Raw genomic sequence first — 49,570 nt, forward strand, 5'->3', positions numbered from 1 at the left:
GGGCTCTCATCGGAATCATCCGCGCACTAAATTACCGACTTCCTTTTGAGCCAGTCTTGCAGTGTCTCAACCGACATGCCTTCTACGTTAAGCGAGTGGTGCGTAGCGTCCAGCGCGATGGTGGGCTTTTCCACAATGGCCAGGCAAATGAGGCCCGCCTGATTCAGGCTGTTGGCGATCAGCGCGGCGGATTCGCCGTAACTCTCGGCGTCGATCACCGAGGCGGCGTGGCCCGCGTCAAACAACCGGCGTTCCACTTGATAGGCCAGTTCGCGGGCATTGGTTCCGGTCATCCAGATTGTCGCGGGCTTCTGCGCGAAGCGGGCGGCGCGCTCTTCCGAAGTTACATTGCGCGCCATCCCTCCTTGGCCGCCGTCATCGGCCAAGCCCAGGATCATCCCCGCGCCAACCGTGGCGTTGGTCAACCGGTCGATGATGATGAACGATCCGGTGCCGCGGCTGCGTGTGTAGGGGTCAAAGGCCAGCGGCGCGCTTAGGCCCACTTCGCATAGCGCAATCCCATTCAATTTCAACTGCTCGACGTGGACGTGCTCCAGCGTGTTCACGTCGATGCGGTAATGGATGCGCGCCACGGAGCCGTTGACCGTCTTGGTGTTCTGCTTGATGTAATACTGCTTTCCGGGAACCAGCGGCGATTCGTTCATCCAAACAATATGCGCGCGCAGGTGCGTGCCGGTCATCGGCAGATTGTCGGGCCGCACCAGCATGTCGCCGCGGCTGACGTCGATCTCGTCTTCCAGCGTTACGGTGACAGCCTGCGGCGGGAAGGCCTCTTCAATGTCGCCGTCGAATGTAACGATGGATTTCACGCGGCTGCGCTTGTGCGAGGGCAGCGCCAGCACGGGGTCGCCGCGACGCAGCACGCCGGCGGCCATGGTCCCGCTGAATCCGCGAAAGTCGAGGTTGGGCCGGTTCACCCACTGCACGGGAAAGCGCACGTCTTCGTAATTCTCGTCGTTGGTGATCTTGATATTTTCGAGCAAGCTCATCAGCGGCTCACCCCTAGACTCGCCGTTGAGCCACCACGGCATCGACTGGCTGGCGTAGACAACGTTGTCGCCCTTGAGCGCCGAGATGGGCATGAAGTGGACATCATGCTTATGTCCCGTGGCCTGTTCAAGGTTGGACAAAAACTCAACGTAACTTTGGCGAATCTGGTTGAAGGCCGCTTCGCTGTACCCCACCAAATCCATTTTGTTGATGGCCACGATGATGTGCCGGATGCCCAGCAGCGAGACGATGAAGCTGTGCCGGCGCGTCTGCGTGGCCACGCCGTTGCGCGCGTCTACCAGAATGATCGCCAGCGAGCAGGTGGACGCTCCTGTCGCCATGTTGCGCGTGTACTGCTCGTGCCCCGGCGTGTCGGCGATGATGAACTTGCGCTTGGAGGTCGAGAAGTAACGATACGCCACATCAATGGTGATGCCCTGCTCGCGCTCGGCCTGCAGGCCATCCACCAGCAGCGCCAAATCCACTTCAGCGCCCACCGTGCCGAAGCGCGCGCTGTCCTTGGTTACAGCCGCAAGTTGATCTTCATAGATAATTTTCGAGTCGTGCAGGAGCCGCCCGATCAGCGTGCTCTTGCCGTCATCCACGCTGCCGCAGGTGAGCAGGCGCAGCAGTTGCTTGCGCTCATGCTGCGCGAGGTATGCGTGGATGTCGGTGCCGATCAATTCCGATTGATGAGACATAGATTACCGGGGAGCCACTGTTGCAAAGCGGGAAGCATAGGAGGCAAAGGAGGCAGAGGATCGGAAAAAGCTGAAGGCTACTCCGTTCCTATGCTTCCTTCCCTCAAAAGTATCCTTCCTTCTTTTTCTCTTCCATCGAGCCGGCGCCGTCGTGGTCGATGATGCGGCCCTGCCGCTCCGACGTGGTGGCCAGCAGCATCTCCTGAATGATGTCGGTCAGCGTGGTGGCTTGCGACTCCACCGCGCCGGTCAGCGGGTAGCAGCCCAGCGTGCGGAAGCGGACCATCTTCATCTGCGGCTTCTCGCCGGGCTTGAAAACCATGCGGTCGTCATCGGCCATGATGAGCGTGCCGTCGCGGTCCACCACGGGGCGGGGCTTCGCAAAGTAGAGCGGCACGATGGGAATCTTCTCCATGTAGATGTATTGCCAGATGTCCAGCTCCGTCCAGTTCGAGAGCGGGAAGACGCGGATCGATTCGCCCTTGTTGATCTTGCCGTTGTAAACGTTCCACAGTTCGGGGCGCTGGTTCTTCGGGTCCCAACGATGCTGCGAGTCGCGGAAGGAATAGACGCGCTCCTTGGCGCGGGATTTTTCTTCCTCGCGTCGCGCGCCGCCGAAGGCTGCGTCGTAGCGATACTTGTCGAGCGCCTGCTTCAGCGACTCGGTCTTCATCACGTCGGTGTGCTTCTTGCTGCCGTGGGTGAATGGGCCGATGCCCTGGCGCACGCCCTCTTCATTGATATGCACGATCAGGTGCAAGCCCAGTTCCTTGGCGCGACGCTCGCGGAACTCGATCATTTCGCTGAATTTCCACGTGGTGTCCACGTGCAGAAAGGGGAACGGCGGGCGGCCCGGATGGAACGACTTCAGCGCCAGATGCAGCATCACGGAGGAGTCCTTGCCGATGGAGTAGAGCATCACCGGGCGCTCGAACTCCGCCACCACCTCGCGCATGATGTGGATGCTCTCGGCTTCCAGTTCCTTCAGATGAGTCAGGCGATATTCGCTCATGCCAATCAACAATCACTATCTCTGTTCAGCAAAGTGCGTCAAACTTTCATTATAGATGATTTCGCTCGTGGACTTCTCGCGTCGGCTGACGTACTTTGCTTATACTTGAGTTAGCGGCATAGCAGGATAGGGGATTCGCGTCGTCATGTCAGATGCCATTTTAATCTTCTCCTTTGGCGGCCCCGAGAAGCGCGGCGAGGTGATGCCGTTCCTTGAGAACGTCGTCGCCGGGCGCAACGTGCCGCGCGAGCGCCTGCTTGAAGTCGCCGAACACTACTATCACTTCGGCGGGCGGAGTCCCATTAACGATCACAACCGCGCTCTGATTGCATCGCTCGAAGCGTTGCTGAAGCAACAGGGCCCCGCGCTGCCGGTCTATTGGGGCAACCGCAACTGGCATCCCTTTCTCGCCGATACACTTGAAACGATGGCGCGCGACGGAGTGCGCCGGGCGTTCGTATTTGCCACCTCCGCTTTTGGGTCCTACTCAGGATGTCGCCGGTATATTGAAGATTTGGACCAAGCCGCCAACGAGGTTAAAACGAAGACGGGCGGCAGCGTGCCCGAGCTGGTGAAGCTGCGGCTGTACTGGAACCATCCCGGCTTCATCGAGCCGATGATCGACCTCGTGCGCGGAGCATACGCGCAAATCCCCGCGCCGCGCCGTGACGGCACTGCGATGGTCTATACCGCGCACAGCGTGCCGATGTCGATGGCCAGCTCCGGCCCTTATGTTTTGCAACTGAAGGAAGCCTCGGCCACCGTTTCCGACGCTCTTGGCATTAGGGAATGGAAGCTGGTCTATCAGAGCCGCAGCGGTCCGTTGACGCAACCTTGGTTGGAGCCAGACGTGCTGGATCACCTCCGTGGACTCAAGACCGCCGGGCGCACGGACGTGGTGGTGGCGCCCATCGGCTTCGTCAGCGACCACATGGAGGTTCTCTACGACCTCGACACCGAGGCGAAGCAGCTCTGCGCTGAGTTGGGATTAAACATGGTCCGCGCCGGGACGGCCGGCGGCGATGCGCGCTTCGTGGAGATGATTCGTGAGCTTGTGCTGGAGCAGATGGGGGAAGTGAAAACGCGCCGTGCCGTGGGACCGAGCGGTGCTTTCCCGGACATCTGTCCCGCGGGTTGCTGCGCGCTGCCGCAGCGTCCTCGATAATTGTCTTCGCCAAAAGGAAACGGCCCGGGCGCAAACCCGGGCCGTCGTAATGGATGTTGTCTCCCGCCTTAAAATTCGTATCGCAGCGAGAACTGAATCTGCCGGGACGTGGTGGTGGTGCCTTTGATCTGCCCGGCGGTGGCGTTGCGCGTGCCCGCGGCGTTGCTGACGATTACACGCTCGGCTTCCTCGGGAACGCGGAAGTTGGCGCGGTCGAGCAGGTTGAACAGCTCGGCACGGAACTCAATCAGCCGGGACTCGGAGAAGTGGAATCGCTTCTTGGTGGTGAAATCCACCTGAGCTAGTCCCGGTCCGATCAGCGTATCGCGGCCCAGGTTGCCGAGCGTCCCCGGCTCGGGGCGCACGAACTGCGAGGCGTCGAAATACTTCGTGGGATTGCCGGGGTTGGTGGGGTTGGTATCGCCGCCGGGAATGAGCTCCGGTCGCAGATGATCGCCGCGGCTGCGCACGCTGACAAACGCGTTGTCGAAGCCGAGCAGCGGAGTGAACGGGTGTCCGGTGGCGAGATTCAGGATGCCGCCCACTTGCCAGCCGCCCGCGACAGTTTTCAGCACCGTGCCCCAGCTTTCGACCCTGGGCAGGTCGTAGGTGGAGCTCATCGAGAAGACGTGGCGCGCGTCAAACGCGGACAGGCCCTTCTCGCCGTCGTTCTTGTCGAACAGGCTCTGCATGGCCACGGTGTTCAAGCCCTCCGAGCTGTAGCTGAAGATGCTGCCGGTATCGATGCTCTTCGACCAGGTGTAGGAGCCCTGGAACTGCAAGCCCGCGGACATGCGGCGGTTGAGCACGGTCTGGAAGGCGTTGTAATAGCTGTCGCCGCCCGTGGTGCGGTACTGCATGGTGGCAAAGTTCGGATTGCGCACCGGGCTGCCATTGGTGAACACCAGGCGTCCGTCGGAGGCGCGCTTGGTGGGGATGCGGCTGTTGGCGTTCAGCGTGAACTGCGTGCTATGCACGGCATGCGCGCCGACATAGTAAACGGCGAAGCCCATGTTGCCGGGCAACTGCTGCTGAATGCCCAGGTTGTACTGCAGGCGATAGGGCTGCTTCAGGTTGTAGTCCATCAACTGCAACGCCACCGCCGCCGGCGCGCCGTTGCGAATGGACTGATAGCCATTGGGGAAGGGAAGCTGCGTCTGCGCGTTGGGCGTCAGCGTGCGCGTGAGCGCCATGGGGGGATTGGACTGGATCAGCGGCAGGTAGTAGTAAGTCGAGAGCTGATCGTCATAGCGGCCAAACCCGGCGCGCACCGCCGTGCGCTGATTGCCGAACACGTCCCAGGCGAGGCCGATGCGCGGCGCGAAGTTCTTGAGCGAGGGATTCTGGAAGAACGTGGTCCCGGTGGTCAGCTTGGGGTCTTCCAGGCGGATCAGCGTGGATTGATTTTCGCGCGTGGAAGTCGGCAGGCCGATGAACTCATAGCGCAGGCCGATGTTCATCGTCAGCCGCGGCGTCAGATGCACGTCATCCTGCACAAAGAAGCCCCACAGATTCTGATTGATGTAGGGCAGCGGCTCGGAGTCCGGGTCGTCGGCCTGGAACTGGCTGGGGATGGCGGCGATGAAATTGCTGATGCTGGTGAAGGCGTAGCGTCCGCCGAAGGTGCGGCTGGACGTGCCGTAGCTGAACTTCTGGCGCTGGAACTCCATGCCGAACTTGATGGCGTGCGAACCGCGATTGATGCTGACCGCGTTCGAGAACTGGTAACTGTCGAGCAGCATCTGACGGTCCAGGATAGGCTCCATCAGGAACTGCATGCCGTCGAGGCCGGTAACTTCAAAGGAGAAGTTCGGAATGCCGGGGACCAGTTCGAGGCTCTGGGGCACGGTGATGAGCGGGTAGCGGTAGGCAACGATGTGGCTGCGATTCATGCCGAAGCGAAAGGCATTCAGCATGGACGGAGAGAACGTGTGGGTCTGGCCCAGCGTGACATACTGATTGCGATTGTCGGTCAGGCTCTCCGAGATCACAATGCCGTCGCGCGGCGAGGGCCCGCCGAACTGTCCGTCGTCGAAGGTGTAGCTGCCCGAGATGTTGTCCGACTCGGAGATGTTGTAGTCGCCCTTGCCCACGATGTACTCCTCGGTGGATTTGGTGGAGGTGGTAGTCTCGCGGGTGCCGCGGCCCAGCAGCGCCAGCGCGGCGTCCTGCGGCGTGATAATGTTCGGCAGCGGAATCAGATCCAGGTACGGCTTGATGGCCGGGTTCACCGGGCCGAGAGCGCCATTCTTCGCTGCCGCGGTCATCACGTTGTTGGTGCCGGTGACGGCCAGCCGCTCGCGCAGGCCCTCATAGTTGCCGAAGAAGAACAGCTTGTCGCGCACGATGGGTCCGCCGGCGCTGCCGCCGAACTGATTGCGCTTGAACGGATCGGTCTTCTGGTCGCTGTCGAAGTAGTTGGGAGAATCCAGCGCGCTGTTGCGCAGGTAGTGGAACAGCGAGCCATGCAGCGTGTTGGTGCCTGCCTTATGCACCACGTTCAGGATGCCGCCGGCGGACTTGCCGTACTCGGCGCCGAAGGTGTTGGTGAGCACCTGGAACTCCTGAATGGCGTCCAAGCCCAGGTTGTGGCCGGTAGCGCTGCCGGGCGAGGTGCCCGCGCCGTCGCTGATGTCCAGTCCGTTCAGCCGGAAGGACACTTGATTATGCCGCGCGCCGGAGACGGAGAAGCGGGTGCCCATTCCGCGATTCACTTCGCGGCTTTGCTCGCGATACTGCACCACGCCGGGCTGCAAGAGCGCCAACTGCGTGTAGTCGCGGCCGTTGAGCGGCAGGTCGCGAATCTGCTCACGGTTAACCAGCGTGCCAACCGCCGCGCTGGTGGTGTCCACCATGGGAGCCGATTCCTGAATGGTAACCACTTCGGAGACCGCGCCGGGGTTCAGGGTGAAGTTGATCACCGCCTGCTGGCCGATGGTCAGCGCAAGCCCGGAGCGAATCTCCGTCTGGAAGCCTTGCGATCCGGCCTGCACAGTATAGTTGCCAATGGCAAGATTGGGCGCCAGATAGCGGCCTTGGCTGTCTGACGTGATGGTGCGCGTGCTGCCGGTGTCGGTGTGATTTATCACCACCTCGGCACCCGGAACGACCGCGCCGGAACTATCCTGCACGATGCCGGAGATGGTGCCGGTGGTGCCCTGCGCCTGTGCTGTTGATGGCATCCAACCTGCCACGAAGAGCGTCAGCGCAATCGTGAAAGCCGGCAGGCTTGTCCATTTCAGGTCAGTCTGGAATAAATTCATATCGATCCTCCTGATAAGTTCCGTTCCGAGGGGAACCATTCGCGTGACTTCGTTAATCGTTAATGAATAGAATCCGAAGCATTTTTGCTTGATTTAGGGCCAAAGTCAATCCCCAATTAAGGCGTACCGGATCGTCCATCAATGGATCGCAAATTTACTGCGGCGCCAACCCATCCAGTTAACAATTCGCAATCCTGGGCATTTTGTGTCCGGTCAGCCCAAATGGGGTGGAAGAGTTCTATTACCAATTCCGCCGAGCGAACTTGATGCTGTCGGCATGGAGCTGGGCAGTGGGTCAATTTGAATTCCGGATGCCGGATTCGACGGTGTCATCCTGAGCGCAGCGAAGGATATGCTTTCCAAACTGTTGCAGAAAAGCATATCCTTTGCTGCGCTCAGGATGACAGGCCGCCACCCTCGGTCGCAAAATTCAAACTGACCCACTACCTTGGGCTGGGTAAGCTGGTTTTATCTACTGCATCTAGTATACAATCACTGAGATGAGCGCTTAGTCAGTGCTCACAAGCCAGTGGATATCACCCCGCCAGTCCACTGATTCTAATAATTGAATTATTGTTCATTGTGTGCGTTTAGTCTCTGTGGAAGGGTCTTTCGTTCCAATTTGCTTATGAATCAGCCTGGGTAATCGGGGGCAGGGTCCTCCAATACAATCGATATTCATCAGGGCCGCATTATGGAATCAGCTAATCCGTCGCTTTACCGGGAGGTTCTCGACTCCATCCCGAGCATGGTGGGTTTGTTCAGCCCAGAGGGCATCGTCCTGGATGTCAATCTCGCTCCATTGGAAATGTATGGACTGCGCCGCGATGAAGTCATTGGCAAGCTATTCTGGGATACCCCATGGTTTGCCCACAGTCCCGAGGAACAGAGGCTGTGGAAGGACACTTTCCAAAGGCTCCAGCTCGGCGAGGTGGTTGATCTTGAAACCCGCACACAGTTGCCAGATGGCGGTAGCGTCTATTTCCAGCAGTACTTTGTTCCAGCGGTGAATGCCACGGGGAAGATCACCCACGTCATTGGGTTTGCGACTGACATCACAGACATGAAGCTTGTGGAAGCGGAACTGAGGAAGAAGGAAAAACATTTTCAGATGCTGGCTTCCTCCGGTGCCGCCTATACCGTCATCATTCAGGATGGCTTGATTCGGGAGGCCAGTAAGTCGTACCAGGAGGCTGTCGGGTATCCGATTCAGGAACTAATAGGCAATAGCTTCCTGCTTCAAGTGCATCCTGATTATTGGGATGTGGTGCGAGAGAACGCCGCCAAACGTTTAGCCGGAAATGCCCCACCGACTTCTTATGAAATCAAGATTGTTACCAAAGGCGGAGAAGAGCGTTGGCTCTCCGTTTCGGGTGAGCAGATAAGTTTTGAAGGGCGACCGGCGATTCTGGGGACCGGGTTTGACATCACCCGTCTCAAGATGGCGGAAGAGGAACTGCGCCGCAGCCAGTCGCAACTGAAAGCGCTGCTGGAAGCGGTTCCCGACGCCGTATTTCGCTACCAGACCGATGGAACCTTAATCGCCTTCCATCCCCCTAAACCTTACTGGGAGCTGGCTATTCCTCCGGAGAGGCTTGTAGGGTCAAATATTCGTGACATGGACGTTCCTCCCGAAGTTGTCCAATTTCTTTTGGAAGCCACGCAACGCGCGGTCTCAACTCAGCACCCTCAGTTGGTTGAGTACTCACTTCCCACTCCGGCAGGATCACGGACTTTCGAGGCCCGTCTTGCTGCAAGCTTAAACGACGAAGTGGTGTCGATTGTTCGCGACGTTACCGTCCGCAAGGAACACGAAGATTCTCTCCGCAGCTTCAATGCCCGGCTGGAGGAGCAGGTGTTCGAGCGGACTCTTCAGCTTGTGGAGGCGAAAGAATCGGCGGAAGCAGCCAACCGGGCCAAGAGTGCATTCTTGGCCGGAATGAGCCACGATTTGCGGACCCCGCTCACTTCCATCATCGGGCTGAGCGAGTTGTTGCAGAAGGAAGGCTCATCTGGGGCCATCACCAATATCACTCCCCATGTCATCAAAGACATGGAGAAAATTTCCGGCTCCGGCAAGCAGTTGCTCGAAATGATCAATGACATTCTTGATTATTCAAAAATTGAATCGGACAGCCTCAGCATTCTGCCGAGGTGGGTATCCATTTCCGAGGTTCTGCAATCCGTGAGGGATCTCACCGATTCGCTCATTCAAACCAATGGGAATGCCATGGTTTTTGAAGTCGAGGAGCAAGGCGAGTTTTGGGCCGATCCGACCCGCTTTAGGCAGGTGATCTGCAACCTAATTTCAAACGCGGCAAAATTTACGCATCATGGAACCATTACTCTGCGTGTGGTTAAGGAGGCTGGAGCGGATTTTCCCTGGCATTGCTGGCACGTCCTGGATACCGGGAGAGGAGTCCCGGAGATTTTTCGTGAACAACTCTTTCGACCATTTCAGCAATACCAGGACGAAGTTCCCGCAAAGGGTGGAAGCACGGGTCTGGGCTTGGCCATTAGCCGACATCTCTGCGAATTGATGGGCGGATTCCTGGAGTATGCGCCCCGAGAGATGGGCGGCTCACGATTTACTGTTCGTTTGCCCATCCTGCCGCGCAGGAACTAACCAGCAGGAATTTGGAAGCCGCGGACACGCCACTCAGAATCCACCCTGCGCGGCGGCGTACATCTTCTGCCCGCCGACGTAGGTGGCCAGTGGACGAATCTTCAGTATTTCTTCTTCCGGTACAGTCATGATGTCCGCGGAAAGAATCACAAAGTCGGCAAGTTTGCCCGCTTCGATGGAACCCTTTAGGTCTTCCTCAAATGTCATGTAGGCGTTGTTGACGGTGGAGACGCGTAGCGCCTCAGCCCGGCTAATTTTCTGCCGCATACCGGCCAGGGCTCCACGCTCGCTGCGCCGCGACACATAGAAATAGATATTCAGGAATGGATTCGCCTCATTGGATTGTCCCGGAAAATCGCTGCCCGTGGAGACGACCAATTTTTTGTCGAGCATCTCGCGCATAGGGACCACGCGGTCCGCTCGCGTCTGGCCATAAGTGCGGACGTTGCCCTCGTATCCACGGTAGGGTTGAATCTGCGCCGAGACCACCACTCCCAGTCGCGCCATGCGGTCCATTTGATCGGGATTCACCATCGGGATATGCTCGACCACCCAGCGGCGCCCGATGATGGAGCGCTCGGCGTTGGCTGCTTCATAGGCGTCCAGCACGGCGTCGAGCGCGCGGTCGCCGGAGATGTGAATCGCGGGTCGCCAACCGTTTTGATTGACCGCAAGCATCGCCTCGCGGACCTGTTCCGGCGTGATGCGCATTGCACCCGAACCACCGTCGGGCGGCTGCAAATGCGGCTCGCGCGTCCAGGCTGTCGCGCCACCGGCATCCACCGCTAACTCGCTCACGGAGTCCAGCCGCAGCCACTCATCCCCGAAGCCTGGTCCTACGCCCCATGGTGATAAGATTTCATCCATGCGATTCCAGTCGGCGACGGTTACATCGATGCCCATGCTGATGCGCATCTTCAGCCTGCCGGCGCGGCGCGCATCCTGATAGGCGCGCATTGCTTCCGGCGTCATCTCCACTTCACGCATGCTGGTGATGCCCATTGACAGATTGCGCGCCTGCATCGTTTCCAGGACCCGCTGCTGCAGCTCGCGCGCAGGGGAAGGGATGATGCGCGGCAGCACGGCGTTGACCATTCCGGGCGGACCGATCTGTCCGGTTGGCTCGCCGTTCTGATCCATCGGCACTTCGACGCCCGCAATCATTTTGGTTTCGCGCGTGATGCCCGCAGCGCGCAGGGCGGCGGAGTTCAGAAAAGCATCGCCGCGAGCGCGCATGACCACCAGTGGACGATCCGGCGCCACTTGATCCAACTCGGCTCGCGTCGGGGCGCGATGTTCCGCGAGACCCTCTTCCGTCCACCCGATAGTGGCAATGATCGGCTCGCCGGTCCGGGCGGTCGCGATCGCCGCCCGTATCCTGCTGAACATTTCACCAAGTGACTGGATTCCCTTCATGCTCACGCCGCGCTGCTCGATCATGCCGCCGATATAGGAGTGATTGTGGTTGTCCATTAATCCGGGAATCACCGTGCGTCCGCGCAGATCGGTCTGCCGCGTTTGCGCGCCAGCCAGCTTGCGAATTTCGGTGGTACTGCCCACTGCGAAAAATCGGTCGCTGCGGATTGCGAATGCCTCATGAACGCGGTCAGACGAATCCACCGTTACCACTTTCCCGTTGTAGAAAATTTCGTCAGGGACAAGAGGCGACTGCTGCGCGGCGGCGCCCCTCGCGCTCAACGTCAGAGCTGCCAGTAGGATGAAATAAATTGGGGAATATCGCATCGGCTCGACCTCGAAAAGAAATGGTTCCAATGAATTCGATCATGTTACTACGAAATGCAACCACCCACCACAAACCAACCGGTGGATAACTTCTTATCATCCTGTTCGAATGGGCTATGACGGGCATATAGTGGCCCGGTCCTGGTAGACCCCAACGGTGTCCGCGCCGAGAGGTGAGGAGATTATGAGTTCGACGAAGAAAATGCGTACTTGGAAAAAATGGCTGCTGAGGTTCTGCATTGCGTTCACGGTGGTCATCGCCGTCCTTGGGGTCCTCGGCTATCAGGCCGCGATGCGCATTGAGCCATTCATTCGCGAGCAGACCGCGCTCTATCTCAGGCAACGCTTCGATAGCGAGGTGGAGATCGGCCGGTTCGATGTGGGGATGTCGTCGCCGCTGAGTTGGCCGGTAGATTGGAGAAATCTGTGGCGCATGATCGCCGAGCGCGGGCGCGTCGGGCGCGTGGCCATCGACATCAGCGATATCGCGCTGCGGCACAAGGGTCGCCGCGATCTGCCAGCCCTGCTGGCGATGAAGAAACTTTCCTTTGTCGTCAATGTCGATGACGTACTGAGCGAGCCGCCCCGCATCCGTCTCATTCTGATCGACGGCATCAATATTAATATCCCGCCGAAAGGCGAGCGGCCTGGATTTTCCGCCGGAAACGCGCCGCCGGTCGAGTCTGCGCCGCCAACCACTAAGGCTCCCACTGTAGTCATCGATCAGGTGGTGATCTCCAATGCCAACCTGAAACTGCTGCCGCGAAACCAACGCAAGCCACCGCTTGAGTTTGACATTCAACGCATCCGACTCGATGGCGCATGGCCCGGCCTGCCATTTGTTTACGACGCATCGTTAGTAAACGCCAAGCCGCCCGGCCAGATCGAGAGCAGCGGAAAGTTTGGTCCCTGGGTGGCGGACGAGCCGGGCGAGTCGGCTATCGAAGGCGAGTACATTTTCCAGAATGCCGACTTGGGCGTCTTCAAGGGTGTTGCGGGAATCCTCAACTCAACTGGAACGTTCCGGGGCCAGTTGAATCGAATCATCGCCGATGGTGAGACCGATACGCCGGATTTCCGTCTGACTTCGAGCGGCAATGCCATGCCGCTGCACACAAAATTCCATGCGGTTATTGATGGCACCAACGGCAACACCGCGCTGGAGCCGGTCGAGGCGCTACTGGGCAAAACCAAGTTCACCGCGCGCGGCAGCGTGGACCGTGATCCGGACAAGTCGGCTCGCAGCATGCTGTTCTACGTGCTGATGAAGGATGGGCGTGTGGACGACGTTCTGCGCCTGGCCATGAAGGGCGATAAGACCATGCTCACCGGCGGCATGAATCTCGATATGTGCCTGCACATCCTTCCGGAGTCTGGCGACCTGGCGGATCGGCTCAATCTGAGCGGAACCTTCGAGCTGGTGTCGGCTTCGTTCATGTCGGATCAGGTGCAGCAGAAGATCGATGAGTTGAGCCGCAAGGGGCAGGGCCGTCCCAAGGACACGGCCATCACCAATGTTGCGTCTAATTTCTACGGAGACTTCATACTCGATAAAGGGGTCTTTGATCTGCACCGCCTGGAGTTTGATGTGCCGGGCGCGCTGGTGCAACTCAACGGAAATTATTTGTTCGAAACCGAGGCGATCGATTTCCACGGACAGCTTCGCCTACAGGCGAAACTTTCCAAGACACAGACGGGCTGGAAACGCATTCTGCTTACGCCGGTGGATCCGTTCTTCTCCAAAGAGGGCGCCGGGACACTGCTGAATATTCAGGTTGTCGGCACCCGCAGCGCGCCGCAGTTCGGTCTGGATAAAGCGAAGAAGTAGACGGAGTTCAGGAGGAAAACCATGCAGAAGGCAATCAATTGGTTCGAAATTCCGGCGAGTGATTTTGATCGCGCTGTTAAGTTTTACGAAACAATCTTCCAGGAAAAGTTGAACGTCATGAATCTCGGTGCGACGAAGCTGGCCATGTTTCAAGTGGACTGGTCCAAATCAACCGGGGGCGCCATCGCGGCGGGGCGTGGTTTTGAGCCCAGCCAGAACGGGACCAAGGTTTACCTGAGCGGCGGTGAAGACCTGAGTGGTGTGCTCGGCCGCGTGGAGGAGGCCGGCGGAAAGATCGTCGTGCCCAAGACGCAGATCACGCCCGAGGTCGGATACATGGCCGCCTTCATTGACACGGAAGGCAACTGGGTCGGCCTGCACTCACCCCAATAGCCAAACCCCAATTCAAGCCAGAAAGTTGCGCCGCTGCTCTACGCCGGTTTTTTAGAGGTACGCCGGCGTGTGCCCCCGATGCCTTGAGGCAACCCTTTTTCCAATCCGCCGCTCCAATGTATACGTAATGGTTAGTGAGAGGTGAAATCGTCCCCCTAGAGAATCAGGGTATCGCCAATCGAAAATACGAAGTCAGAAAATGGAGGAAGGTAGACATGAAAAAGCAGAATCGATTGTTTTTGGCAGCGGCACTGGCCGCGCTGGTACTGGCGGCGGGGACCGTTACAAATTCGATGGCCGCGTCCGCCGGACCGCAGGCCACCGCCGGCTCCACACTCGGTGATCAGGTCCGCAAGGAGCTGAACAAGCTTCCGTTCATCACCGTGTTCGATCGCATGGATTATGAAGTCACTGGCGACACCGTCCGCCTGACCGGACAAGTAACCAAGCCGTGGCACAAGAGCGACGCCGAGAAGCTGGTGAAACGTCTGGAGGGCGTAACCACAGTCGTCAACGAAATCGAAGTTCTGCCGCTCTCGCGCTTCGATGACCAGGTGCGCATGGCCGCCTATCGCGCGCTCTTCCACAGCAACAGCTCGCTGCAGCACTATCGTATCGGCTCAAACGCCCCGATCCGCATCATCGTTCGCAACGGGCATATTTCACTGGAAGGGTTTGTCGGCAGCCAGTTCGATAAGACCATGGCGGAGGTGCTGGCGCGGCACGTGCCGAATGCCTTCTCGGTAACCAACAATCTGAAGATTGGCTGACGCGATCCTCTCCGTCACGGTCAGTCAGCAAAAAAGCCACGGCGTCCCATTCGGGCGCTGTGGCTTTTTGCGTTTGGGTTTTAGCCCGTCCTTACCTTTGGTGTATAGAAATCAGAGCCCCGACCGCCAGGGAGGAGGCACGTCTACCGAAGATCGCACCGAATATCACAGGCCGTTGAAGGTGCCCCCTCCCTGGCGGTCGGGGCTCTGATAGACCAACTGCAAGAATGGTCTGCATTACTTTTATTTGCGAACGTGAGAGACGCTCAACGGTGTGGGGCCGCGTAGTGTCTGGAACACCACACAATAGCGTTCGGTGAGTTCCACCATCTTGGCCAGTTGCTCGTCCGGCGCGTCCGAGTCGATCTCAAAGCGCAGGCGGATGTTGGCCAGTCCAACCGGAGATTCCTTCGAGACGCCGAGTGTTCCGCGCGCATCCCAGTCCCCCTCGGCCACCACCACGGCGTCGCGCAGTGGAATGTCCAGCGCAGTCGAGACGGCTTTCATGGTGACGCCAGCGCAGGCCGCCAGCGCTTCCAACAACATGTCGCCGGAGCAGACGTAGCTGCCATCGCCACCAGTAACTGGATGCAGTCCCACCGCCACCATCGCCTTCCCGGTCTCCACTTTACAGGCGATGCCGTCGCTGTCCAGCCGGCTGCGCGCCGAGAGCGTAACGATCGCGCTGGACGGTTCTTCCTTGTATTTGTTTTTCAGCGGCGCTTGTAGCGCGCGCAATTCATCTTTGTTCATCTTTTTATTATAGGTGAATTTAGGGTAAAGCGCGGAACGCACATCAGCCCGATTCGCGGCCACATGCTTGAGTCGGCTAACCGCCGCCGCTTTCAAAGACGCACGAGAGGATCAACACGACGCTGATCGCCAGGCAGACCAGCGCCATCTTGGCGGTTTTGTGCGATTTCTTGCGCACCCTGCCATGCACTTGATCGGGCGTTCCCTCGCCGATAAGGAAGGTGTCGTCGGGATGCTCCTTGCGGATGACGATGGGGTAGGCCCATTGCGATCCGGGCGGCGATTCAAACGCGGGACCAATCACGTACACCGGATCGCCCGGCAGCAGACTCTCTTCCGTGACGCGAAGTTTGTCTTTACCCACATTTTTGGCGATCTCCCTGGCGCGCCGCAGGCGTTGCTCGGCCTCGGTGATCTGCGGTTGAGCGGTGCCCGGATCAATATGCGGTTCAATACCGTTCTGGCGCATTTTCTCGCGCAGGACGGGATCATTGATGATGGTGGCCAGCCGCTCATGCCCCGTCTGGACCCCCTCGCGCATCCAGCCGGGAAGGCTCTCCAATCCCGTTCGTTTCAGGGCAAGCTCGTAGTGTAGATCGCGTATCCGCGCCTCCAGCCCTTCGCCGGTCCAGCTCAGGCTGCTCAGAAAATCGCGCTGACTTTCGGGCGGATTCCACTTCTCGCCCGTGGTGAGTGTCAGGTCCGAGAGCAGTTGGAACTCGGCTTTCTCCGGGACCACCCAGACGCGCCCGCTGGCGTCCTCCACGAAAAACGGGACTGACTGCTGATCCCGCAACTCCGTTTCCCAATCTTGTTCAGATTGTTTTTCGTTGTAGACCTCCACGAAGCTGCGTGTAACCAGGCAGTTCAGTCCGAGCACGGCGCTCTTGACCGTCGCGGCGCCCACGGCGCGTCCCGCCACCTGTACCATGCCTTCCTGAATCTGCGCCACTGGCGTTACTGCCAGCCTGGAGGCCAGCTTCGCCGGGTAACGCTCTTTCCGGGAAACGTAGAAAAGCGCGGCGGCGAAGACCAGGAAGATTGCTCCACCGGTGAGGCCTTCGCAAGTTAGCAAATAATTCTCCTTGACCTGCCGGCTAGCCACATTCCGCGATGGATTTGCAGTGGCAGTCGAGACAGCCGTGCTCGGCGCAAACGCCGCAGGCGCGTTCGATCTGCTGGCGCAGCGCCTGCCGCGCGCGATGCACGCGCACCGCCGCGTTGTTGGGGCTGATATCTTCCTGCGCGCTTAAATCCTTGAGCGAGCCTTCCTGTAGCTCCACGATCTCGATAGCGCGCCGATACTCCGGCTTGAGCAAATCCAGAAATTCGCGGAAACAGCCGCAGACTTCATGCTCCTCCGCTTCGGTCAAGGAAGCATTGCGCTCCCAATCTTCCGCCCAGCCATGCAGGGCGCGCTGCTCGGCGGCCTGATGGCGGAAGTGGTCAATGACCGCATTGCGCAGCACGCGATAGAACCACGCCGTAGCCCTCTCCTCATTGCCGGGATCGCGGGGCAGATCGCTGCCACGCTCACCAGCGCGCTCCATGCCGCGCACGAAGGCGTCCTGCAGGATGTCCTCGGCTACCTCGCGCGACCCCACGCGTTTCTCAACGAATGCGAGAAAACGCTGCTTGCCTTGCAGCAGCCGCGCCATGACCTCGGCGGGAACCGCTTCGCCGGGGGATCGACCGGGGGACAGGGAGGTCCCGGCAGACTGCGAATTGGTCGCTGGATTTCCAGACTTCATGGCCTCAGCGTAACACGTTTTTTGTGGGCCGAATCACGCGAATGGGCCTGTAAACAGGCACTGTAATGTTTTTTTATCTGATCCGTCTAATAGGGTGGAAGCAATGATAATTACAACCAAACAGGAGGCTGAATCATGGCAACTAAGAATCAATGCAAGTGCGATTGCTGCAAGAATTGCGACTGCGGCCCCGAGGGCTGCTCCTGCAAGTGCGATGGGAAGACGGGCTCATGCGCCTGCACTTGCAAATGCTGCTCCAAATAGGAGCCGTGGCCAGTTGATGAGAATGCTGCCAGGTTTGCGGCACGACTCCCGGAGTAGTATTCAATTGGTCGAGATGCGGAAGGTGGTTTTGACCACGAAGAAGTTGTCGCCGGGCGCCGACAGCGACCCGAACATGGAGCGCAGTCCGGCGCTCGAGCGCGTGGCCTCGGTCTTGGTGCGGTCCTGCTGCCAGACCAGGAAGAAGGTGGTGCCGGGGCGCCACTCCCAGCGCAGCACTAAATTACTGCGGAATGATTGCACGTTGAAGTCGCGGTTGGCGACGGTAAACGTCGCGCCGTTGTCGCGCACCGACCAGTCGCCGTTGGCGAGTCGCGTGAGCGAGTCGCCTGGCAGCAATCCGCCTTCAGCCTCACCATAGAAGCGCACCTCGCGCGAGCGCGCCGCGGCCAATTCGCCGATGCGCTCATAGCGGCCGCTGGCGGCGAACGGCTCGGCGTAGAAATCCAGATTCAGGTCCGGCTTGAAGGTGTAGCCGAGGCGCATCTGCATCAGCATGGTCGAGCGCTCGATTTGCCCGAAGATGGAGCGCACGCCATAGGTCTCTACTCCACCGCCGGTGCGCTGGGTGATAAACTGCCGCGTGGAGCGTTCGCGCCGGTAGTCCGGCGTGATGGAGACCTGCCAGGCCGGCGCGGGGCGCAACGAAAAGGTCCCGTTCACCTGTCGCACCCAGTCGCCTTCCTCGTTTCTCTCGCAGACGCCCTTCACCGTCCAGCGCGTCTGCGCGGAGGCCGAGTTGCTGAACGAGCCATCCATCTTCAGTTCGCGCGCCTGCTGCATGGAGGGTCCACCACGCGTCAGCACCGGGTCCTGCCCGCGTCCGTTCAGCGACCAGTTGAACGAAGTGCGCCAGAAATTCAGGAAGGTGAAATTGAAGTTCTGCTGGAAGTTGTACTTCCGGCCGAGATCGCGGTCGAAGTAGTTGGTCATCCCCGTCTGGCTGTTGATGTTCCACGAACGCAGGTAGCGACCAGGCGTGGTGTCGCGATAATTCGCATACACAAAATTATTCAAGTCGCCGGCCACCGCCAGCCGCCCGAAGTCCAGGCTGTCAAACTCCGGCGTGTCGTACATGAACTGGCTGCCCCACAGCCAGTGTTCGCCGGTAACCTTGGCCAGCTTCAAGTGGCCCTTGGTGCCGCCCAGCGAAGTGCGGGTGGGATCGAACGGCGTGCCTCTTACACGGTCGGGGCGCTGAAACAAATGGTACACATTGCGCTGGGTGCGCTCGATGACCGCCGGGTCGCCCGAGATGTAGCTCCACGCGAACAACCCATCGAGTTCATAGGCATTGCGCCCGAAGCGCAGCAGCGTATCGGCCACGCCGCTATAGGCGCGGCGCGTGAGCAACTCGGCCAGCGGCTCGCCGGGCTTCAAGTCGCGGTGCATGGCGGTGAACAGCGTCGAGACCGTCGAGCGCGCGGCGCCGAACTCCTGCAGCACGCGGCCCACGCCCCAGAAGGTGCGCGGCGCTACGCGGACGTCCGCGTGCGTGTCGGTGGCGCGCGTATAGGTGCGGGCGTTCTCCTCATCGGTCAGGGCGGTCAGCACGGCGAGATTCAGGCCCGATGGCAGTCTGCCGCTCACCTTCCCAGCGGCCAGAATGGTGCTGGTAGTGGGATAGTCAACGAAATCGCCCGTCGCCGGGCCGATGGGCCGCGCGCCGATGCGCCGCGAATAGTAGTAATTGTTCACCGGCCCCTGCAACAGACTGTTGCCCTCCAGGAAGAACGCGCGCCGCTCGGAGAACAGAGATTAAAAGGTGCTGAGATTCACTTCGGCGGGATCGGCCTCCACCTGCCCGAAGTCCGGGTTGATGGTGGCATCGAGCGTCAGATTCGAGCTGAGCGCCATGTTGAGGTCCAGACCCGTGCGCGCCTCGAGATTCCTGCCATCGTCAAATGGGTTGGCCGGATCGCGGTCGCCGCTTACGCGCGACGCGCCCGCCACGTAGGGATACAGCTCGACGCGGCGGCGCGGCTCGACGCCTTCAAAGCCGCGCAGCTCGCCAAAGCGCGAGGCCCAGCCGCGCTCCGTACGCCCGATGCCCACCCAGTAGTCGTCTTCATTCAGCGTCGGCGTGTAGCGGCGGACATTCATGCCCCAGACCATGTCCGGCGATTCACTGAAGCGCAGTTGCGTGAGCGGAATCCAGAATTCAGCGGTCCAGCCTTGCGCGTCCACGCGCGTGCGCGCCTGCCAGACGGGGTCATAGGTGAAGTCAACGGGGAACTGATTGTCGGTGGCATGATATCCGTCCGCGCGGACGCCGGAGGCGCTGACCGCGAACGAATACGCGGTGCGCCGATCCAGATAGGTGTCGATGGACACCTGCAAAAACTCAGCTTCATTAACATTGTCGCGGCGGCTCATGGGCGCCTGAATCGACACGGGATCCTTGCTGGTCATGCGCGCGCCGATGTAGAGCGAGGTGTCGTCATAAACGATGCGCACCTCGGTGGGCTCGCTGGGCGCAGCGCCTTCGTTCGGCTCCTTCTGCACGAAGTCGCTGATGGGCGCCGCTTGCGCCCATGCCGGATCATCAAGTTGGCCGTCCAGCTTGATCGCGCCATTGGCCACGCGCACGGCTCGCGCCTGCTTGCGGTTGGCAGGAACCTGGTCCTGCGTGCGCGTCGTGCAAACCGAACCGAGCAACGCGATGAGTAAGAATATAATGGCAGGCATATCGTTAAATTATAGTCCAGTCTGGTCGGCGACGTCCGTAGTAATCAGCGCGATCCTCATTCAGCTATTCACTTCCTGAAACGGTCGAGCGGCTCACATAGTTAACAGCGTCCGCAAGAAAAATTTGAGGAATCATCTTGCCCGAAGGGCAAGTGCTGCCCCGGCGCGCCGTGCAAATAGTAGCCCCGGTAGGGGCGAAAGACGCTCCGCGCGGTTCTTTCGCCCCTGCCGGGGCTTAATTGATTTCACACGGCGATCCAATTTCAAACTGATCCACTACCGTTTCGGATGGATTCACCCTGGGATGGCAGTCCATTCTTATCCGTGATTAAATTTAGATGTGCATACCGTTTTCCATGTCGACATGGACGCCTTTTTCGTTTCAGTGGAAGAATTGTTTGATCCTTCCCTGAAGGGCAAGCCGGTGGTGGTGGGCGGGCGTCCCAACGAGCGTGGCGTCGTTGCGGCGGCTTCCTATGCGGCGCGAAAATTCGGCATTCATTCAGCGATGCCGCTGCGCACTGCCTATAAGCATTGTCCACAAGCGATCTTTGTGGAGGGTCATCCGCAGCGGTATCGCGAGTATTCGGGGAAAGTTTTCGAAGTCCTGCAACGCTTCTCGCCGCTGGTGGAGATGGCCTCAATCGACGAAGCCTACCTGGACATGACCGGCACGCATAGCCTGATGGGGTCGCCGCTGCGTGCAGCCGACGCGCTGCATGATTCCATGAAAGACGCTACCGGATTGAACTGCTCAATCGGGATCGCTACTTCACGGCTGGTGGCGAAGGTGGCCTCCGCCCAAGCCAAGCCCAACGGTGTGCTCTGGATCATCCCCGGACAGGAAGCATCATTCCTCGCTCCGTTGCCGGTGCGCAGGATTCCCGGCGTGGGCAAGGTGATGGAGCAGGCTCTGTCTGCTTTGCATATTTCCACCGTCAGCGATCTCGCAAAATTTGAAGCTGCTTTTCTGGAACAGCGTTTCGGCAAGTGGGGATTGGCGCTGGCGGGCAAGGCGCAAGGTCTGGACGCAGGCGGCTGGTTTGATCATGAGATCGGCGGTGAGTCGGCGCCCAAGTCCATCAGCCATGAGCACACCTTCAGCGAAGACACTGCCCAAGTGGACGTGCTGGAAACCACTCTATCGCGCCTATCTCAGATGGTGGGCCGACGGTTGCGTGAGCACCGCCTGTACGCGCGCACCGTGCAACTGAAACTGCGATCCCCGGATTTTTCCACCATCACGCGCGCCCGTTCTATTAACCAACCCACGCAGTTGGACAACCACATTCTTGACGAGGTGATCACGCTGTTTCATCAGAACTGGAAGGCCGGGCAGATGGTGAGGTTGTTAGGCGTGCAAGTCTCGTCGCTCGATCGTTCGGGGCCTCAGCTCGATTTGCTGGATGGCGGAGAAAACCGGAAACGGGAGCAGGTGTTATCAGCGGCGGACCGCTTGCGTGACAAATATGGCGAATCCGTTTTGTCAGTGGGGTCGGCAGTGAAAAGCAAACTCCGCGAGCGAACGCACGAGAACCAGCCGAATCTGCCTGGGAAGAAGATGGAGTAGTGTGTTCCGTGGAAGTGCGGAACAGAGCCGCGACCGGGAGGGAGCGGTGCGGCGCAGTCTGGCGTGTTCGCTGAACACGCCGCTTAAACGCTCAACCGCTCCCTTCCGGTCGCGGCTCTGTTGGCTAGACCCCATCCGTAAAACTGTTTTAGAAGCGCAAGAGCCGGTTGATCTTGACCACGAAGCCGCGATTTTCGAGGTCGGAGCCGCGCGCCGGCAGAGTCGAGCGGCCCTCCGTGTAGACTACGAAGAGTTCGCTGCCCGGCTGGTATTCCCAGCGGAACCGCAGGTTGGTGGAAAGCGAAGCGGTGCTGGACGCGTATTGCACGAGCGCGGCGACGAACATCCGCGGCGTTACGGTGAATACCGACCGCGCGCCGATCAGCTTATCCGTGAACTTTCCCGCCGGAAGGTCAATCCAATTGATAGAGATGTTCGGCTCGAAACCGAGTCGCGGCGTCAGCTTCACGCGTCCGCGGAAGCGCGCCGTGCGCTTGGTGCCGTTGTAGAAATCTCCGGTCTCAAAGGTTGTGGTGCCGGAGATGCGGTACTGCGCGCCGGCGTCATAGGACACCAGGAAGTTGTGGAAGCCATACCCGCCGGGGGCAATGCGAACATTGCGCGAGATACTGAACGGCACGGTGAGCAGTTCGTAGGTGCTCCCGAAGCTCATCGCGAATATGTCGCTGTTGTGGAAGTCGGTGCGGAAATTGAGCACAGACTCGCGCGTCTCCAGCACATTGTTATTGTCCGTGATGTAGTCCACGCTGCCTTCCAAGGTCAGCTTGCGCACGAAGCGATTATTCTGGGTGCGCGGGCTGAAGCGCGCCGCGGCGAGGTTGCGCCGGAAATCCTGCCGCCGCAGCAGACCGATCTCGGGATTGAAGTTTGGTTCGACGACGAGGCGGTCGAGTATCAGCCCGTAGCGGTCGTGTGTCCAGTTGAACTGCGCGCGATAGGCCCGGTCGTCGCCGTCGCGTCCCGAGGTGCGCGACTGCGCGGCGAATCCGCTGAGGTAGAGGTTGGTGCGGAAAGCGAAGTTGCCGTCCACGCCCCAGACGTCGTTGGCTCCGGGAGCTAGGGTGGAGACCGAGCGGCGCGTATAGAGCGCGCCGATGTTGCTCCGCTTGAGCACGTCGCGGCGCAGGCGCAGGACGGTGAAGTTGGTCTGCTGCACGCGCGCGGCGGCTTTGTCGTCGGTTTCGATGTTGAGCGCGCCGAGTGTCCAGCGCCCCGCCTTGCCATTCACCCGGCCGCCGGCAATGACCGGGATGTCGCGCGCACCGGCGATGCCGATGCGGCGGCTGTAGAAAATGGTCGGTGCCATGTCGCCGCCGACATCGGCCACCGCGCCGCTGCCGAATAAAAATGTCCCCTGACCTTCCAGGAAAAACTCGCGCTTTTCCGGGAACGACAGGCTGAAGCGAGTGAGATTCACCTGCTGCTCGTCGGCCTCCACCTGCGCGAAATCGGTGTTGTAGGTGAAGTCGGCGGTGAGGCTCTTGGTGAGGCCGTACTTTATATCCACGCCGGCGTCAGGATCGAAATCGTTGTCCACGGGCGGAACCGCGAGGCGGTCCGTGGTGAGTCGCGCGATGGCGTAGGGCTTGATCTCGAAATTGCGCTTCGAGGGCGGCGCTTCCAGGTCAACTAGTGTGGCGCCCAGCGCGAAGCGGTTCCAGCCGCTGACGCCCCAGTTGGGATTCAGCGGCGTCAGGTTGGTCCACTCGCTTTTGCCCGCGACGTGGCGGCGGAACTGGATGTGCCACTTCTGCTCGCGGTTCGAGGCGTAGCGCAGCGTCTTGAAGGGGATGGCCAGCTCGGTGATCCATCCGCCCTCGTAGCGCGTCGAGCGGGCGTCCCATACGCCGTTCCAATCGGGGTAAAACTTCTCGTCGGTGATCAGTCCGTCGCGCATGCCACCCACCGGCGAGACGCCAAACTGGTAGCCGTTGCGCCCGTCATACATGGTGTCGAAGCCGACGGCAAAATGGTCCTGCGAGGTGATATTGGCGTTGTCGCGGCGCATGTCGTCGGCAACGATGCGCTCGGGAAATTCAGTCCCGCAGCGGCAGGCGATGTAGACGTTGGTGTCGTCAAACATCACCCAAGCCTCGGTGCGGTCGGTGGATGGCTGCCCCGCCTTGGGCAGTTGCTGCACAAAGCTGGTGATCGGCTCAATGGTCTGGTAGAACTCCTCATCGAGCTTGCCATCCACGTGGAGTGGTTCACTGATGCGCGTCGCGTGAATGATGACTTCGCCTGCGCCGCCGGGGTTCTGCGGAAATGCAGGCTCGGCCAATACGAACGCGAGGAGGCCAGCGAGGCTGGGGATGATGCAGTGGAGGCTGAAGCTGCGACGATGCTGGTTCATCCGTGATGCCATTCCATAAGCGTGTTGCCCCGTCAGAGAAGTATCCAGCGCTGTTGACTGGTCAGCAACCAATCTTTCGACCAGAATTTTCGCGGGCCAGAATTTTCGTGGGGTAGGTTTGGTCGGGACGGCGGGATTTGAACCCACGGCCTCTTGCACCCCAAGCAAGCGCGCTACCAGGCTGCGCCACGTCCCGAATGAACACGAGCCCCAGCACACAGGCTCGCACCTTGAACTAAAGTGACTCCTTCAGAGTTAACACGATTACTTGAGCAGGGTCAAGATATCGCTCAACTCCGCGCGCACGCGGCGCAGCGTTTCTTCAGGTGATTTGGGGGCAGATGACGCGTGTCCGCCGCGCTTGCGTCTTGCGGTCCCTCTCGTATTCGTAGAGGTCGCTGGCAGCGCGAATAGAGTGGGTGCGGGTGCGCCCCTCTGCAACGCGGTGCGCGCGCCGGGGATGGTGAAGCCCTCGTCGTAGAGCAGCCGTTTGATCTCCAGCACCAGTTCGATGTCCTTGCGCCGGTAGCGGCGATGCCCGGAGGACTCCTTCACCGGCTGCAGCATCGGGAATTCTTTTTCCCAGAAGCGCAGCACGTAGGCCTCGACGCCTGTCAGTTCGGCCACTTCCCGAATCGGGAAATAGAGTTTGTCCGGGATGGGCTTCAGCGCTGGTTTGGCGGACATTATGGTCTTATGACGCCTTCGTGCGATGCTCGTTCGCCGCGGGAACTCATTCCGGGGAGTGGAAACCGGACGCAGGCCTATCTTAGCAATTGCCCCGTGCAGGCGCAACGCGCAAGAAAGCCACAGCCGCACCGCGTGGCGTTTTACGTTACAGTGCCGCGCGCGTCAGCAAGCGGACACGGTCGGCGGTGCATGATGTTCGATTTGGAAAACCCGCGCCCGAATTCATGCTGGGTCGTGACATAAAGCATTGTGCCAGGGCGAGCGGGTCCGCTTGCTTACGCGCGCGGCACTGTGACGCACCGTCGGCAACGGTACGGGGCGGGGAAGCATCCTATTCACCTCGGGCCTGTGCGGCTATGCTATTCTGAAGGGGTGCAATGGTTTACGGGCGACCACATCGCGTGCGATTGAGCGACAGGCTGGGCCATCGAATGGGCCAACAGATGGGCCATGGGCTGGGCCAGCAGATGGGAACGGCGAGCAACGCCTTTTTGCTGATCCTGTTGGCCGCTGCACAATGGACCGTTGCCCTGCCGGGACTGGCTCAACCGCCGGCGCCGAAGCAAAACGCAACTGATCTCAATCTCCCCGTGATCAAGGCTCCGGCGACCTTGGCTCCGGCAACCAAGGCCCCGGCGATTACACAGGTTTTGCGCGAGGTCGAGAGCAATTACAATCGCATGAAGACCATGAAGGCGCAGTTTCGCCAGATTGTCCGCGAAGGTCCGCGCACGGTGCGCCAGGAGTCGGGGACGCTCTACCTGAGCAAGCCTGGCAAGATGCGCTGGGAGTACGTCTCGCCCGAGACCAAGCTGTTCCTGACCGAAGCGAATCGCATGATCCTCTACCTGCCTGGCGAGAAGCGCGTCATGCAGACCTCGGTGAAAGAGAGTGACGATCTGCGCGCGCCGCTGCGCTTCCTGCTGGGCCGGCTCGATTTCAATCAGGAGTTCCAGCGCTTTGAGACCTCCGCCGCGCTGACGCCGATCGAGCCGGGCAACGTCATCTTCAAGACCTACCCCAAGCGCCTGGCAGGGCAAGTGGAGTCCATGATTTTTGAGATTAACGCGGCGCGACAGATTCGCCGCGTGATCCTCAGCGAGTCTGGCGGCACGGAGACAGAATTCCGTTTCACGGACGTGCAGGCCAACCCGCCCGTCAGCGCGGAGATATTTCGCTTCACGCCGCCGCCGGGCACCGAGATTGTGTACCAGTGACTTTGTATCAATGAACGGGGTTTAAGAAACTGCTGATAGTGCGCGCGCGCCGCGCCGATAGAATAGCCGGTGGACTATGCCTGAGTTTGTTTGCCGCGTCGCCGATGATCGCGGCCAGATCATGAATCGCGTGGAGACGGCCAGCTCCGAGGTGGAGCTGCGCGACCGCTATTCCCAGGCCGGGTTGCACATCTTTTCCATCGAGCGCCGAGCGGGAGTTTCTGGACTGTTCAGCGGCGGCAAGGAGTCAAAGAAGATCAAGATGGGTGAGTTTCTGGTCTTTAATCAGCAGTTCATCACGCTGATCAAGGCCGGGCTGCCGATATTAAAAGTTCTGGATCTGCTCAGCGGCCATATCGCCCAGCCCTCCATGCGCGCTTCGCTCAACGAGATACGCGACCGCGTGAAGGGTGGCGCGCTGCTCTCGGAGGCCTTCGGGGAGCAGGGGGTCTATCCGCAGATCTATACCACATCGCTGGTGGCGGGCGAAAAATCCGGCAACATTGAAGAGGTTTTGCAGCGCTACATCAGTTATCAGCGCACCTCGCAGACGGTGAAGAAGAAGCTGCTGGCCTCGCTCGTTTATCCGGCGCTGCTGGTGGTGATGGTAATGGTTCTGTTGACGTTTCTGGTTATCTACGTCATCCCCAGTTTCGCCGAGCTATACCGCAACATGTCGCAGGAACTCCCGGCGGTTACCGTCTTCCTGATCAACTTCACGGACGCGTTTCGCAACTCCTGGCTGCTCATCATGTTGGCGATGGCGGGTAGCGCACTAGGGCTGTGGTCCTGGAGCCAGAGCGAAACGGGGGCGCAAGGCGTGGATCGGCTTAAGTCAAAACTGCCCGGCGTGGGGCAGATATGGACCAAGTTTCAGGTCGCGCAATTCTCGCGCATCCTGGCCACCCTGATCGCCGGCGGCATTCCCGTGGTGCAGGCGCTCGAAACGGCGCGCCAGTCGGTTGGCTCGGCGCTGCTGCGGCACACGCTGGATATTGCCACGCAGAAAGTTCGCGAGGGCCAGTCGCTGCATGAAGGGCTGGCGGCGACGGGATTCTTCCCCGGCCTGGCCATTGAGATGGTTGAGGTCGGCGAAAGCTCCGGCGCGTTGCAAGCCATGCTCAACGGAGTGGCCGATTTCTTCGAGGAAGATGTCTCCACCGTGCTGACCGCTCTGTTGTCATTAATCGAACCAGCTATTCTGCTATTCATGGGCGGAGTGGTAGCCTTTATATTGATCGCTTTATATTTGCCGATATTCTCATTGGCCGGCAAGATATAGGCCAGAAGAATACGGTGGCGGCCCATGGCCGCACGAGAATCGTCGGAAGGAAGCAATAGCAATGGCCAATGGGCCCAATGGACGCGCCAATGGAGCGGGAGAAGCGAGGAACGGGGCCAATGGCGCTTCGCTCGTGAACCCCGCCGTGCCTGACCTTGCCGCCAATTTGGCGAATGGTTTGGCCGCCAACGTGGCCAATGAAGAGCAGCGCAGCCGCGAGCTGGCTCAGCGCTACCGTTGCGAGTTCATCCATCTGCGCGATTACAAGATCGACCCGGAACTGTTCCGCTCCATCCCCGTTGATCTGATGTTCCGCTACAACTTCGTCCCGTTGCAAATTGCGAATGACGCGCTGGAGATCGCCATGGCCGATCCCAGCCGCCTCATGCTGATCGACGAAGTATCGCTACTGCTCGACCGCCGTCTGGTGGTGCGTGTTACCACGCTGACTGAGATCAACGACTATCTCAAGAAAACCCAGCAGTCGCAGCGCGTGCTGGAAGAGGCCACCGAGGCCTTTTCCTTAAGCGTGGTGGACGACGACGAGAACGGCGATGAAAAACTTTCCATCGACCGGCTCACCAAGGACAGCGAAACCAGCCCGGTCATCCGCCTCATTGACACCGTGCTGTTCACCGCGCTGGAGCGCCGCGCCAGCGACGTGCACATCGAGACCGGCGACACGGAAGTGATCGTGAAATACCGCATCGACGGCGTGCTGCAACGCGCGATGCAGCCCATTAGCAAGGAATATCACTCGCCGCTCATCTCGCGCATCAAGGTGATGAGCGAGCTGGACATCGCCGAGCGCCGCGTTCCCCAGGACGGCCGCTTCCGCGTGCGCTACAAGGGCCGCTACATCGACTTTCGCGTCTCCATCATGCCCGCCATCCACGGCGAGGACGCCGTGCTCCGCATTCTCGACAAGGAGTCGATGAGCGAGCAGTTTCACAATCTCACGCTGGACGTGGTGGGCTTCCCCGAGCGTGATCTCCAGAAATTCCGCCGCTACATCATGGAACCTTACGGCATGGTGCTGGTAACCGGCCCGACGGGGAGCGGCAAGACCACCACGCTCTACGCCGCGCTGAACGAAATTCGCACGGATGAAGACAAGATCATCACCATCGAGGACCCGGTTGAATATCAGCTCAAGGGCATCACCCAGATTCCCGTCAACGAGAAAAAGGGGCTGACCTTCGCGCGCGGACTGCGCTCCATTCTGCGCCACGATCCGGACAAGATCATGGTGGGCGAAATCCGCGACAACGAGACGGCGCAGATCGCCATTCAGTCCGCGCTCACCGGCCATCTGGTGTTCACCACCGTCCACGCCAATAACGTGGTGGATGTGCTGGGCCGCTTCCTGAACATGGGCGTGGAGCCATATAATTTCGTGGCCTCGTTGAATTGTATTCTGGCGCAGCGGCTGGTGCGCGTGATCTGCCCCAACTGCCGCAAGCAGGTGCGTTACTCGGATCAGATGCTCGAAGAGTCCGGCCTGAATCCCAAGGCCGAGGGCGATACTGTTTTCTACGAAGGCCAGGGCTGCATCGATTGCGACGGCACAGGGTACCGCGGCCGTACGGCGATCTCCGAATTGCTGGACATGACCGACCGCATCCGCGACATGATCGTCGCCAAGCGGCCCACGTCCGAGATTCGCCGCGCCGCCCGCGAGGAAGGCCTGCGCTCGTTGCGCGATGCCGCTGTGCTGAGGGCCAGGCACGGCATGACCACGTTGAAAGAGATTAACAAAGTTACGTTCATCGACCAGACGTAATGCCAGACGTAATGTTTGTCGCAGTTTTGTGTAGGTGTCATTCCGAGCGCAGCGAGGACTCTGCTGTTCTGGAGAAGTAGAAAGACCCATGTCATCAGGAAATGGAAATTCGGGAGGCATCACTCGACTGCTGCGGCGGTTCGTGGGCACGCCCATGCCTACACTGGGCTGCGAGATAGCGACGGCTGGAGTCACGCTGGCGCGCTGGAATGACGGCGCGGCGCAGTTGAATGCCACGGCCTGGCGACCGCTGGCGCCGGGTGCGCTGGACCCCACGCCGCTGCGCGAGAATCTGGCGCAGCCGGAGCAGTTGCGTGCGGCGCTGGCAGGCTGCCTGGATTCTCTGGGTCTCGGCGGCGCGCGCAGCGGAGGCAAAGACGAAGGCAGGGGCATCGACACCGCGCTGGTGATTCCCGATCAGGCGGCGCGTCTCTTTGTGCTCGACTTTGACAAGCTGCCGCGCAGCACTCCCGAGGCGATTCAGTTGATTCGCTGGAAGCTGAAGAAGTCCGTGCCGTTCGACATTGACGCTTCCGCCGTCTCGTTCACTGCGCGGCGCCGCCCGTCGGGGGCAGCCGCAGGCTGGCAGGTGATCAGCGTGGTAACGCCGCACACAGTGATTCACCAGTATGAGCAACTGCTGGAGTCGCTGGGGCTGACTCCGTCGCGCGTAACGCTCTCGTCGTTGGCCGCGCTCGCGCTGATTCCGGAAAGCGATGTGGGGAGCACTCTGCTCGCCAAATTTAATCCGCCGTGGTTCACCACCGTGATCGTGCAGGGAGGCAATCTGTGCCTGTTCCGTTCTGGGGCGCTGGGCCAGACCGCCGATCCCACGACTGCGGAGATACTGGAAGCGATCTATCCATCCTTCGCTTATTTTCAGGATAACTTCGGGAGCACGCTGGAGCGCGTCTTCCTGTGCGGCCTGGGCGATGCTTCGTCCGGTGTCGCGGAAGCCTTGGCCGATGAATTGCGTCTGAACGCTCAGCCGCTGCTGAGCGCTGCTGACCTGCCGACGGCGTCCCATTGGACCAGCGGGAACGCCGAGCGTTACGCGGCCTCGCTGGTGGGTTTGGTGCGAGAGCAACAGTTCGCCTAGCGCAGGAATTAGTTTGAGGAGATGCAGCAAAACAGCATGAGAGTGCCCATCAATCTCGCCAGCCGTCCCGCCGACGCGATTCGCCCGCTGCGCATGACGGCCATCAGCCTGGGTCTGCTGGCTCTGGTGTTGGCGGCCGTAGCGGTGCGCGCGGAGTTGCAATCGCGCGATGAATTCCGCGTGCTGGTGGATCGCACCAGTCAGTTGCAGGGCGAAGTCCGCGAACTGGAGGCCGCGCAGCAGGAGATGGAAGATTGGCTGGAGACTCCGCAAGTCGCGCAGATACGCAACCGCTCGGCGTTGCTCAATTCCTTGATTGAGCAGAAGAGCCTATCCTGGACGCGCCTGTTCCAGGACCTGGAAACCACCCTTCCCAGCGGTGTCCGTATCCTCAGCATCGCGCCCAAGCTGCCCGATATGAATCAGGCGCAGTTGCCCCTGCTGAACCTCGCCGTCGTGGCCGAGAGCGTCAGGCCGCTGGTCGATTTCGTCAAGAAGCTCGAAGACTCTTCGCAGTTCGCCAATCCCGTGGTGCTCGATCAGCGATTTCCGGTCGCGAAGGAAACCGGGGGAGAGATTGAGCTGAGTCTTACCGCGGTATATTCTCAGGACGAATTACCCGCGCCGCTGGCGGATGAAGCAGACGATGTAAAGGAAGCAGAGGAAGCAGAAGACGCAGAGGAGGCGGCGGAGTCTGTTGCGCCGCCCGCCCCAATTCAGACAGGCGCAACAGCGGTCATACAGAAGGAGGCGCGCCGATGATGTCATCAATGTTCTCATGGCTTGAGCCGCGCTCCCCGTTCACCGCCACCTCCAGCCGCTTGGGCGCAACCAGGCCGGAGATACAATGGAAGATTGCCAGCGCCGTTCTGACGGTGGTCTGCGCCGGATTGCTCTACTTTATTTTGCAGGCTCCAGGACGCTCTTCCGAGGCGCGACAGGCTCAGATTCAGGAGCTGGAATCGCAGCAGCGGACGGGGCAGGCGCGCGTCGCCGAGCTTCGTGAGTTGACCAGTCGCGTGCAATCGGCCACGCAGTCCGGGCAGAAGTTTGTCGCCGACAATTTCATGGGCCGCGCCAACGCCTTCTCCAGCATGTTGAAGAATCTCGAAGAGCTGGCCACGCAGAATCACCTGCGGCCCTCGAATATTTCTTATGATTTGCTGGACGAAAAGAACGAGTTGGGCTGGACCGCCATCGAGGTTTCGCTATCGCTGGAAGGCGAGTACGCCGACGTGGTGCGCTTCATTAATAAAGTCGAGAAATCAAAGATTTTCTGGATTATCCGCGGCCTGGATGTTGGCAGCGCGGCCGAGACCGGTTTGCGAATGCGACTGACCACGGAGACTTATCTGCTGCCCTCCTAAAGGAGCAAGTCGTGAGGAACGCACGCGAAGTGATTTCCAGCGAAACCATATGATGACGGGAAACACATCTCGATCCTCTAAACTCGAGGCCACTGCGACGGCCAGCCCGGCCGCCGGAAAAATGCTGGGCGCTGTGAATAAGCCATTGCTGCTATTGCTGTTGATTGGCGCTTCGGCTTTTATGATTTACCGTCTGGTGGCGATACTGGGCGGAGATGGCGCTGGCCAGCCGCAGGTAACTGCCGGTACAGCCGCGCCCAGCGGAGGTTCCAGGAAAGTCGCTGGTCCGCGCGCGGCGGCGGGCGCGGTCAGCCCGCTCGATCCCTCGCTCCGGCTGGACCTACTGGCCAGCAGCCGCGCCGTGAATTACACCGGCAGCAAGCGAAACATCTTCGTCTTCGGCGCCGCTAGCGGAGAATCCGCTGGAGCGCAGTCCGGCGGCACTCGCCTGCCCGGTAAAATGATGCCTGATGCCGGGGCGCCACCCGACGCGCCGCCCGACGTGCCCGTAACGCCGCCGGTGGTTCTGCCCCTCAAGTTTTTTGGCGTCGCGCAACTCTCCGGAACTTCTCAGACTAACCCAACGATCAACTCGTTGACCAAGGCCCTGCTCACCAACGGCGACGCCATCATCATCGCCCAGACCGGCCAGACGGTTGCGCAACATTACAAGATTCTGCGCATCGGCGTCAGCAAGCTGGAGCTGGAAGATATGCGTGACCACAGCAAGCACGAGATTCCGCTCGCTGAGCCAGAAACCCCCGCGCCGCCGCCCGCGCGGTAGGTTTTTTTCGGATGGTGTTACAGAGCCGCGACCGGAAGGGAGCGGTCCCGTTCAATGGCCTGTGATAATCGTCAAGCGCGCCCGCTTCCTTCCGGTCGCGGCTCAGATCGGCTCGCATCATCAGTAAACAGGCTCCAGTCATGACAGACTTCAGCAAACAACTCGGCATGGTCCGCGCGAGGCAAACTTGCCGGCGGCGTGATCGGGGCGAGCGAGGCTACGTCCTGCTGGTGATCGTCGCGCTGGCCTCGGTGCTGATCGCGGTCATCTACCGCATCATGCCGAGCTACGCCTTTGACGCGCAGCGCGACCGCGAAGAAGAATTGATCTTCCGCGGCGAAGCCTACCAACAGGCGATCCTGCTCTTCGTGCGCAAGACCGGCAACTATCCCACCTCGCTCGAAGCCCTGCTCGATACCAACAACACGCGCTTCATCCGCAAGCTCTATAAAGACCCGATGACGCCGGAAGGCGAGTGGCGGTTGATCCACATTGCTGGTTGCACGATCAGCGATTCGCAGGTCACAGGTGGCACGCCGGGCAAATCGGATATGGGAACTGTGAAGACAGTCGATATAACAAGCCAAGGCAGCGCCATCTCGCCCAACCCCGTTCGCCCCACCTTCGGTGGCGGAGCCATTGCCGGAGTGGCCAGCATGAGCGAGAAGACCTCCATCCGCATTCTGAAAGATCAGCTGTCATACGACAAGTGGGAATTCATCTTCAACTTTAGGGAAGACCCAGCCGCCGCAACGGGCCCGCTCGCCCAGCAATGCGGTGGAGGCCAAGGTGGCGGTGGCGGTCAAGGTGGCCAAGGTGGCCAAGGCGGTCAAGGCGGCCAGGGCGGCCAGGGCGGATTCGGGAATCGCCACCCGGGCTTCAATCCAATACCCGGACAAAACAATCCCTTCGGAACTGGTTCAGGCACATCGGGCCAGCAGCCCATCGGCATTCCTTCCGTCCCCGGCCAACAACCCGGTGGTGGTCCTACCCAGCCAGGCGGCCAACGCCGCGCCTTCTGAAGTTGCCCGGAGGGCAACACCGTGAATAGCCGTAGGTGCCAACCTACGGTTGCAGACCCCCACCTATGCCAGCAACCCCGCAGTGGATGACTACCGTTTGTTGCATTCGCAAGGTACGAACAGGTAACGGCGCGTCCAATTTGCGCAAGGTGCCCGCTATGGCCAATGGACCGGCGGGGAATGTCCGGCCCCTGCAGAGTCTGTGTGATAACTTCAATTTTGCGTGAGGGCACGGTTTCAACCGTGCCGATTATTCGCCCCAAATTTCAGGGGTTTTAACCCCTGAGGTTCACAGTCATAACGAGCGCACGATGTCGCCCGTACATCGTACCCCAGCGGTCAAAACCGCTGGTTCCACGCTGTTGTGACGGCACGGTTGAAACCGTGCTCTTACGAAAAACCAGCGTTATCATGCAGACTCCTTCAGGGCCGTTATCGTTATGAGGCATTCGGGTCCGTAGGTTTCACCTGCGGCTATTCACAGTCTTGCCCTTCGGGCAAGCGGAATGCCATCTAGACCATTTTTATAGTTACGGTAGAGGCTGCCTACACGATCCAAACAGAGCCGCGACCCACGGCACGCCGGGGCAGGCCGTAAGGGAGTGGACCGGGCGCCGTGGGCACGATGTTCGGTGTCGCGTACCGGAATCAAAGCGAGCGGTGCGGTATGACCACCCGGTTCGCTCGCTGACGCGCGCGGCTCTGTGACGCAAAAGCAGCGCCGATGTCGGCGCTGCTTTGGAAATGTTGCGTTATTTTTCTGACTCGTTCGGCTAGGCCATTTTTACAGTTGGTGTATCAGAGCCCCGACCGCCAGGGAGGGGGCACGCTGGCCGAATATTACGGACCGTTGAACGTGCCCCCTCTCTGGCGGTCGGGGCTCTGATACACCAACTGTAAAAATGGCCTAGAAGATCTCCGGGAAGCTGAAGGTCAGCACGGAGTTGGTGCGCATGTCGGCCACAATGATCTCCTTGTTCTTCAGGTTCACGGTTACGCCGCGCGGCTTCTTCAACGTGGTCTTAGGCCCGCCGATCTTCCACTTGGGAGCGACATCGCCATTGTCGTTGACGTGCCAGACACCAACGAAGGTATTCTTCGGCTCGGCCTCGCCACCCGCGCCGGGTTGGGTCGCCACGATCCAGCCGCGCGATGGAATCAGCGCCATCTGATTAATGCGCACGATCTCGGTCTTGGGTCCGGCGATGATGGTGCGCGGAGGAATGTCGCCATTTCCAGTGCGCGGGTAGGTGGCCATGCCGCCGCCGGCGCCCAAGTCGCCCATCTGCCCGGAGCTGCCGCCGGCGTAGTTGCCGCCGGCCACCAGCACATTGGCGATGGGGTCGGCGACCACGGTCTGCGCGCCGCGCAGCAGCGTTTTCGGGCCCTTGATGATGCGCAAGGGCGCGACATCGCCATTAGCGGTGCGCGGAAATGCCATAATCGCCGCGCCGATGCCGACGATGATCTCGTTGTTCACGGGATCGACTTCCAAGCGATCGAGGCCCGAATAGACCGCGCCGGCCAGTTGCGTCTTCGATCCTTGGATGATGCGGATGGGCGCGGCATCGCCGTCGGCGTCGCCCTTGTAAACCAGAATGGCCTGCGCGAACGGGTTGGTTACCATGAACTCGTCGTTCACGGCGTCATAGCGAATGTCGTGCATGGTGCGTCCGAGCAGCGTGCGCTGTCCGGCGAGCAAACGGTTGGGCTGAGTGTTTTCTTTCCCCATCCTGGGGAATGCAGCGATCTGCGGATGAGCCACTCAGTTGGGCACCAGTATTTCCTGGCGCTTGCTGTCATAGGCGACGCCGCCGGGATTGCCGATGGCCAGCGCCACCTTGCCTTGCGGGGCGCTGCGGATGGTGCGCAACGGGGCGGTGTTGCCGCTGGCGCTGATGGCGAACGCAGTGGCCGTGTGGTTGCCCATGTTGGCCACCCAGATTTCCTTGTTCTTGGGGTCCAGATAGACGCCGGTGGGATTCTTGATGCCCGTCTTCGGTCCTTTGATGATGCGGCGCGGAGCCACATCGCCTTTGTCCTCGGGGCCGAACACCAGGACGGAGTCGCCCACGTCATTGGCCACGTACAGCTCGTTCGTTGCCGGATCGTAGGCCATGGCGGCGGGCCAGTTCATCCCCGTCTTGGGACCTTCAATGGTGCGCAGCGGCGCGATGTTGCCGCTGCCCTTGAGCGGATAGGCGGTGATGGATGGCTTGTCGAAGCGGCCCGTGCCGGGCTTCTGGCGATCGTTGAAGTTGCCGTGACTGCTGACGTACATCACGCCGTTCTTGGGATCGAGCGCGATACCGTGCGGATCTTCGAGGCCGGTGAGCGGGCCTTCGATGCGGCGCAGCTCTTTCTCGTCGCCAGCGGCCTGCTTGCGATAGACCACTACGGCGTGCTCGTGCTGCACGGTGAGGAACAGTTCATTCGCTTCCTCGTCCACGGCGATGCCGAACGTCCCGTGCGGAGTGCGCAGCTCGCGCATCGGCTTTACGTTGCCCTCGGCGTTGCGCGGGAAGATGACCATAGTGTCGACCGTGTCATTGGCCACGGAGTAGATGTCACCGGTCTTGGGATCAACGTAGAGGCCGCAATTGAACTCCAGCTTGGTCTCGGGGCCGTCAATCATGCGCTTGGGTTCGCTGAAGGCGGCGTTGGACGGCGTGTTGGTGTTGCGGTCGAAGACCTTGATGCCGAACAGGTTCTCGTCCTGCAAGAATACTTCATTGGAATTGAAGTCGACGGCCAGCGCGCTGTAGGTGGGGTAGGTATCGCGGATGGTGCGCAGGGGCGGCTTCTCGTCTTCACCGGGAATATAGCGGCGCTTCAGATCGCGCGAGTTGCGCGCGGCGTCAGCGGTGGGATTCTGCATGGCAATTGGCTGATAGCCCGGCTGGTAAAATGCTGCGCCTGCCTCCGCGCTCACTGGAGTCCATTCGCACATGGGGGCGGCGGGATCGCTCATGGGAATTGAAGAGACCAGGCGCGGCTGGCCGGTTGCCTGGCGGTCCGCCGATTCCGATGATTGCGCGAGTTCCGACGATGTGGGCAGAACCGCTGGCCAATAGGTGAATCCTACGGCCAGAAAAAAAATCGCCGAGACAATCACTCCCACTCTGGGTGGGGAAAATTTCGGGTGATTCATGAAGCAACTCCTCCTGGGGCTAACGGGTCGTTTGCTGATTAAACCGTGAAAGTGTGCACTTTGTGCAATTTGGATAATTTGGCAAAGTTGGCATAGGAGAAACAGCCTCCTCTGCCAGACTCCAACGCTAGAAACTCAAGCTCACATTGTCTCGTAGTCTGACCGGATTTTCCAGCCCCAGTCGTTCCGGCTTGCGCCGTTAGTGGGAAATAGGCGAACCAGCATCGCCCACGGACAAGCTCTGGGCCGAGAGGCTATGGAGGTAGCGAGAGACTTTCCAGATGTCCTCGTCCGGCAACGCCTCGCCAAAGCCCGGCATGGCCGTGTAGCGAATGCCCAGGTCGATGATGGAGAAGGTCTGCCCGTCGGTGAGCGGCGCGGTAGTGGGCGCGAGGGAAGACACGGGTGGATAGAACTTCATGCCGTTGGGTCCGGGTCCCTTGCCATCGGCGCCATGACAGAAGGCGCAATGCTTCTCATAAATCACCCGGCCAGCGGCGAGGGTCTCCGCATTTTGAGGCAATGGATTCAATACGTCGGTGTCGGCGCCGCGATTGCGGAACAGAATCCAGCGCGCAACCCAGCGCTCCACTCCACCGGGCGCTCCGCTGGCCGACCAGTTCTCGCGCAGAAAGGAGAAGACGGCGAACAGCAATACCGCTCCGATCAAAGCAAGACCCGCCGCTGCATATTTTTTCTTCACTCGCGTAGCCCTCTAATAGGTGTCGGCAACTCGCTGATCGAGTCCGGCCCCTTGCTGGAGAGTAGCGTGTAGGCTACAGTGGCGCAAGGGGTGAAATATACAAGGCAGGAGAGAGTGTACGGCCCAATACGCCTGAAGATGCGGCTTTAATTACCCATGATTGAAGGGGCGGCTGCGGCCATCCTTACTAACATGCGTCACCGCGGCCCGCTCGCCAGAATGAAAAAACTACTGAAGCCATTCACGTATCAATCAAGCGGTCTAGGCAAGGATCAACATCGGGAGTTGTTCTGCGACAAAACCCGTCTGCGGGATATCGCCGCGCGCGTGGGCACACCAGCGTACGTCTATAGCGGGAATCACGTGCTCGGGCGCTACCGCGAGATTGACTGTGCGCTGCGTGGATATCCGCATCAGGTTTGTTTCGCGGTCAAGGCCAACAGCAATCTGGCTCTGCTCCGATTGCTGGCCAAACAGGGAGCGGGATTTGACATTGTGTCCGGCGGCGAGCTCTATCGCGTGATCGAAGCTGGTGGCAGCCCGGCGCGTACCGTATTTTCCGGTGTCGGCAAGACCGCCGAGGAGATGGACTACGCGCTGGCCGCCGGTGTACGCATGTTCAATTGTGAGTCGGAGAGCGAGCTGACGCTGCTCGACGAGCGCGCCCGTAAAGCGGGCAAGAAGGCGCTGGCTGGCCTGCGGGTGAATCCGCATGTTGACCCGCGCACCCATCCCTACATCTCCACGGGGCTGCGCGAAAACAAGTTCGGCATTCCCATCCGTGAGGCGGAGAAGCTCTATCAACGCGCCCAGGCACTTCGCGGCATCAGGCTGGAAGGTTTGAGCTGCCACATCGGTTCGCAGATCACGCACCTCAGCGCATTCTCGCAAGCGCTGACCAAAGTGGTGGAGTTGGCCAACCGCTTGCGCGCCAAAGGTTGTCCGGTGCGCCATCTGGATGCGGGCGGCGGTGTGGGCGTGGCGTATAAGTCCTCCGATATTTTGCCCAGCATTGCGGCCTATGCGCGCACCGTGCTGCGCTGCGTACGAGGCAGCGGGCTGAAGCTCTACGTGGAGCCGGGCCGCGCGATTGTCGCCGAAGCAGGAGTTTTGCTGACTCGCGTGCTCCATATCAAAGCCGAGGGCCGCAAGCGTTTCGTCATTGTTGACGCGGCGATGAATGATCTGATCCGCCCGTCGCTGTATGGCGCACATCACGACATTCGCCCGGTGCTGCTCGCTAAAGCTTCCGCGAAGCAGAAACCGATGGTGGCAGATGTGGTGGGGCCGGTCTGCGAGTCAGGCGACTTCTTTGCCCGCGACCGCGAGATGCCTTCTTTGCAGGCCGGTGAGCTGCTGTCCATTGACACCGCGGGCGCGTACTCATTTGTGATGAGTTCAAACTACAACTCCCGACCCCGCGCCGTTGAGGTGATGGTGGATGGCAGTGAGTGGCGAGTGGTTCGCAAACGGGAAAGCTTGCGCGACCTGATTCGCGGAGAATTCGCATAAGACTGGATCAAGTATGCGAAGGAGAAAATCTGGGACTAGTGCTTAGAAGCCGGATCGATCGGCTGCAAAGTCCCGCTATTCCTTGACTTCATTGGCCAGCACGGCTTGCACCTGGCTGGCAAATTCCAAAAATTGAATGGGCTTGTAGAGGAAGTAACAGCCGGACTTGTCCAGAAATTCCTTCACTTCCGGACGCTTGTCCCCAGTGAGGAAGAGGATACGCTCGGCGGGCAGTAACGCGTTATCCTGAACGTGAGTGAACAGGACTTGGCCGCTCATCTCCGGCATCTGCAGATCGCAGATCATTAGATCGAATTGGCGTGAGGCCAGCTTGGAAAGCGCATCTTTTCCATTGCTGGCTGTTTCAATCTCAGCATCCCAGGACTCCAGCACTTTTTGCAGCAGCCTTAGAATCAGGTCGTCGTCGTCCACTAGAAGGATCGTCTTGGCCCTGGTGGAAATGGAGGGATCAATCTCATTGATCACCACTGGTTCGGCTGGTTGCCAAATCCGGGCTACCGTGCAATAGGCACACTGCAGCTGCAGTCCACGGCCCTCAGCCAGCTTGCGCACCTGATCCATGTTCAGATTAAATACTTTGTGGTTCCGGCAGGTCATGCAGTGCAGAGTGATTTGTCGAGACTCGATCATCTTAATATTCTCCTGCATTGACAGGGGTGCGGTTTTAATCTGCGTGGTTCAATTTGCGTGGTTCATGGGTTTGCGCGGACATCTTCATCCCCGCCAATTATAGCAATGCTGCAGCCATCTTCGGGCCACAACTCAGCGCAATCACATTCGCGGAGTACTCTTTTCGAGTCAGAGCAGTTGCCATGGGCCTCCCAGAATGCGGCAAAATGAGCGAGCTGAGCCCGATTCTAAATCCATACAATCAATTAGGATGAAGATGGTAGGCGCGGTTGGTCTCGAACCAACGACCCTCTGCTTAGAAGGCAGATGCTCTATCCCCTGAGCTACGCGCCCTTACGAATCTAAAAGGACTCCCGTAAGCAATTTCATCGACCGTTGTTTCACTGTAGCAAAACCTCTCTATTCCTTCAAAGTGTAGCAAAATTCCGGGTGGTTGGTTTCAATGGCTTCCTTAGAAGCAGACCAATGCCAATCAGCGAAATCTGCATTGATGCCTACGTCAAATTCATACAGAGGTCCCGTACGCCGCTGATGTCATTAATTCTATTGAAGCGGTTCGGATGTTGAGCAGCTGCTTTTCAAGCAGTCGCTCGCACGCACGATTCACTATCTATTTTTTGAATAGGGCAATCTGGGGAACTCGCGCGCCTACCAAGAAAGGGGAAAGTCGATTTCATCGCGAAGTAATCATGTCTCGCCCTGTGGCAATCAAGTTGCTGGAGTTCAGATCGTTTCCGCTGAACCTGTTTGGGAAACAGGATTATTCGTCTGCAGGATGATTGCGAGGGCTACTCTAGCAATATGCGGTGGCAGAAGCTTCATGTCGGGATTCTCCTGTTTGTCTGCCTCCTGTTGCTCAACGCAGCGCAGGAAGCGGCGCAGAATGGTCAGCTATATTCCGAAGGCCCCAAGGCTCAACATCCGCATATTGACCCCACGCATTGCATCGGCTGCCAGGCCTGCACCACCGTGTGTCCCGAAGGCGACGTGCTGGCCATGCTCGGCGGCAAGGCGGTAATCGTCAACGGACACAAATGTATTGGACACGGCCTGTGCGCCGAGGCTTGCCCGGTGGGCGCCATCACCATGGTTATGGCCGCCCCGTCCATGAGCGCCGACATGCCGTTCCTGACGCCGGATTATGAGACGAGCACTGCAAACCTTTTCATCGCCGGCGAACTGGGTGGGCTGGCGCTGATCAAGAACGCCATCAATCAAGGACGCGACTGCATCGACACCATCTCCGCGTGAATTGCCACCGGACGCGGATCTCCAGCTGCCGCGAATGTGCTGGATGTTCTGATTATTGGCGCGGGCCCGGCGGGAATCAGCGCATCGCTGCGGGTCATCGAAAATGGTTTGAGCTACCTCACCATCGAACGCGACGAGATTGGAGGAACCGTCTCCAAGTACCCACGCCAAAAGCTGGTGATGACCAGTCCGGTACAGTTCCCGCTACACGGCAAATTCAAAAAAATGGAATTATCAAAGGAAGACCTGCTGGCATTCTGGAACAAGGTGCTGGAGCGGCCGGATTTCCACGTGAAGACCGGCGAGAGCGTGGAGAACATATCACGTGATGCGGAAGGAATATTCACGGTGGCGACCAACACCGGAAAACACCATTCACGTGCCGTGCTGCTGGCCATTGGCCGCAACGGCACACCCAGGAAGTTGGGAATCAAGGGAGAAGAATTGTCCAAGGTGATGTACCGCCTGATTGAGGCGGATCACTATGTGAACAAGAAAATCATGGTGGTGGGCGGCGGCGACAGCGCCGTGGAGGCCGCCATGGGCCTTTCCGAGCAACCCGGAAATCAGATTACACTTTCCTGCCGCCGCGATTCCTTTAATAGAATTAAGGAGCGGAATTCCCGGCGGATTCAGGACTATGCGCGCAGGGGAAAAGTCCGTGTATTATTTAATTCAAGTCCTGTCGAGATCAACAGCCAGTCGGTCGTGCTGGATATTCAAGGCGTCACTGAGGTAATTCCCAATGACTTTGTGTGGGTACTCGCCGGCGGCACGCCGCCCAGCGATTTCCTTGCCAAGATCGGCGTGGCATCGCGGATGCAAGCTATGACATTGGCGGCTTCCCATGAAGCCAAAGCAGAATTAGAAGCCAAGCAAGCGCTCGTTTCGGTTTAACTGTCTTGCAGCTCGCGTCGAACGCCTTGAGCGTTTGCGGATTTCAGCGAGGAGGGGGCACCGTGTGAAAAAGTTTTTAGATGGCAATTTATTCATGACCGCATTGGTAGCAAGCGCATGTTTTTCCGTCGTTCTGATTGTGCTTGCATTGCAGCGACCGGCAAAAGATAGAGCGCCGGCGGAGGCTTCGACCGCCACCTCATTACCTCCCGGCCATCCGCCCGTGGCCCCAGGGGATGGCTCGGAAAGCATGCCTGGTGCGGACAAGGCGCCAGACAAGGCTCTAAACAAGGCAAAGGAAGAAGAAGTTCATTCTCTCGAAAAGCTGTTGAAAGAAAATACCGACCACACCCCGATCCTGTTTCGCCTGGCCGAACTCTCACGTGAGATGGGAAAACTCTCAGAGGCCGTCGGCTACCTGAAGGACATTCTGAAAAAAGATCCGGATAATTCCGATGGACACCTGGAACTGGGCCGAGTCCTCCATGAATTGGGCGACACCAAAGCTTCGATTGATGAAATGAACATGGTGCTGGCGAAGAACTCCAGGCAGGTGGATGCCCTCTATAATCTGGGCGCAATCCATGCCAATGAGGGCAATCTCGATCAGGCGCAACGGTATTGGAACCAAGCCGTGGCCAGCGATCCAGATTCCGAAAGCGGCAAGAATGCCCATGGCGGCTTGCAGAAAATTAGCGGACCTGTGAGCTGGCCGGCGGCATCCAGGCCCACTTCTGGCAAGCCCACTTCCGAATTTGATTTTTCAAAGTTCTCCGCATCTACCTCGCCGCCTCCCCCCAACCGTTGAGTGCATCCAATTAATCTGACCAAGGCGGAGCAATTTGAATCGGGGTAGCAGTCGATTGCGGATTCTGAAGAGTGTCCTTGGACAGTCTTGCAGCACGGTTGCGTGTCGCGCTTAAGAGAGGTTTCCCGCTTGGCGAATGGCGTGGCTCGCCCCCTGTCGCTATTTCCACCAGGACATGCCGCTGTGGAAATAGAGAGCGTTGTGGCCTGGATTGTATTTGGTCATGCCAGCATTTGAGATGTGGTGGTAGCGCAGGCCAAATATCCAGGCGCGTCGCGATGAGCGAAACCAATACGCGCCAAACCCGCCTTGCGGCGTGAAGTTGAAATGCGAAGCGCCGCGCGGGAACTTCTCCGAAGTAAGCAGCATCCCAGATGCCACGTTGATGTAGGGGACCACCTTGCCGCCGCTTTCAAAGTTCCACTGCAACATCGTCGGTGCCGCGCCCACGCCATAGATCGCACCTTGCTGGCGAATCAAAAAGACCGGCTCGAATTCCATCGCTGTTTCCAGCGAGCCGCGGAAGGGGCGCCTGCCGACGGAGTTGAGCAGCACGCGGCCCATTCGTATTTGTATGCTCAAGTACTCGCCGCCGCGCGTGCCGCCGGGCAGGTCCATTGCGGCTCCCGAGGTGATGGCGAACTCATGAGCGTGTTTCTCCAGGGGCAAAGAGAATGCTCCCGACTGCGCACGAGCTGCGCTGGCCACGGCCATGAGCAGACCAACGAGCAGACCAACGCGCAGACAAATGCGCGCCCCGGCCAGCGCCCCAGTCCGCCACCCAGTCCGCCGTGGCTTCATCTGTCTCATCTGCTTCCTTTGCTTCCTCTGCGTCGACGAGACTTGCCGGCTCACGCCGGCGGCGCAGAATTTATTGCGATACGATACGACAGTCCTATTGTAAAAGGTGACCTTGGTTCTATGGTAGCAAACGAATCTCCAGACTATTCTGAGATTGTTGAACGGAAGGGTTGATTTGGAGGGACGCCGGGGGGACGAACTTCTGATTGGCCTTTTCGGGGGGCTGGCAACCGTGCCAGCCCCTTTTTTATTTCATACTCCCAATCAAGAATCTTAGGGAATTCATCGCGCCTGAGAATGGTCGCCAGCATTCCGGGTTCGTGGAGTCCAGGCTGATCGTGGGGCCTCTGCTGATTAGTACACGCGATAGGCCTAGTATTACTAGGGCTGCAGTCCCATTCGAAATTGAGACCCGGGTGCTATGGTCAACCTGTTGGGCATCGCCTATTCTAAGTTTGTTAAACGAAGGGCTGATTTGGAGGGACGCCGGGGGGACGAACTTCTGATTGACCTTTCGGGGGGGGGGCTGGCAGCGATGTCAGCCCCTTTATTTTTTACCGAGACTTTCTGATCTGCTAAGAGGATGAGGGCGAGCGATTCGTGTGGAGGATGCGCTGTACGGACTCTTAGGCGGCATTCTGAGTGAGATGATCATGGAATGCTCTTAGCATGTCTCTCACTGTAATGATCCCCACCAGGCTGCCGTCTTCGAGCACGGCCATGCTGCCCAGCTTGCCAACTACAAATGCCTCGGCTACTTCGGCCAGTTTGGCGTCAGGAGCCGTGGTTGCCGGCTCGCGAGTCATTACCTTGCCGATAATAGTCTGCTCCATCACGTCATTGTGCTCACTGGCTGAGTGCGGCAACAGCATTGAGGGCGTCAGCCGGGCGACATCGCGGTCCGACAACATGCCCACAAGCTGACCATCGCTGACGATGGGAATATGGCGGAAGCCGGAACTTCGCATCAGCAATGCGGCCTCCAGCAGGCTTTGCGAGGGTCTCATGGTGGTGGGATTGGTGGTCATGTATTCGGCAATCGTCTTTTGATTTCCGCGCTTAGTAGAATCTGTCATTGCCCTCCGCTCCACACCGGCATTCCGACCTGACAAAACTACCGCAACTCATCCCAATACCATGCAGATTCTTGCAAATTGGAACCTTGACCTCAATTTGGTGTCCACTATTGTGGACCTAATAAGTCATCCCCCGGAATGACATTGAGGACGTATCCAGCCAAGCACTTTTGGCCTGCCGTCAACCCAAATGTCTCTTTCGGCATCGAAGCAAGAGTCTATAATTTCAATCGGGGGAACACGCATCATGATTATCTACCGCTGGTATACGTTGTCCGGTATTGGACTGTTGCTGGCCGCCGCTGTCCAGGCCGTTGGCGTCCAGGCCGCTGAACTTCCTGTCCGCCACGTCGTCCTGTTCAAGCACGGCATCGGCTACTTCCAACGCATCGGACGGCTGAACGCGGGGGAGTCGGCGCAACTCGACTTCAACGCAGGGGACATGAACGACGTGCTGAAATCTCTGACCCTGCAGGAGTCCGGACAGGGACGTATCACCGGGCTACGCTATGATTCGAGCCTGCCGCTCGAGCGCAAGCTCGCCGAGTTTCCCTTCCAGCTCGGCGAAGGCCAGCCCATCACCACCGTGCTCGATCAACTGAAGGGTGCGCAGATCGAGATGAAGTTTGCGAGCGAGACCGTGCGCGGTGCCATCATCGGCGCACGCGTGCTCCCGCGCACCGAGCAGCGCCAGGAGACGCAGCAGGTCTCGCTGCTGCTCGATACCGGTGAGTTCCGCAACGTGGACCTCACAGCGGCCTCCGGCATGAAGTTTCTCGACGCCAAACTCCAAACGCAGTTCGGCGACTATCTTGCCGCGCTGAACCAGGCTCGCTCACGCGACAAGCGCAGCGTGTATATCGACTCCACCGGCGGGCAGGCGCGCGACGTAACCGCCAGCTACATGATCCCCATGCCCGTCTGGAAGTCGTCCTATCGCCTGATCTATCCACCTTCAACTAACGCCACCGCCAAGCCGATGTTGGAGGGCTGGGCCATCGTCGACAACACCACCGGCGAGGACTGGACCGGCGTGCAGCTTTCGCTCGTCTCCGGCCGCCCCATCAGCTTCATCAGCAGGTTATATGAGCCGCGCTACATCGGCCGCCAAACGGCGGACGTCGAGCAGTCGATAGCGCAAGCCCCGGTGGTGTACGGCGGTGCGATCGAAGAGAAACGGGAAAATCAGGCGGTGCGTTTGGCTGGCCGGATGGACGCGCCACAGGCTGCGATGTCCAAGATGCTTGCCGATTCAAGACAGAGAGATTAATTAGGAGCGGTTTCCGAAGCAGTGATGGTGCCCGCGTCACCGAGCCAAATTGCCGCCACGGCTAGTGCAGGTGACCTCGGCGAGTTGTTCGAGTATCGCTTCGGCAGCGCCGTAACAGTGCGCAAGAACGAGTCCGCCATGCTGCCGTTTCTCCAGCAGGACATCACCGCGCGTAAGCTGGTCGTGTTTCGCGAGGGCGGCGGGCAGAATCCGCTGCACTCCATGGAGATCACCAACTCCACCGGCAAGACGCTCGATGGCGGCCCCATCACCGTCTATGAAGGCGGCGGCTACGCGGGCGAGGCGCTGGTCGAGACGCTGAAGGAAGACGACAAGCGGCTCATCAGCTACAGCGTGGACCTGGGCACGCGCATCACCACGGCGTTTGATTCCAAGGCCGAAGTGGTGCGCGAGGTGCACATCCGCCGCGGCGTGATGGCCACCAAAGCCGCCATCGCCGAGACCAGGACTTTCGCCATCCGCAACGTGGATGCCGACCCCAAGACCATCGTCATCGAGCATCCGCAGCGCGGCGGCTACAACCTGGTGGGCATGGCGGAGACCGAGAAGACCGCCGACGCCTATCGCTTTGAAGTGAAGGTCGCGGCCAACGCCACCGAGAAGTTTGCCGTCAACGAAGAGCGCGTCCTGGACCGCGCCGTGGCCCTCAGCAGCGTAACCCCCGACGTGCTGACGTCATATGTTTCCAACAAGAACCTTAGCGCCACGGCCATCGCGCAGTTGCAGCAGATACTCGATCTGAAGCGCCAGATTGCCGGCGCGGATGGCGAGATGCGCCGCGCGCAGGAACAACATAACAATTATGTGCAAGATCAGAGCCGGTTGCGCGAGAACATCAACAGCCTGAACCGCGTCGCGGGACAGGAGTTGCAGGTGCAGAACTACTCGAAGCAGCTCGCCGCGCAGGAAGTGCAGATCGCCACGCAGCGCGACCGCCTCTCCGCCACGCAGCAGCGCAAGGTCGCGCTTGAGGGCCAGCTCAACAACCTCATCGAAAAAATGGATTTCTAATTTGCCGCCGCATTGGTAGTCACGGGGAGCGCTCTTCTCACCGTGGGCATTTTTCGCGCCTTGGATTTCTCCCCCTGTATAGCGAAATACCCACGGTGAGAAATGCGCTCACCGTGGCTACCATCTCAATCCCGCGCACAATCCCCACGCGAAATCTGCTAGCCTGAATATTCATGTCGCGAACGGCGTTCAGGCGATCGGGTAGCGCAGGGAGGGCACTCACCTGCTGACGGTCCGCCGCGAATCATCTGTCAGGAGCGGGTGCCATGGGTAAGTCTAAGCAATCCTCCATTTTGACCGGCGCGGCATTCTTCCTGGCGCTGCCCGCCTTTGCCGCCGAAGCGGAATCCTCATCTCACATTGACCCAGTCGCCGCCGTCGTCCTCTCGCTGGCTGTCATCCTGCTGGGCGCGAAACTCGGTGGACATCTCGCCACGCGCATGGGCCAGCCCAGCGTGCTGGGCGAACTCGCCATGGGCGTGGTGCTCGGCAATCTCTCTCTATTCGGTTTCACTGCGCTTGACTACCTCAAGACCGACCCGTCCATTGACATGCTCTCGAAGCTCGGCGTGATCCTGCTGCTGTTCATGGTGGGCCTCGAGTCCACCGTCGCGCAGATGCTGAAGGTTGGCTGGAGCTCGTTCCTGGTCGCCGTTCTCGGAGTCATCGGCCCGTTCGCGCTGGGCTGGGGCGTGGGCGCGTGGCTGCTGCCCGAGCACAGCTCTTACATGCACGCCTTCCTCGGTGCGGCGTTGACGGCCACCAGCGTGGGCATCACCGCGCGCGTGCTGAAGGACCTCGGCCGCTCGCAGACCACCGAATCGCGCATCATCCTGGGGGCGGCGGTGATTGACGACGTGCTCGGGCTCATCATTCTCGCCGTCGTCTCCGGCATCATCAGCGCGGCCAACGCGGGTGGCGAGATGTCTTACATCGCTGTCGGCATGACGCTGCTGAAGGCCGTGGTGTTCCTGGTCGGCGCGCTCGTGATTGGCGGCAGGATCGCGCCGCGCTTGTTTGGACTGGCATCGAAGTTCCAGGCCTCCGGCGTGCTGCTGGCTTTTGGCCTCTCGTTCTGTTTCGTTCTCGCCTATCTCGCCAACGTCATCGGGCTGGCGCCCATCGTCGGCGCGTTCGCTGCAGGGCTGATCCTTGAAGACGTTCACTACCGGGACTTCACGGACCGCGGCGAACACTCGCTCGAGCATCTGGTCGAGCCCATCGCGTCGTTCCTGGTGCCGGTCTTCTTCATGCTGATGGGAATGCGCACCGACCTGCGCTCCTTCGGCGACATGAATGTGCTGGGCCTGGCGGGCGCGCTGTGCATCGCGGCCATCATCGGCAAGCAGCTGGCCATGCTGGGCGTGCTGGAGAAGGGGCTGGATCGCCTGTCAGTCGGCATCGGCATGATCCCCCGCGGCGAGGTCGGCCTGATCTTCGCCAACATTGGTCTAACCCTGGTGCTGGGCGGCGAGCGCATCGTGGATCAAAGCACCTTCTCCGCCGTGGTGGTGATGGTGATCGTAACCACCGTCGTCACACCTCCGCTGCTCAAGTGGAGCCTGAACCGCCGCAGGCTTGTCAATATTGCCTCTGATGGCGATGGTCGGTGATGAGATGGCCAACGACATCCGCCTGATCGCCGTGGACCTCGACGGCACCCTGCTGAACTCCAAGAAACAAATATCGGACGAGGACCGCGCCGCGCTGGCCGAGGCCGCCGCGCGCGGCATCCGAGTGGTCCCGACGACGGGGCGCAATTACTCGTTCGCGCTGCCAGTGCTGGAGTCGCTCGGTTTTGCGACGACCATGGTGTGCAGCAATGGTGCGATCATCCGGTCGAGCCGCGGCGAGACGCACTTCCAACGCCTGCTCCCCCGGCGGATAGCGCGGGAGGTTCTGAAGGTCTCGCGCGAGTTCCACCAGTTCGCGGTTTTGATGTATGACGGAGATGGGCCGGGGCAGTTGCAAATGCTCAAATCCGCGGAATTGCCCAAAGTACACACTTTCACGGAATCCTCCACTCCGCCCACAAATTTCGGATTAACCACTCTGCCCAAATCAGCGGAATCCGCGGAAAACTCGCCACTGCGTTCCATCGCCGATTCCGCGTGGGCAAAAAAGAATTTCGAGCTGATCGAGACCGTCAAACGCCTGGAAGTTGCGCGCGACTCCGACCCGCTGGAAATTCTCTACGCCGGACCCGTCGCCGCCATGCGCGAACTGATCGAAACTCTGCGCGCCCACTTCGCCGGCATGGTGTTCGAGGACGCCCCCGCGCCGGACGGTGCATTTCAGGATGGCGAGGAATCCTTTTGCATGATGCGCACCGAATATCCCGCGCAGGACTTCTCCATGCTCGACGTGATCCACGCGCAATGCTCGAAGGGGCGCGCACTGGCACAACTCGGCCAATCGCTGGGCATCGCACGGGAGCAGGTCATGGCCATCGGCGATAACTTCAACGATCTGGACATGCTGGAGTTCGCCGGCCTCGCCGTGGTGATGGGCAACGCCACGAGTGAGTTCCAGCAGGACACCGTCACTCGGCGCGGCTGGCAACTCACTCACGATTGTGACTCAAGCGGCGTGGCTCACGCACTGCGCACTCACGTGCTGTAATGCTGGAGTATGAGAAGAGCGTAGTGAGTGGAGAATGGCGGGGAACTATTCTTGCTTGCCGGCGCTTTTTGCTGCGTACATCTTGCGGTCGACGAGAGCCATGGCGTCATCGAACGATTCGTTTGGTTTGAGTTCCTGCACTCCGCAACTCAAGCTGAGTTGAAACTCGGTGATGGGAGAAGTTTTGTTCCATTCCTGCACGCGAGTGAGAACCCGATTCCTGACGATGTTGCCTCCCGCTTCGTTGGTCTCGACGAGGGCCACCAGAAACTCATCTCCGCCCATGCGAACTACAAAATCGGAGCCGCGGATCGAACTCTTCAGAATGCCGCCCACCTCCGCCAGCACTAAATCTCCAAACAAGTGGCCGAAGCGCGTGTTGACGGTCTTGAAGTTATCGGCATCGACGTAGAGGAAAGAAATTAAGGTCTTGTTTCGCTGCGCGCGCTTGATCTCTTTTTCCAGCATCTCGTTCTGACCCGCCCGAGATTTTGTACCAATCCTTGTGAGAGAGTTTACATCACAACCTGAGGCCGAGAAACTGGGTTTTTGACAGGGCTATAGGCCCCCGGCGCCGGGGGCCTATAGCCGAGCGCCGAGTGCGGCCTGCGGGTGTTGTACT

General features: G+C 59.6%; 39 protein-coding genes, 2 tRNA genes and 1 pseudogene. 22 read left to right on the forward strand and 20 right to left on the reverse strand.

What is annotated here, in order from left to right; all coding sequences use genetic code 11:
* Nucleotides 1–26: 26 nt before the first annotated feature.
* On the reverse strand, nt 27–1,712 hold the full coding sequence (gene cysN, locus EXQ56_07355; protein ID MSO20271.1) for a sulfate adenylyltransferase subunit CysN: 1,686 nt from the start codon (nt 1,710–1,712) through the stop codon (nt 27–29).
* A gap of 103 nt (nt 1,713–1,815) precedes the next feature.
* Entirely contained in the window at nt 1,816–2,724 is a 909-nt protein-coding gene (gene cysD / locus EXQ56_07360) for a sulfate adenylyltransferase subunit CysD (GenBank protein MSO20272.1), read from the reverse strand.
* 145 nt (nt 2,725–2,869) lie between these two features.
* Here cysD and EXQ56_07365 point away from each other — a divergent pair, with 145 nt between their 5' ends.
* Nucleotides 2,870–3,889 (forward strand): ferrochelatase, encoded by a 1,020-nt coding sequence (locus EXQ56_07365; protein ID MSO20273.1) that lies wholly within the window; start codon nt 2,870–2,872, stop codon nt 3,887–3,889.
* 68 nt (nt 3,890–3,957) lie between these two features.
* Here the strand turns inward: EXQ56_07365 and EXQ56_07370 are convergent, their stop codons facing one another.
* Nucleotides 3,958–7,191: a TonB-dependent receptor gene (locus EXQ56_07370; GenBank protein ID MSO20274.1), complete on the reverse strand. Its 3,234-nt coding sequence runs from the start codon at nt 7,189–7,191 to the stop codon at nt 3,958–3,960.
* 655 nt (nt 7,192–7,846) lie between these two features.
* On the opposite strand from EXQ56_07370, the gene EXQ56_07375 reads away from it, so the two are divergent.
* Entirely contained in the window at nt 7,847–9,778 is a 1,932-nt protein-coding gene (locus EXQ56_07375) for a PAS domain S-box protein (protein MSO20275.1), read from the forward strand.
* A gap of 33 nt (nt 9,779–9,811) precedes the next feature.
* On the opposite strand, the gene EXQ56_07380 is transcribed toward EXQ56_07375, so the two are convergent.
* Nucleotides 9,812–11,521 (reverse strand): amidohydrolase, encoded by a 1,710-nt coding sequence (locus EXQ56_07380; protein ID MSO20276.1) that lies wholly within the window; start codon nt 11,519–11,521, stop codon nt 9,812–9,814.
* A gap of 184 nt (nt 11,522–11,705) precedes the next feature.
* Here EXQ56_07380 and EXQ56_07385 point away from each other — a divergent pair, with 184 nt between their 5' ends.
* From EXQ56_07385 to EXQ56_07395, 3 genes are all read left to right on the forward strand, one after another.
* Nucleotides 11,706–13,349 carry a hypothetical protein gene (locus tag EXQ56_07385; protein MSO20277.1) on the forward strand — a complete coding sequence of 548 codons (1,644 nt, stop codon included), beginning with the start codon at nt 11,706–11,708 and terminating at the stop codon, nt 13,347–13,349.
* Between the two features lie 21 nt (nt 13,350–13,370).
* Nucleotides 13,371–13,742 carry a VOC family protein gene (locus EXQ56_07390; GenBank protein ID MSO20278.1) on the forward strand — a complete coding sequence of 124 codons (372 nt, stop codon included), beginning with the start codon at nt 13,371–13,373 and terminating at the stop codon, nt 13,740–13,742.
* 215 nt (nt 13,743–13,957) lie between these two features.
* A complete protein-coding gene (locus EXQ56_07395; protein MSO20279.1) occupies nt 13,958–14,512 on the forward strand; it encodes a BON domain-containing protein in 555 nt (184 codons plus the stop codon).
* Between the two features lie 243 nt (nt 14,513–14,755).
* Here the strand turns inward: EXQ56_07395 and EXQ56_07400 are convergent, their stop codons facing one another.
* The 5 genes from EXQ56_07400 to EXQ56_07420 all read right to left on the reverse strand — a co-directional run bounded on the left by EXQ56_07400 (nt 14,756) and on the right by EXQ56_07420 (nt 19,986).
* A complete protein-coding gene (locus EXQ56_07400) occupies nt 14,756–15,265 on the reverse strand; it encodes an OsmC family peroxiredoxin (GenBank protein MSO20280.1) in 510 nt (169 codons plus the stop codon).
* A gap of 76 nt (nt 15,266–15,341) precedes the next feature.
* Nucleotides 15,342–16,340, reverse strand: coding sequence for a hypothetical protein (locus tag EXQ56_07405; protein MSO20281.1), 999 nt, complete (start codon nt 16,338–16,340; stop codon nt 15,342–15,344).
* 22 nt (nt 16,341–16,362) lie between these two features.
* Complete coding sequence (locus EXQ56_07410) at nt 16,363–17,016, reverse strand: sigma-70 family RNA polymerase sigma factor (protein ID MSO20282.1); 654 nt, start codon at nt 17,014–17,016, stop codon at nt 16,363–16,365.
* 324 nt (nt 17,017–17,340) lie between these two features.
* On the reverse strand, nt 17,341–18,996 hold the full coding sequence (locus EXQ56_07415) for a hypothetical protein (protein MSO20283.1): 1,656 nt from the start codon (nt 18,994–18,996) through the stop codon (nt 17,341–17,343).
* 60 nt (nt 18,997–19,056) lie between these two features.
* Complete coding sequence (locus EXQ56_07420) at nt 19,057–19,986, reverse strand: hypothetical protein (GenBank protein MSO20284.1); 930 nt, start codon at nt 19,984–19,986, stop codon at nt 19,057–19,059.
* 340 nt (nt 19,987–20,326) lie between these two features.
* On the opposite strand from EXQ56_07420, the gene EXQ56_07425 reads away from it, so the two are divergent.
* Nucleotides 20,327–21,556 carry a DNA polymerase IV gene (locus tag EXQ56_07425; GenBank protein MSO20285.1) on the forward strand — a complete coding sequence of 410 codons (1,230 nt, stop codon included), beginning with the start codon at nt 20,327–20,329 and terminating at the stop codon, nt 21,554–21,556.
* Nucleotides 21,557–21,704: 148 nt separating this feature from the next.
* Here EXQ56_07425 and EXQ56_07430 read toward each other — a convergent pair whose 3' ends face one another.
* The 3 genes from EXQ56_07430 to EXQ56_07440 all read right to left on the reverse strand — a co-directional run bounded on the left by EXQ56_07430 (nt 21,705) and on the right by EXQ56_07440 (nt 24,617).
* On the reverse strand, nt 21,705–23,930 hold the full coding sequence (locus EXQ56_07430; protein ID MSO20286.1) for a hypothetical protein: 2,226 nt from the start codon (nt 23,928–23,930) through the stop codon (nt 21,705–21,707).
* A 119-nt stretch (nt 23,931–24,049) separates the two neighbouring features.
* Nucleotides 24,050–24,126: transfer RNA gene (locus tag EXQ56_07435), tRNA-Pro, on the reverse strand.
* Nucleotides 24,127–24,194: 68 nt separating this feature from the next.
* Nucleotides 24,195–24,617, reverse strand: coding sequence for a MerR family transcriptional regulator (locus EXQ56_07440; protein MSO20287.1), 423 nt, complete (start codon nt 24,615–24,617; stop codon nt 24,195–24,197).
* Between the two features lie 380 nt (nt 24,618–24,997).
* On the opposite strand from EXQ56_07440, the gene EXQ56_07445 reads away from it, so the two are divergent.
* The 8 genes and pseudogenes from EXQ56_07445 (at nt 24,998) to EXQ56_07480 (ending at nt 33,015) form a co-directional block, all read left to right on the forward strand.
* Nucleotides 24,998–25,837 (forward strand): outer membrane lipoprotein carrier protein LolA, encoded by an 840-nt coding sequence (locus EXQ56_07445; GenBank protein MSO20288.1) that lies wholly within the window; start codon nt 24,998–25,000, stop codon nt 25,835–25,837.
* Between the two features lie 76 nt (nt 25,838–25,913).
* Nucleotides 25,914–27,119, forward strand: a complete 1,206-nt coding sequence (locus EXQ56_07450) for a type II secretion system F family protein (protein ID MSO20289.1) — start codon at nt 25,914–25,916, stop codon at nt 27,117–27,119.
* 61 nt (nt 27,120–27,180) lie between these two features.
* On the forward strand, nt 27,181–28,902 hold the full coding sequence (locus tag EXQ56_07455; GenBank protein ID MSO20290.1) for a type II/IV secretion system protein: 1,722 nt from the start codon (nt 27,181–27,183) through the stop codon (nt 28,900–28,902).
* Between the two features lie 88 nt (nt 28,903–28,990).
* Nucleotides 28,991–30,001, forward strand: a complete 1,011-nt coding sequence (locus EXQ56_07460) for a hypothetical protein (protein MSO20291.1) — start codon at nt 28,991–28,993, stop codon at nt 29,999–30,001.
* A 36-nt stretch (nt 30,002–30,037) separates the two neighbouring features.
* Nucleotides 30,038–30,763: a hypothetical protein gene (locus EXQ56_07465; GenBank protein MSO20292.1), complete on the forward strand. Its 726-nt coding sequence runs from the start codon at nt 30,038–30,040 to the stop codon at nt 30,761–30,763.
* Nucleotides 30,760–31,368 carry a hypothetical protein gene (locus EXQ56_07470; protein ID MSO20293.1) on the forward strand — a complete coding sequence of 203 codons (609 nt, stop codon included), beginning with the start codon at nt 30,760–30,762 and terminating at the stop codon, nt 31,366–31,368. The genes EXQ56_07465 and EXQ56_07470 overlap by 4 nt, the downstream gene beginning before the upstream one ends.
* A 49-nt stretch (nt 31,369–31,417) precedes the next feature.
* Nucleotides 31,418–32,152 (forward strand): hypothetical protein, encoded by a 735-nt coding sequence (locus EXQ56_07475; GenBank protein MSO20294.1) that lies wholly within the window; start codon nt 31,418–31,420, stop codon nt 32,150–32,152.
* 779 nt (nt 32,153–32,931) lie between these two features.
* Nucleotides 32,932–33,015: pseudogene (locus EXQ56_07480) on the forward strand (cell surface glycoprotein).
* Between the two features lie 1,066 nt (nt 33,016–34,081).
* On the opposite strand, the gene EXQ56_07485 reads toward EXQ56_07480, so the two are convergent.
* From EXQ56_07485 to EXQ56_07495, 3 genes are all read right to left on the reverse strand, one after another.
* Nucleotides 34,082–34,939 (reverse strand): hypothetical protein, encoded by an 858-nt coding sequence (locus EXQ56_07485; protein MSO20295.1) that lies wholly within the window; start codon nt 34,937–34,939, stop codon nt 34,082–34,084.
* Nucleotides 34,940–36,325: a hypothetical protein gene (locus tag EXQ56_07490; GenBank protein ID MSO20296.1), complete on the reverse strand. Its 1,386-nt coding sequence runs from the start codon at nt 36,323–36,325 to the stop codon at nt 34,940–34,942.
* A 199-nt stretch (nt 36,326–36,524) separates the two neighbouring features.
* Nucleotides 36,525–37,028, reverse strand: a complete 504-nt coding sequence (locus tag EXQ56_07495; GenBank protein ID MSO20297.1) for a c-type cytochrome — start codon at nt 37,026–37,028, stop codon at nt 36,525–36,527.
* Nucleotides 37,029–37,247: 219 nt separating this feature from the next.
* Here EXQ56_07495 and lysA point away from each other — a divergent pair, with 219 nt between their 5' ends.
* Nucleotides 37,248–38,540 carry a diaminopimelate decarboxylase gene (gene lysA / locus EXQ56_07500; GenBank protein MSO20298.1) on the forward strand — a complete coding sequence of 431 codons (1,293 nt, stop codon included), beginning with the start codon at nt 37,248–37,250 and terminating at the stop codon, nt 38,538–38,540.
* A 75-nt stretch (nt 38,541–38,615) separates the two neighbouring features.
* Here the strand turns inward: lysA and EXQ56_07505 are convergent, their stop codons facing one another.
* Together EXQ56_07505 and EXQ56_07510 are read right to left on the reverse strand one after the other, a co-directional pair.
* The gene (locus EXQ56_07505) at nt 38,616–39,209 is read right to left on the reverse strand and encodes a response regulator (protein ID MSO20299.1); all 594 of its coding nucleotides are present in this window, start codon (nt 39,207–39,209) and stop codon (nt 38,616–38,618) included.
* Nucleotides 39,210–39,448: 239 nt separating this feature from the next.
* Nucleotides 39,449–39,524: transfer RNA gene (locus tag EXQ56_07510), tRNA-Arg, on the reverse strand.
* Between the two features lie 468 nt (nt 39,525–39,992).
* Between EXQ56_07510 and EXQ56_07515 the strand changes: the two genes are divergently transcribed.
* The 3 genes from EXQ56_07515 (at nt 39,993) to EXQ56_07525 (ending at nt 42,147) form a co-directional block, all read left to right on the forward strand.
* Nucleotides 39,993–40,442 carry a 4Fe-4S dicluster domain-containing protein gene (locus EXQ56_07515; GenBank protein MSO20300.1) on the forward strand — a complete coding sequence of 150 codons (450 nt, stop codon included), beginning with the start codon at nt 39,993–39,995 and terminating at the stop codon, nt 40,440–40,442.
* Nucleotides 40,443–41,339, forward strand: coding sequence for a hypothetical protein (locus tag EXQ56_07520; GenBank protein ID MSO20301.1), 897 nt, complete (start codon nt 40,443–40,445; stop codon nt 41,337–41,339). It begins immediately after the preceding gene.
* 64 nt (nt 41,340–41,403) lie between these two features.
* Nucleotides 41,404–42,147: a tetratricopeptide repeat protein gene (locus tag EXQ56_07525; protein ID MSO20302.1), complete on the forward strand. Its 744-nt coding sequence runs from the start codon at nt 41,404–41,406 to the stop codon at nt 42,145–42,147.
* Nucleotides 42,148–42,306: 159 nt separating this feature from the next.
* Here EXQ56_07525 and EXQ56_07530 read toward each other — a convergent pair whose 3' ends face one another.
* Together EXQ56_07530 and EXQ56_07535 are read right to left on the reverse strand one after the other, a co-directional pair.
* On the reverse strand, nt 42,307–42,957 hold the full coding sequence (locus tag EXQ56_07530; protein MSO20303.1) for an acyloxyacyl hydrolase: 651 nt from the start codon (nt 42,955–42,957) through the stop codon (nt 42,307–42,309).
* Between the two features lie 617 nt (nt 42,958–43,574).
* Nucleotides 43,575–44,024 carry a CBS domain-containing protein gene (locus EXQ56_07535; protein MSO20304.1) on the reverse strand — a complete coding sequence of 150 codons (450 nt, stop codon included), beginning with the start codon at nt 44,022–44,024 and terminating at the stop codon, nt 43,575–43,577.
* A 247-nt stretch (nt 44,025–44,271) separates the two neighbouring features.
* On the opposite strand from EXQ56_07535, the gene EXQ56_07540 reads away from it, so the two are divergent.
* The 4 genes from EXQ56_07540 (at nt 44,272) to EXQ56_07555 (ending at nt 48,948) form a co-directional block, all read left to right on the forward strand.
* Nucleotides 44,272–45,294: a hypothetical protein gene (locus EXQ56_07540; protein MSO20305.1), complete on the forward strand. Its 1,023-nt coding sequence runs from the start codon at nt 44,272–44,274 to the stop codon at nt 45,292–45,294.
* Between the two features lie 21 nt (nt 45,295–45,315).
* Nucleotides 45,316–46,326: a hypothetical protein gene (locus tag EXQ56_07545; GenBank protein MSO20306.1), complete on the forward strand. Its 1,011-nt coding sequence runs from the start codon at nt 45,316–45,318 to the stop codon at nt 46,324–46,326.
* A 266-nt stretch (nt 46,327–46,592) separates the two neighbouring features.
* Nucleotides 46,593–47,939, forward strand: a complete 1,347-nt coding sequence (locus EXQ56_07550) for a cation:proton antiporter (protein ID MSO20307.1) — start codon at nt 46,593–46,595, stop codon at nt 47,937–47,939.
* Nucleotides 47,905–48,948 (forward strand): HAD-IIB family hydrolase, encoded by a 1,044-nt coding sequence (locus tag EXQ56_07555; GenBank protein ID MSO20308.1) that lies wholly within the window; start codon nt 47,905–47,907, stop codon nt 48,946–48,948. Before EXQ56_07550 ends, EXQ56_07555 begins: the two co-directional genes overlap by 35 nt.
* 45 nt (nt 48,949–48,993) lie before the next feature.
* Here EXQ56_07555 and EXQ56_07560 read toward each other — a convergent pair whose 3' ends face one another.
* Nucleotides 48,994–49,449 carry a GGDEF domain-containing protein gene (locus tag EXQ56_07560; GenBank protein ID MSO20309.1) on the reverse strand — a complete coding sequence of 152 codons (456 nt, stop codon included), beginning with the start codon at nt 49,447–49,449 and terminating at the stop codon, nt 48,994–48,996.
* Nucleotides 49,450–49,570 lie beyond the last annotated feature (121 nt).

Source organism: Acidobacteriota bacterium (assembly GCA_009691245.1).
Taxonomy (GTDB): Bacteria; Acidobacteriota; Terriglobia; order 2-12-FULL-54-10; family 2-12-FULL-54-10; genus SHUM01.

Coding starts and splice junctions, on each gene's coding strand:
- cysN (MSO20271.1), bottom strand. CDS start 1,712: ATGTCTCATCAATCGGAATTGATCGGCACCGACATCCACGCATACCTC.
- cysD (MSO20272.1), bottom strand. CDS start 2,724: ATGAGCGAATATCGCCTGACTCATCTGAAGGAACTGGAAGCCGAGAGC.
- EXQ56_07365 (MSO20273.1), top strand. CDS start 2,870: ATGTCAGATGCCATTTTAATCTTCTCCTTTGGCGGCCCCGAGAAGCGC.
- EXQ56_07370 (MSO20274.1), bottom strand. CDS start 7,191: ATGGTTCCCCTCGGAACGGAACTTATCAGGAGGATCGATATGAATTTA.
- EXQ56_07375 (MSO20275.1), top strand. CDS start 7,847: ATGGAATCAGCTAATCCGTCGCTTTACCGGGAGGTTCTCGACTCCATC.
- EXQ56_07380 (MSO20276.1), bottom strand. CDS start 11,521: ATGCGATATTCCCCAATTTATTTCATCCTACTGGCAGCTCTGACGTTG.
- EXQ56_07385 (MSO20277.1), top strand. CDS start 11,706: ATGAGTTCGACGAAGAAAATGCGTACTTGGAAAAAATGGCTGCTGAGG.
- EXQ56_07390 (MSO20278.1), top strand. CDS start 13,371: ATGCAGAAGGCAATCAATTGGTTCGAAATTCCGGCGAGTGATTTTGAT.
- EXQ56_07395 (MSO20279.1), top strand. CDS start 13,958: ATGAAAAAGCAGAATCGATTGTTTTTGGCAGCGGCACTGGCCGCGCTG.
- EXQ56_07400 (MSO20280.1), bottom strand. CDS start 15,265: ATGAACAAAGATGAATTGCGCGCGCTACAAGCGCCGCTGAAAAACAAA.
- EXQ56_07410 (MSO20282.1), bottom strand. CDS start 17,016: ATGAAGTCTGGAAATCCAGCGACCAATTCGCAGTCTGCCGGGACCTCC.
- EXQ56_07420 (MSO20284.1), bottom strand. CDS start 19,986: ATGCCTGCCATTATATTCTTACTCATCGCGTTGCTCGGTTCGGTTTGC.
- EXQ56_07430 (MSO20286.1), bottom strand. CDS start 23,930: ATGAACCAGCATCGTCGCAGCTTCAGCCTCCACTGCATCATCCCCAGC.
- EXQ56_07440 (MSO20287.1), bottom strand. CDS start 24,617: ATGTCCGCCAAACCAGCGCTGAAGCCCATCCCGGACAAACTCTATTTC.
- EXQ56_07445 (MSO20288.1), top strand. CDS start 24,998: ATGGTTTACGGGCGACCACATCGCGTGCGATTGAGCGACAGGCTGGGC.
- EXQ56_07450 (MSO20289.1), top strand. CDS start 25,914: ATGCCTGAGTTTGTTTGCCGCGTCGCCGATGATCGCGGCCAGATCATG.
- EXQ56_07455 (MSO20290.1), top strand. CDS start 27,181: ATGGCCAATGGGCCCAATGGACGCGCCAATGGAGCGGGAGAAGCGAGG.
- EXQ56_07460 (MSO20291.1), top strand. CDS start 28,991: ATGTCATCAGGAAATGGAAATTCGGGAGGCATCACTCGACTGCTGCGG.
- EXQ56_07465 (MSO20292.1), top strand. CDS start 30,038: ATGAGAGTGCCCATCAATCTCGCCAGCCGTCCCGCCGACGCGATTCGC.
- EXQ56_07470 (MSO20293.1), top strand. CDS start 30,760: ATGATGTCATCAATGTTCTCATGGCTTGAGCCGCGCTCCCCGTTCACC.
- EXQ56_07475 (MSO20294.1), top strand. CDS start 31,418: ATGATGACGGGAAACACATCTCGATCCTCTAAACTCGAGGCCACTGCG.
- EXQ56_07490 (MSO20296.1), bottom strand. CDS start 36,325: ATGAATCACCCGAAATTTTCCCCACCCAGAGTGGGAGTGATTGTCTCG.
- lysA (MSO20298.1), top strand. CDS start 37,248: ATGAAAAAACTACTGAAGCCATTCACGTATCAATCAAGCGGTCTAGGC.
- EXQ56_07505 (MSO20299.1), bottom strand. CDS start 39,209: ATGCAGGAGAATATTAAGATGATCGAGTCTCGACAAATCACTCTGCAC.
- EXQ56_07515 (MSO20300.1), top strand. CDS start 39,993: ATGCGGTGGCAGAAGCTTCATGTCGGGATTCTCCTGTTTGTCTGCCTC.
- EXQ56_07530 (MSO20303.1), bottom strand. CDS start 42,957: ATGAGACAGATGAAGCCACGGCGGACTGGGTGGCGGACTGGGGCGCTG.
- EXQ56_07535 (MSO20304.1), bottom strand. CDS start 44,024: ATGACAGATTCTACTAAGCGCGGAAATCAAAAGACGATTGCCGAATAC.
- EXQ56_07540 (MSO20305.1), top strand. CDS start 44,272: ATGATTATCTACCGCTGGTATACGTTGTCCGGTATTGGACTGTTGCTG.
- EXQ56_07550 (MSO20307.1), top strand. CDS start 46,593: ATGGGTAAGTCTAAGCAATCCTCCATTTTGACCGGCGCGGCATTCTTC.